General features: G+C 35.6%; 57 protein-coding genes (1 of these 57 only partly in view). 18 read left to right on the top strand and 39 right to left on the bottom strand.

Annotation, left to right across the window (positions count from 1 at the left end):
* The first annotated feature begins 34 nt into the window (after positions 1–34).
* From ACFQ0R_RS00535 to ACFQ0R_RS00545, 3 genes are read left to right on the top strand one after another with little or no spacing between them, the layout of a single operon-like run.
* Positions 35–1147, top strand: coding sequence for a PQQ-dependent sugar dehydrogenase (locus tag ACFQ0R_RS00535; RefSeq protein ID WP_379656413.1), 1113 nt, complete (start codon positions 35–37; stop codon positions 1145–1147).
* 2 nt (positions 1148–1149) lie between these two features.
* Positions 1150–1593, top strand: a complete 444-nt coding sequence (locus ACFQ0R_RS00540; RefSeq protein ID WP_379656414.1) for a c-type cytochrome — start codon at positions 1150–1152, stop codon at positions 1591–1593.
* A 33-nt stretch (positions 1594–1626) separates the two neighbouring features.
* Positions 1627–2631, top strand: a complete 1005-nt coding sequence (locus tag ACFQ0R_RS00545) for an alcohol dehydrogenase (RefSeq protein WP_379656415.1) — start codon at positions 1627–1629, stop codon at positions 2629–2631.
* A gap of 62 nt (positions 2632–2693) precedes the next feature.
* Here the strand turns inward: ACFQ0R_RS00545 and ACFQ0R_RS00550 are convergent, their stop codons facing one another.
* Positions 2694–3620 carry an SMP-30/gluconolactonase/LRE family protein gene (locus tag ACFQ0R_RS00550; protein WP_379656416.1) on the bottom strand — a complete coding sequence of 309 codons (927 nt, stop codon included), beginning with the start codon at positions 3618–3620 and terminating at the stop codon, positions 2694–2696.
* A gap of 123 nt (positions 3621–3743) precedes the next feature.
* The gene (locus ACFQ0R_RS00555) at positions 3744–4190 is read right to left on the bottom strand and encodes an Lrp/AsnC family transcriptional regulator (protein ID WP_379656417.1); all 447 of its coding nucleotides are present in this window, start codon (positions 4188–4190) and stop codon (positions 3744–3746) included.
* Positions 4191–4308: 118 nt separating this feature from the next.
* On the opposite strand from ACFQ0R_RS00555, the gene ACFQ0R_RS00560 reads away from it, so the two are divergent.
* Positions 4309–5883, top strand: coding sequence for an asparagine synthase-related protein (locus ACFQ0R_RS00560; RefSeq protein WP_379656418.1), 1575 nt, complete (start codon positions 4309–4311; stop codon positions 5881–5883).
* Between the two features lie 151 nt (positions 5884–6034).
* Here ACFQ0R_RS00560 and ACFQ0R_RS00565 read toward each other — a convergent pair whose 3' ends face one another.
* From ACFQ0R_RS00565 to ACFQ0R_RS00575, 3 genes are all read right to left on the bottom strand, one after another.
* On the bottom strand, positions 6035–7621 hold the full coding sequence (locus ACFQ0R_RS00565; RefSeq protein WP_379656419.1) for an NAD(P)/FAD-dependent oxidoreductase: 1587 nt from the start codon (positions 7619–7621) through the stop codon (positions 6035–6037).
* 118 nt (positions 7622–7739) lie between these two features.
* Positions 7740–8423, bottom strand: coding sequence for a type 1 glutamine amidotransferase domain-containing protein (locus ACFQ0R_RS00570; RefSeq protein ID WP_379656420.1), 684 nt, complete (start codon positions 8421–8423; stop codon positions 7740–7742).
* 123 nt (positions 8424–8546) lie between these two features.
* Entirely contained in the window at positions 8547–9116 is a 570-nt protein-coding gene (locus ACFQ0R_RS00575; protein ID WP_379656421.1) for a Crp/Fnr family transcriptional regulator, read from the bottom strand.
* A gap of 114 nt (positions 9117–9230) precedes the next feature.
* Here ACFQ0R_RS00575 and ACFQ0R_RS00580 point away from each other — a divergent pair, with 114 nt between their 5' ends.
* Complete coding sequence (locus ACFQ0R_RS00580; protein WP_379656422.1) at positions 9231–9692, top strand: YehS family protein; 462 nt, start codon at positions 9231–9233, stop codon at positions 9690–9692.
* Positions 9693–9725: 33 nt separating this feature from the next.
* On the opposite strand, the gene ACFQ0R_RS00585 is transcribed toward ACFQ0R_RS00580, so the two are convergent.
* The 4 genes from ACFQ0R_RS00585 to ACFQ0R_RS00600 all read right to left on the bottom strand — a co-directional run bounded on the left by ACFQ0R_RS00585 (position 9726) and on the right by ACFQ0R_RS00600 (position 12864).
* Entirely contained in the window at positions 9726–10244 is a 519-nt protein-coding gene (locus tag ACFQ0R_RS00585) for a DinB family protein (protein WP_379656423.1), read from the bottom strand.
* Complete coding sequence (locus tag ACFQ0R_RS00590) at positions 10237–10464, bottom strand: VF530 family protein (protein ID WP_379656424.1); 228 nt, start codon at positions 10462–10464, stop codon at positions 10237–10239. Before ACFQ0R_RS00590 ends, ACFQ0R_RS00585 begins: the two co-directional genes overlap by 8 nt.
* 11 nt (positions 10465–10475) lie before the next feature.
* On the bottom strand, positions 10476–11756 hold the full coding sequence (locus tag ACFQ0R_RS00595; protein WP_379656425.1) for a DEAD/DEAH box helicase: 1281 nt from the start codon (positions 11754–11756) through the stop codon (positions 10476–10478).
* 178 nt (positions 11757–11934) lie between these two features.
* Positions 11935–12864, bottom strand: a complete 930-nt coding sequence (locus ACFQ0R_RS00600) for a phospholipase A (protein WP_379656426.1) — start codon at positions 12862–12864, stop codon at positions 11935–11937.
* 167 nt (positions 12865–13031) lie between these two features.
* On the opposite strand from ACFQ0R_RS00600, the gene ACFQ0R_RS00605 reads away from it, so the two are divergent.
* The 6 genes from ACFQ0R_RS00605 (at position 13032) to ACFQ0R_RS00630 (ending at position 17659) form a co-directional block, all read left to right on the top strand.
* Positions 13032–13631, top strand: a complete 600-nt coding sequence (locus ACFQ0R_RS00605) for a transcriptional regulator (RefSeq protein WP_379656427.1) — start codon at positions 13032–13034, stop codon at positions 13629–13631.
* Positions 13628–14164 (top strand): DUF3307 domain-containing protein, encoded by a 537-nt coding sequence (locus tag ACFQ0R_RS00610; protein ID WP_379656428.1) that lies wholly within the window; start codon positions 13628–13630, stop codon positions 14162–14164. Before ACFQ0R_RS00605 ends, ACFQ0R_RS00610 begins: the two co-directional genes overlap by 4 nt.
* A gap of 235 nt (positions 14165–14399) precedes the next feature.
* Positions 14400–15185: a dienelactone hydrolase family protein gene (locus tag ACFQ0R_RS00615; RefSeq protein WP_379656429.1), complete on the top strand. Its 786-nt coding sequence runs from the start codon at positions 14400–14402 to the stop codon at positions 15183–15185.
* Positions 15186–15260: 75 nt separating this feature from the next.
* Positions 15261–16160, top strand: a complete 900-nt coding sequence (locus ACFQ0R_RS00620; RefSeq protein ID WP_379656430.1) for an AEC family transporter — start codon at positions 15261–15263, stop codon at positions 16158–16160.
* A 234-nt stretch (positions 16161–16394) separates the two neighbouring features.
* Positions 16395–17234, top strand: coding sequence for a hypothetical protein (locus ACFQ0R_RS00625; protein ID WP_379656431.1), 840 nt, complete (start codon positions 16395–16397; stop codon positions 17232–17234).
* The gene (locus ACFQ0R_RS00630) at positions 17231–17659 is read left to right on the top strand and encodes a DUF4829 domain-containing protein (protein WP_379656432.1); all 429 of its coding nucleotides are present in this window, start codon (positions 17231–17233) and stop codon (positions 17657–17659) included. The genes ACFQ0R_RS00625 and ACFQ0R_RS00630 overlap by 4 nt, the downstream gene beginning before the upstream one ends.
* Before the next feature lie 9 nt (positions 17660–17668).
* Here ACFQ0R_RS00630 and ACFQ0R_RS00635 read toward each other — a convergent pair whose 3' ends face one another.
* Positions 17669–19297 (bottom strand): family 16 glycosylhydrolase, encoded by a 1629-nt coding sequence (locus tag ACFQ0R_RS00635; protein WP_379656433.1) that lies wholly within the window; start codon positions 19295–19297, stop codon positions 17669–17671.
* A gap of 143 nt (positions 19298–19440) precedes the next feature.
* Here ACFQ0R_RS00635 and ACFQ0R_RS00640 point away from each other — a divergent pair, with 143 nt between their 5' ends.
* Positions 19441–21864 carry a S9 family peptidase gene (locus ACFQ0R_RS00640; RefSeq protein WP_379656434.1) on the top strand — a complete coding sequence of 808 codons (2424 nt, stop codon included), beginning with the start codon at positions 19441–19443 and terminating at the stop codon, positions 21862–21864.
* A gap of 198 nt (positions 21865–22062) precedes the next feature.
* On the opposite strand, the gene ACFQ0R_RS00645 is transcribed toward ACFQ0R_RS00640, so the two are convergent.
* Positions 22063–23139 carry an alkane 1-monooxygenase gene (locus ACFQ0R_RS00645; RefSeq protein ID WP_379656435.1) on the bottom strand — a complete coding sequence of 359 codons (1077 nt, stop codon included), beginning with the start codon at positions 23137–23139 and terminating at the stop codon, positions 22063–22065.
* A gap of 72 nt (positions 23140–23211) precedes the next feature.
* On the opposite strand from ACFQ0R_RS00645, the gene ACFQ0R_RS00650 reads away from it, so the two are divergent.
* Positions 23212–23871 (top strand): hypothetical protein, encoded by a 660-nt coding sequence (locus ACFQ0R_RS00650; RefSeq protein ID WP_379656436.1) that lies wholly within the window; start codon positions 23212–23214, stop codon positions 23869–23871.
* A gap of 114 nt (positions 23872–23985) precedes the next feature.
* Here the strand turns inward: ACFQ0R_RS00650 and ACFQ0R_RS00655 are convergent, their stop codons facing one another.
* From ACFQ0R_RS00655 to ACFQ0R_RS00765, 23 genes are all read right to left on the bottom strand, one after another.
* Positions 23986–24129: a hypothetical protein gene (locus tag ACFQ0R_RS00655; protein ID WP_379656437.1), complete on the bottom strand. Its 144-nt coding sequence runs from the start codon at positions 24127–24129 to the stop codon at positions 23986–23988.
* Positions 24130–24221: 92 nt separating this feature from the next.
* Positions 24222–24521: a GldL-related protein gene (locus ACFQ0R_RS00660; RefSeq protein WP_379656438.1), complete on the bottom strand. Its 300-nt coding sequence runs from the start codon at positions 24519–24521 to the stop codon at positions 24222–24224.
* 9 nt (positions 24522–24530) lie between these two features.
* Complete coding sequence (locus ACFQ0R_RS00665) at positions 24531–24704, bottom strand: hypothetical protein (RefSeq protein ID WP_379656439.1); 174 nt, start codon at positions 24702–24704, stop codon at positions 24531–24533.
* 19 nt (positions 24705–24723) lie between these two features.
* Positions 24724–25179 carry a PH domain-containing protein gene (locus ACFQ0R_RS00670; protein WP_379656440.1) on the bottom strand — a complete coding sequence of 152 codons (456 nt, stop codon included), beginning with the start codon at positions 25177–25179 and terminating at the stop codon, positions 24724–24726.
* Between the two features lie 41 nt (positions 25180–25220).
* Positions 25221–25382: a hypothetical protein gene (locus tag ACFQ0R_RS00675; protein WP_379656441.1), complete on the bottom strand. Its 162-nt coding sequence runs from the start codon at positions 25380–25382 to the stop codon at positions 25221–25223.
* A gap of 324 nt (positions 25383–25706) precedes the next feature.
* Entirely contained in the window at positions 25707–27026 is a 1320-nt protein-coding gene (gene nhaA, locus ACFQ0R_RS00680) for a Na+/H+ antiporter NhaA (protein WP_379656442.1), read from the bottom strand.
* A 172-nt stretch (positions 27027–27198) separates the two neighbouring features.
* Positions 27199–27486 (bottom strand): hypothetical protein, encoded by a 288-nt coding sequence (locus tag ACFQ0R_RS00685; RefSeq protein WP_379656443.1) that lies wholly within the window; start codon positions 27484–27486, stop codon positions 27199–27201.
* A gap of 3 nt (positions 27487–27489) precedes the next feature.
* Entirely contained in the window at positions 27490–27969 is a 480-nt protein-coding gene (locus tag ACFQ0R_RS00690) for a DUF4199 domain-containing protein (RefSeq protein ID WP_379656444.1), read from the bottom strand.
* Between the two features lie 59 nt (positions 27970–28028).
* Positions 28029–28673, bottom strand: a complete 645-nt coding sequence (locus ACFQ0R_RS00695; RefSeq protein ID WP_379656445.1) for a hypothetical protein — start codon at positions 28671–28673, stop codon at positions 28029–28031.
* Between the two features lie 19 nt (positions 28674–28692).
* Positions 28693–29058, bottom strand: a complete 366-nt coding sequence (locus tag ACFQ0R_RS00700) for a cupin domain-containing protein (protein ID WP_379656446.1) — start codon at positions 29056–29058, stop codon at positions 28693–28695.
* Between the two features lies 1 nt (position 29059).
* On the bottom strand, positions 29060–30169 hold the full coding sequence (locus tag ACFQ0R_RS00705; RefSeq protein WP_379656447.1) for an AI-2E family transporter: 1110 nt from the start codon (positions 30167–30169) through the stop codon (positions 29060–29062).
* A gap of 192 nt (positions 30170–30361) precedes the next feature.
* Positions 30362–31204: a TlpA family protein disulfide reductase gene (locus ACFQ0R_RS00710; protein WP_379656448.1), complete on the bottom strand. Its 843-nt coding sequence runs from the start codon at positions 31202–31204 to the stop codon at positions 30362–30364.
* Positions 31205–31431: 227 nt separating this feature from the next.
* Positions 31432–33390, bottom strand: a complete 1959-nt coding sequence (locus ACFQ0R_RS00715) for an OmpA family protein (protein ID WP_379656449.1) — start codon at positions 33388–33390, stop codon at positions 31432–31434.
* Between the two features lie 59 nt (positions 33391–33449).
* Entirely contained in the window at positions 33450–34994 is a 1545-nt protein-coding gene (locus ACFQ0R_RS00720; protein ID WP_379656450.1) for an ice-binding family protein, read from the bottom strand.
* Positions 34995–35317: 323 nt separating this feature from the next.
* Complete coding sequence (locus tag ACFQ0R_RS00725) at positions 35318–35875, bottom strand: helix-turn-helix domain-containing protein (protein ID WP_379656451.1); 558 nt, start codon at positions 35873–35875, stop codon at positions 35318–35320.
* A 220-nt stretch (positions 35876–36095) separates the two neighbouring features.
* The gene (locus tag ACFQ0R_RS00730) at positions 36096–36560 is read right to left on the bottom strand and encodes a hypothetical protein (RefSeq protein WP_379656452.1); all 465 of its coding nucleotides are present in this window, start codon (positions 36558–36560) and stop codon (positions 36096–36098) included.
* A gap of 161 nt (positions 36561–36721) precedes the next feature.
* The gene (locus ACFQ0R_RS00735) at positions 36722–36886 is read right to left on the bottom strand and encodes a hypothetical protein (protein ID WP_379656453.1); all 165 of its coding nucleotides are present in this window, start codon (positions 36884–36886) and stop codon (positions 36722–36724) included.
* 11 nt (positions 36887–36897) lie between these two features.
* Positions 36898–37341 (bottom strand): hypothetical protein, encoded by a 444-nt coding sequence (locus tag ACFQ0R_RS00740; RefSeq protein WP_379656454.1) that lies wholly within the window; start codon positions 37339–37341, stop codon positions 36898–36900.
* Between the two features lie 143 nt (positions 37342–37484).
* Positions 37485–37691 (bottom strand): hypothetical protein, encoded by a 207-nt coding sequence (locus ACFQ0R_RS00745; RefSeq protein WP_379656455.1) that lies wholly within the window; start codon positions 37689–37691, stop codon positions 37485–37487.
* Between the two features lie 192 nt (positions 37692–37883).
* Complete coding sequence (locus ACFQ0R_RS00750) at positions 37884–38879, bottom strand: 2-hydroxyacid dehydrogenase (protein WP_379656456.1); 996 nt, start codon at positions 38877–38879, stop codon at positions 37884–37886.
* A gap of 185 nt (positions 38880–39064) precedes the next feature.
* A complete protein-coding gene (locus ACFQ0R_RS00755; RefSeq protein ID WP_379656457.1) occupies positions 39065–39892 on the bottom strand; it encodes a hypothetical protein in 828 nt (275 codons plus the stop codon).
* Between the two features lie 48 nt (positions 39893–39940).
* A complete protein-coding gene (locus tag ACFQ0R_RS00760) occupies positions 39941–40189 on the bottom strand; it encodes a hypothetical protein (RefSeq protein ID WP_379656458.1) in 249 nt (82 codons plus the stop codon).
* Positions 40190–40271: 82 nt separating this feature from the next.
* Complete coding sequence (locus ACFQ0R_RS00765; protein WP_379656459.1) at positions 40272–41267, bottom strand: DNA topoisomerase IB; 996 nt, start codon at positions 41265–41267, stop codon at positions 40272–40274.
* A 307-nt stretch (positions 41268–41574) separates the two neighbouring features.
* Here ACFQ0R_RS00765 and ACFQ0R_RS00770 point away from each other — a divergent pair, with 307 nt between their 5' ends.
* Positions 41575–42072 carry a DUF4494 domain-containing protein gene (locus tag ACFQ0R_RS00770; protein WP_379656460.1) on the top strand — a complete coding sequence of 166 codons (498 nt, stop codon included), beginning with the start codon at positions 41575–41577 and terminating at the stop codon, positions 42070–42072.
* Between the two features lie 74 nt (positions 42073–42146).
* Here the strand turns inward: ACFQ0R_RS00770 and lpdA are convergent, their stop codons facing one another.
* From lpdA to ACFQ0R_RS00795, 5 genes are all read right to left on the bottom strand, one after another.
* Entirely contained in the window at positions 42147–43556 is a 1410-nt protein-coding gene (gene lpdA, locus ACFQ0R_RS00775; RefSeq protein WP_379656461.1) for a dihydrolipoyl dehydrogenase, read from the bottom strand.
* An 18-nt stretch (positions 43557–43574) separates the two neighbouring features.
* On the bottom strand, positions 43575–44927 hold the full coding sequence (locus ACFQ0R_RS00780; RefSeq protein WP_379656462.1) for a 2-oxo acid dehydrogenase subunit E2: 1353 nt from the start codon (positions 44925–44927) through the stop codon (positions 43575–43577).
* A 10-nt stretch (positions 44928–44937) separates the two neighbouring features.
* A complete protein-coding gene (gene aceE, locus ACFQ0R_RS00785) occupies positions 44938–47604 on the bottom strand; it encodes a pyruvate dehydrogenase (acetyl-transferring), homodimeric type (protein ID WP_379656463.1) in 2667 nt (888 codons plus the stop codon).
* Between the two features lie 740 nt (positions 47605–48344).
* The gene (locus tag ACFQ0R_RS00790; RefSeq protein ID WP_379656464.1) at positions 48345–51053 is read right to left on the bottom strand and encodes a cation-transporting P-type ATPase; all 2709 of its coding nucleotides are present in this window, start codon (positions 51051–51053) and stop codon (positions 48345–48347) included.
* 60 nt (positions 51054–51113) lie between these two features.
* Complete coding sequence (locus ACFQ0R_RS00795) at positions 51114–51875, bottom strand: SDR family oxidoreductase (RefSeq protein ID WP_379656465.1); 762 nt, start codon at positions 51873–51875, stop codon at positions 51114–51116.
* Between the two features lie 796 nt (positions 51876–52671).
* Between ACFQ0R_RS00795 and ACFQ0R_RS00800 the strand changes: the two genes are divergently transcribed.
* The 4 genes in view from ACFQ0R_RS00800 to ACFQ0R_RS00815 are tightly spaced (at most 11 nt apart) and all read left to right on the top strand, a layout consistent with a single transcriptional unit that may run on beyond the window.
* Positions 52672–55092 (top strand): ATP-binding protein, encoded by a 2421-nt coding sequence (locus ACFQ0R_RS00800; protein ID WP_379656466.1) that lies wholly within the window; start codon positions 52672–52674, stop codon positions 55090–55092.
* A gap of 11 nt (positions 55093–55103) precedes the next feature.
* Positions 55104–56171 (top strand): hypothetical protein, encoded by a 1068-nt coding sequence (locus ACFQ0R_RS00805; protein ID WP_379656467.1) that lies wholly within the window; start codon positions 55104–55106, stop codon positions 56169–56171.
* Positions 56168–57604 (top strand): glycosyltransferase family 2 protein, encoded by a 1437-nt coding sequence (locus tag ACFQ0R_RS00810; protein WP_379656468.1) that lies wholly within the window; start codon positions 56168–56170, stop codon positions 57602–57604. The genes ACFQ0R_RS00805 and ACFQ0R_RS00810 overlap by 4 nt, the downstream gene beginning before the upstream one ends.
* 4 nt (positions 57605–57608) lie before the next feature.
* On the top strand, positions 57609–57671 hold the start of the coding sequence (locus tag ACFQ0R_RS00815; protein ID WP_379656469.1) for a YaiO family outer membrane beta-barrel protein. It continues 1212 nt past the right edge of the window; the window shows 63 of its 1275 coding nt (coding positions 1–63); the start codon lies at positions 57609–57611; the stop codon falls past the right edge of the window.

Here is a 57671-nt window from a genome sequence, read left to right on the forward strand (position 1 = left end):
TTCATTTTAGAAATTAGTAAAAAATTTTTAAATCATGAATATTAAAACATTTACCCTTTTACTTTTTTGTATTGGTTTTTTAGCCTGCGCTCAAGAAGATAATTCTATAGAAACTTTAGAAAACGACTATTCTCACGAGGTGATTATCGATGACATCGATATTGCTTGGGGAATGGATTTCTTTAAAGATGGAAGCTTTTTGGTAACTTCTAAAGATGGTCAACTTTTATATCATAAAGAAGGTAAAACAACTAAAGTAGCAGATATTCCAAATGTTTATAATAGAGGACAAGGTGGATTATTAGACGTGAAAATTCATCCTGAATATCCCGAGAAACCTTGGATTTATTTAACCCTTGCTTCTACTAAAGGTGAAGAAGAAGGTGGTCATACTGAATTAATTAGAGCAGAATTTCATAAAGGAGAGTTGTCTAATATGGAATCGCTTTATAAGGCTTCTCCTAATACGACAAAAGGTGTTCATTTTGGTAGTCGATTGGAATTTGATAAAGATGGATATCTATTTATGTCAATTGGAGAAAGAGGCGCTCGAGAGGTAAACCCTCAAGACATTACAAGAGATGGTGGAAAGATTTATAGATTTCATGATGATGGTTCTATACCAGAAGACAATCCATTTTACATGCTAGAAAATTCTAAAAAAGCTATTTACTCTTATGGACACAGAAATCCACAAGGAATGGAAATGCATCCAGAATCTGGAGCTATTTGGGTTCATGAACACGGACCAAGAGGTGGAGATGAAATCAATATCATTAAAAAAGGGGCTAATTATGGTTGGCCTATTATAAGTTATGGGATCAACTATGACGGAACAGAATTTACAGACGAAACATCTATGGCAGGAATGGAACAACCTTTTTACTACTGGGTTCCATCGATTGCTCCTAGTGGGATGACTTTTGTAACCTCAGATAAGTATCCAGAGCTTAAAGGAAACATACTGGCAGGATCATTGAAATTTCAATATTTAGAACATTTAGCCATAGACGAAAAAGGTGTTCAAAAAAGACAAAAACTTTTAAACAAAATTGGAAGAGTAAGAAGTGTGAAACAGAGCCATGACGGCTTTATATATGTTGGTGTAGAAGGAGTTGGTGTTGTTAAAATGCTGCCTAAATCATAATTATGAAGTTATATTCTATTTCATTATTCATTCTCTTAGGTTTACTTTTTAATTACAATAAAAATGATTCTTCCTTTGTGTATGAGTCTATTAGTCAGGAAAAAGACCTTAAGCAAAGCATACAAGATGGAGAAGGAGTTTATTCTGAATTTTGTATGCGTTGCCATTTAGCTAAAGGTGAAGGTGTTGAAGGAATTTATCCACCATTGGCAGAATCCAATTGGCTTTCAGAAAAAAGGACTGAAAGCATCAAGTCAGTAAAATACGGCCTGAGAGGTGAAATAGAAGTCAATGGCAAAACTTATAATAATAACATGACTTCGATGGGGCTTACCGATAGAGAAGTTGCTGATGTGATGAATTACATCATGAATAGTTTTGGAAACGAAAACAATGAATTTGATCAAGTCACTTTAAAAGAAGTTTCTAATCTTTCAAAAGATTAATTTTTTAATTATTAATATTTAAAATCAAACAAAATGAAAGCAGCACAAATTAAAGAAGCAGAAGGAGAATTTCATATTGTAGATATAGATAAACCTACCCCAAAAGAGAATGAGGTTTTAATAAAAGTTCAGGCATGTGGTATATGTCATTCAGATGCATTTGTAAAAGATGGTACATTTCCAGGTCTCGAATATCCGAGAGTCCCAGGTCATGAAGTTATTGGAACTGTAGAAGAATTTGGTGAAAATGTTAGGTCTTGGAAAAAAGGTCAGCGTGTAGGAGTTGGATGGCACGGTGGCCATTGCTTTGAGTGTGAACCTTGCCGAAGGGGTGATTTTATTGCTTGTGAAAACGCAAAAGTAAGCGGAATTTCTTACGATGGTGGTTATGCAGAATTTATGTGTGCACCACAAGAAGCTTTGGTTGCAGTACCTGAAGATCTTAAATCTGAAGAAGCAGCTCCACTTCTATGTGCTGGTATAACTGTTTTTAACGCTCTAAGAAATTCAGGTATAAGAGCAGGTGATTTAGTTGCTATACAAGGTATTGGAGGTTTAGGACACTTAGCTATTCAGTATGCTCATAAAATGGGGATGAAAACTGTAGCCATTTCTACTAGCGACGATAAAAAAGAGTTAGCATCAGAATTAGGAGCTCATCATTTTATCAATGCCAAATCTGAAGATGCTGCCGAAAAACTACAGCAATTAGGAGGAGCTAAATTAATTTTAGGAACTGCACCAAGCGGAAAAGCAATGACTTCGGTTATTGGAGGTCTCGGTATTGACGGTAAATTATTAATGGTTGGAGCAACACCAGAACCAGTTGAAGTTAACCCGATGGAGATGTTAATGGGAAGAAAATCTGTAGCTGGCTGGCCAAGTGGTACGCCGACAGACTCTGAAGACACACTGAATTTCAGCGCTTTGTTTGATACAAAACCAATGATTGAGGAATATAGTCTTGATGATGTAAAAGAAGCCTACGATAGAATGATTAATAATAAATCAAGATTTCGCGTGGTTTTAAAACCTTAATTAAATTGATATAAAAAAACTAAAACTCCTCGTCTTAAATGAAGAGGAGTTTTTTATATGATTTAATTTGCTCCTGTTTTATTCACCTTAACTCTGTAGATCGAAGTTCGGGCTGTGATGTATAGTTCATTTAAATCTTCACCCCCAAAACTAACATTAGAAGGCTGCTCTGGAATTTTAACGCTTGATATGAGTTCACCGCTTGGAGCAAAGACATCGATGGCTTTCTTTCCATCTGTTGTCAAATATATATTACCTTCATTATCGATTGTCATTCCATCGCCACTAAGGTCAGTGAACAATGTTTTGTTTGAAAGTAAACCATCTTCTTGAATACTATATTTATAAGTTTTATTAGCTCCAGGATCTGTAATGTATAAAGTTTTACTATCTGGAGTACCTATTAATCCGTTTGGTTTCACAAGATCTTCGGTTACTCGAGTTACTTCAGTATGGTCTGAATTGATGTAGTAAACTTGCATACTTTCTTGCGGAAGTTCGAGGTCATTGCTATATTTTGGATCGGTAAAATAAGCTCCGCCTTTTCCATCTGCCCAAATATCGTTTGGCTGATTGAAGCGTTTTCCGTTGTATTCTGTGGCTATTGACTTATATTCACCTTCTTGGTTTATGGAGGCGATTACCCCTTTTTGTCCCTCGCAAATCAACAGGTTTTTATCTTTATCAAAGTATAATCCATTTGCTCCGCCTGTATTTTCTTTGAAAGTCTTGAGTTGATCATCAGTAGTCCATATGTATATTTTATTTTCAGGGATATCTGTGAAATAAACATTCCCTTCAGCATCAGCAGATGGGCCTTCTGTAAATACAAAATCACCAGCTAATTTTTCAACTTCTTTGAAGTCGACTTTAGATTTACTTTTTTGAACTGATTCAGTCTCATTGGAGACCTTTTCAGTCTTTTCTTCAGAGGTGTTTTTGCAGGAAACTAGTAATGCCAGAATGCTGAAGTAGTATATGATTTTCATAGGTAAATAATTTTATAGTAATAATTAAGAATACCAATTTAAATAAAAGATGTGGTAAGTTTTAATAGAATTCAAAATCTTTACACTGAATTATTCAATAGAAAATAACCAAGGCATAAAATTTTAAAATTCAATTTCTCTTGTAAAGGTTTGTTCCAAGCAGATAAAGGTTTCTGTTCTCGCTACACCATCTATGGTTTGAATTTTATTACTCAAAACCTCGGTAAGATGCTTATTGTCTCGGCATACAACTTTTACTAATAGAGAAAAATTTCCAGTGGTGTAATTGCATTCCACTACTTCACTGATTTCCATCAAAGCTTTGCTCACCGTTCTGTAGATATTCGCTTTGTTGAAGTAAATCCCAATAAAGCTTTGAGTCTGGTAGCCGAGTTGGTACGTATCGATCATACTCTTAGATCCGGTGATGATTTTTTGTTCTTCCAGTTTTTTTAACCGAAGGTGAACCGCCGTAGGGCTCATGTGGCATACGTTTCCAAGGTATTTTAAGGAGGCTTTTGCGTCGGTACTTAAAATATTTAAGATTTTTCTATCCGTTTCATCTATCATCTTTAGGATTTTTAGTAAAAAGCTAATTTAAAACTTATTTTTAATATTTTACACCTATTGCTTGATTCATATTAAGTAATATGCCTTATTTGCTTTATATAATTAAAATAAAACTATCATGTGTGGAATATTTGTAGCCATCGACAGTGCAAAATCTAGTCAATTTTTAATTGATGAATTCATGAAAATCAAACATCGTGGACCAGATGCATCAGACTTTAAAAGTATTAAGCAAAACACCTATTTTGGGTTTCATCGTTTAGCCATTAATGGCTTAACGCCAAAAGGTAATCAGCCCATGTACAAGAATGGTGTCTGGTTGGTAGCAAATGCAGAAATATTCAATTATCTGGAACTCGCCGCTAAATATGATATCACACTAGAAACAGGTTCAGACTGTGAAATCTTAATCGATTTGTATCAATTGATAGGAGAGGAGCAGATGCTGGAAGAAATCGACGGCGAATTCGCCTTTGTCCTTTATGATGAAGCCAAGGATTTATACATCGCTGCCAGAGATCATCTGGGCGTGAGAGGAATGTACATGGGGTTTGAAGATTCAGAAGTTTACTTTGCTTCAGAAAGTAAAGCTATTGCTTTCGCCAGGGATCTCAACCAGTTTCCTCCAGGCCACCACTGGAACTCTTATACCGATAAAATGCTTTCTTATTTTAATCATGACTACGACACCACAGCATTTACAGAAGAAGAATACTGCCAGAAAATTAATGAATTGCTGACGCAGTCGGTTGAAAAGCGTATGATGAGTGAACGACCTCTGGGTTGCTTACTGAGTGGGGGATTAGATAGTAGTCTGGTAGCTGGAATTTTAGCCAGAAAATTGAAGGAAAAAGGGAAACAGCTGGAAACTTTTTCTATAGGACTGGATGGCAGTCCCGACATTTCTGCAGCCCAAAAAGTGGCAGACCATATAGGTAGTAAGCACCATAGCATTACTTGCACGGAACAAGATTTTTTAGATGAGTTAGAACACACGGTTTACATGCTGGGAAGCTATGATGTCACTACGATAAGAGCTTCAGTTGGCCATCAGTTGGTTGCCAAATATGTGAGAGTTCATTCTGATGTGAAAGTCCTATTTTCTGGGGAAACAGCAGACGAATTCGGATCTTATTTGTATTTTCAAAATGCTCCGGATTCAATCAGCTTTCAACAGGAATCCATCAGATTATTGAAAGACATTCAGTTTTTTGATATGAAGAGAGGCGATAGATCTATTTCCAATGCAGGTTTGGAAGCCAGAGTTCCTTTTGCCGACAAGGCTTTCGTGAAATTCTTCATGTCGATTCCTCCAGAACTCAGAATGTTTTCCGATCAAAAAATTGAAAAATACCTGATCAGAAAAGCTTTCGAAGGAGAAGACTTAATTCCAGATGAAGTGTTGTGGAGACGCAAAAATGGTTTTTCGGACAGCGTGAGCAGCAAGCAGAAATCCTGGAGTGAAGTCATTAAAGATCATATAGAAACCTTGGTGTCTGATGAGGAATTTCAAACTGAAAAATTCAGATTTTCACCAGAACCACCATCAAAAGAAGCCTTTTTCTACTTGAAAACCTTTGAAAAGACTTACGGTTCGCATTTCCAACTGACGCCTTATCAGTGGTTGCCTAAATGGTGTGGAGATGTAAAAGATCCTTCTGCCAGAGTACTGGAGATTTATCAGGCGGATTAACACTTTTGTTTTCATGTTTTAAGAAACTGGCTAAAAGCTACTACTTTGTCATTCTGAATTTATTTCAGAATCTTTAATAATTAAAAGTCAAAAGGACCTTGAAACAAGTCCTAAGTGACAAGTTTTGTATTTTTAGCCAGCTTTCTATGTTTTATAAGTTAGTCTTGTTTGTTATTTCATTCATAACAGCTTCAGCGCAGCGTTCACCATCAATAGCAGCAGAAACAATCCCGCCGGCATAACCTGCCCCTTCACCGCAAGGAAATAAACCTTTCAGTTCTGGATGTTCTAAAGTATTTTCATCTCTGGGGATTCTCACTGGAGAAGAGGTTCGGGATTCTGGTGCAAGAATTACAGCGTCCGGATGATCGAAGCCTTTCATTTTTTGAGTGAACTTTTTAAAGCCTTCGCGAAGCCTTTTGGTCATGGCTTTTGGAAAAATCGAATCCATTTCTACGGAAGTGGTGCCCGGCTGATAAGAGTTTTTTGGAATAGATGTCGATTTCCGTTTTGAAATAAAATCCTGGAGTCTTTGCGCAGGAACTCTTTGGGTTTCTCCTGCCAGTTGCCAGCATTTTTTCTCGATATATTCCTGAAATTTTAAACCTTTCAAGGGGCCATATTTTTCAAAATCAGTTAATTCTTCCTCGTCAATAGTGACCACAATACCAGAATTAGCATATGGATTATTTCGTTTGGAAGGTGACCAGCCATTAGTTACTACTTCGCCGGGAGTTGTCGCACAAGGAGCTATAATTCCTCCAGGGCACATACAGAAGGAATACACGCCTTTATTATCGACTTGTTCCACTAAGCTATAAGCCGAAGGCGGTAAATACTCTCCACGCTCTGGTGTTTTATACTGAATTTGATCGATAAGGGACTGCGGATGCTCTACCCGCACCCCCATAGCGAAGGTTTTAAATTCTATTTTAATGTTTCGCTCATGCAAAAGATAAAAAATATCTCGAGCAGAATGTCCAGTAGCAAGGATACAAGCTTCTGCATAAATCTTCTCACTATGGTTCATTTCAATTCCGATCAGCTGATTCTCTTTTAAGATAAAATCGGTGAGTTTGGTTTCAAAATGAATTTCACCGCCAAATTTTAGGATGGTTTCTCTCATTTTTGTAATGATATCTGGCAACTTGTTGGTCCCAATATGCGGGTGTGCATCTACTAGAATATCTTCACTTGCTCCATGTTCAACAAAGGTGTGGAGTATTTTTTTGATAGTTTTTTTGTTTCCGGAACGGGTATAAAGCTTACCATCCGAATAAGTGCCAGCGCCACCTTCACCAAAGCAATAGTTGGATTCTGAATTCACCAGATGTTCTTTATTTATTTTGGCTAAATCTCTACGCCTTGCTCTCACATCTTTACCACGCTCGATGACCACAGGTTTTAAACCTTGTTCAAGGAGTTTAAGCGCTGCAAAAAGTCCGGCAGGACCACTTCCAATTACCAAAATCCTTGGATTATCATCATTAACTTGATGATAATTTTTTTCTTCAGATTTCGGCCATACGACAGACTCATCTTTCAAGAAATAAGCAATTCTCAACTGATATTTAATCTGCCTGGCTCTAGCGTCAATAGAACGTTTCAAAATTTTAAATTCTGAAAGTTCTTTTATTGAAATGCCGATGTGTTTAGCTAAAGCTTTTTTGAGATCATCAGGTTGATGAGCAATTTCAGGATTGACTCTTATATCTATGAAGTGAGGTTGAGCTAGCATAATTTAAAATAAAATGCAAAGATACACTTTACATCAGCTTAATAATTCTGAAGTAATCTTAGAAACAAAAAAAGCCTTCTATAGGAAGGCTTTTGATTTCAAGTGATTTTAAAACAAATTATCTACTTAACTGTTTTACAAGTAAGTCAGCTACTTTTTCTGAGGATGCTGGATTTTGACCTGTAATTAGATTTTCATCTTCAACAGCATAGGGTTGCCAGTCTTCAATTTTAGAATAAACTCCACCGTTTTTGATCAGCATATCTTCCAATAGAAATGGCACCACTTCAGACAATTGAACAGCGTCTTCCTCTTGATTTGTAAAGCCTGTCACCTTTTTACCATTAACTATAGGTTGACAATCGGCTGTTTTAGGATGTTTTAGCACTGCTGGTGCATGGCATACAAACGCCACTGGCTTTTTGTTAGCATTGAACTCCTCAATGAGTTTTATGGAAGTTTTATCCTCCACTAGATCCCAAAGAACGCCGTGCCCGCCTGGGTAGAAAACAGCATCATAATCAGCTTCATTAATATCGCTAAGTTTATGTGTGTTCGCTAGCAAAGTTTGAGCTTCTTTATCTAAATCGAACCGTTCTGTTGCCTTAGTTTTAGCGTCTTCAGTTTCAGAATTGGGATCGATAGGAGGTTGTCCTCCTTTTGGAGATGCTAGTGTAAGTTCAAAGCCTGCATCTTTTAATTTGTAAAATGGAGCAGCAAACTCCTCAATCCAAAATCCTGTTTTATTTCCTGTGTCTCCAAGTTGATCGTTACTTGTGATGACAAAAAGTATTTTTTTCATATCTAATGTTTTATTCAAAATTAAGGAATAAGCCTCCTATAAAAATTGATCTAAGTCAAGATATGTAGTTAATGTATGTTAATCTAAAAACTTGAAACCAGCAGTACCAAATTCAAAAGGAAACTAAATTGTTTTTCTAATTCTGCTTAAGCTTTCTGGCGTCATTCCCAGATAATTAGCAATATGATAATTGGCGATCCTGCCTTGTAAACTCGGATATTGTTTGCAAAATTCTACGTAACGGGTTTTACTGTCTTTCTGAAGTGAGGATAAAATTCGATTTCTTAAGGCTACAAAAGCTTTGGTTACCTTTAGTCTAAAAAACCTCTCGAATTTTGGTATTCTGGTGTATAACTTCTCCAAAGCTACTTTATCAAGGCTCAACAACTCACTGTTTTCCAGACATTCGACAAAAAGCTGCGCGGGTTTTTCATTGAAAAAAGCTTCAAAATCGCTTATCCACCAATCTTCTACAGCAAATTGGATAATGTGCATCTGACCATTTTTATCAAGATAATAAGCTTTAAGACAACCTTTCAGGACATAATGTTCGTGTGTAACCTTGTCTCCTGGTTGGATTAATAAGTCTTTTTTATTAAGCTTTTGGTGTTTCAAAATGCTAATAAATTCTTGGACTTCACTTGGAGTGAAATTGATGTCTTTTAGAAGGTGAGCCTGAAGTTGAGGATACATTTGGACAAATTAAATGGCAAGTTTACATTATTTATTGTAAAAATGGGCCATTGATGTACTTTGCTTATTTACTTTTGAATTTAATTAAGAATCACAACCAAATTCAGTTTACAGATGACCAACAACGATGTTTTGCGACGATTGCGCTATACCTTTGAATACACCGATTCTAAAATGATGTCATTTTTCAAATTGGGCGGCCTTGAAGTTTCCCGAGCAGAAGTAAGCGATTGGTTGAAAAGTGATGACGATGAAGATTTTATAGAACTTGAAGATCATAAGTTAGCTTCATTTCTCAATGGCTTAATCATTGCCCACCGAGGTAAAAAAGAGGGAAAAACGCCTGAAGCTGAATTATTCTTAAACAATAATGACGTTCTCAAAAAACTAAAAATTGCCTATGAACTCAAATCTGAAGACATGATTGAGTTATTTCAGCTGGCAGGGAAAAAAGTGAGTAAACATGAACTGAGTTCTTTTATGAGGCGACCGACCCAACCTCAATATAGAGAATTGATGGATCAATACCTCAGGAATTTCCTTTATGGATTGCAGTTGAAACAGAAATCTAAATAAAGTATTCTGAATTTAATTCAGATCAAAATCAAGCTATAAGTTATGTCTAGTTTTTAAAGCACTCACAGTCACCAATAATTGGCCTATATGTCGCTGGCTGTGTTCTGCTGCGTGGAACAACACGCCAATCTGCGTTGAAGGTAATTCCTTTCTGCCTACTGAACGAAATTCAGTTAAATCGGTGTTTTTTAGTTGTTTAAAATAATTCAGAGCTTCATCAATTTTTAAATTCAGATGTTCTAGTAAAATGGTTAAGCTTATTTCAGAATTAGCTTTTTCTTCAGCTTCTAAATAATCAAATTGAATTTCAGAAAGTTGTTTTTGCTGAGCATAAGTCAGCATTCTGTCGATAACTCCAGCAATGTGCTGTAAATGAAACCCGACGCTGGCTCTGTCAAACGGAGTTTCCCATAAGAGTTTCTCGTTAAAATCTTTGGTATAGCGATGAGCTTCAAGCTGTGTTTGTAACAAAGCATGAGCAGCTGGTTGAAGTAAAGCCGGTATATCTTCAAGAGGTCCTCTCAACCAGTACTCTGGAGTTGTATTATCCATTAATCTCTTTTTGAAACTTAACGTAAAGCTGTTCCACTTTAGTTCTGGCCCAGGGTGTTTTTCTTAAAAACTTTAGGCTAGATTTTATGGATGGATTTTCCTTGAAACAACGAATGCTAATTTGTTCTCCAAGTGTTTTCCACCCATAAAAAGCTTCTAAATCTACTAGAATTTGTTCTAGAGTTATGCCATGTAAAGGATTGTTCTTTTGCGTTTCCACAGCTATTGCTTTTAGCGTCTTGGTTTGCTAGAATTTGTTCTTGTGTTTCTAGATTTGTCTCCAGAAGGTTTCCTAGAACCTTGTGCAGAGCTTGATCTAGAATTACTACGAGGTTTTTTACCTCTTTGTTGTGGATTAAAAGGCTTTGTTGATGCATTTGGATCTGGTTCGAATCCTTCTAAAATATCCATAGGAATTTTAGATCCAATCAATTTTTCAATATCTTTTAGAAATACAGTTTCATCTGCGCTTACTAGTGAAATCGCGAGACCACTTGCACCAGCTCTTCCAGTTCTTCCTATTCTATGGACATAATCTTCAGAAACATTCGGTAATTCATAATTCACTACATATGGTAGTAATGGAATATCTAAACCTCTAGAAGCTATGTCTGTGGCTACAAGGACTTTTACAGTTCCACTTTTGAATCCTTCAAGTGCTTTGGTTCTGGCTCCCTGACTTTTATTCCCATGAATAGCAGCTGCGCCTATTTTTGCTGACTCTAATTTTTTAACCAGCTTGTTGGCGCCATGTTTAGTTCTCGTAAATACAAGCACCTGATCCCAGTGGCCTTCAGAAATAAGTTTGATGAGCAAATCTGGTTTCTTGTCTTTAGCAACACGGTAAACCTGTTGCTCAATAGCTTCTACAGTTGTGTTTTCTGGAGTAGATTCAACAGAAACAGGATTTTTCAAAAATTCACTAGCTAATTTTCGGATATCTTTTGAAAATGTAGCCGAAAATAATAGTGTTTGTCTTTGTTTTGGGATAAGCCCCATTATTTTCTTGATATCTCTCAAGAACCCCATATCCAACATACGGTCAGCTTCATCGAGTACTAAAATTTCAACTTTCTTAAGGGATAATAAGCCTTGATTATTCAAATCGATAAGCCTTCCCGGAGTAGCTATCAGAATATCTATACCATTTCTAATGGTAGATACTTGTGATTTTTGATTAACTCCGCCAAAAATGACAGTAGATCTTAGATCTACAAATTGACTGTAATCTTTAACATTCTGATGAACCTGAGCTGCCAATTCTCTCGTTGGAGTAAGAATTAATGCTCGTATAGGTCTATTACGCTGTGGAGGTGTCTGGGATAAAATATCGAGTAAGGGCAACGTAAAACCTGCTGTTTTACCTGTTCCTGTTTGAGCCGAAGCTAGCACATCCTTTCTTTCCAGTACAGGAGGTATTGCTTTAGACTGAATTGGTGTTGGTGTATCGTAACCTTGTTCGCTTACTGCTTTCACAAGGGATTCTGAGAGTCCTAATGACTTAAATGACATAAAAAGTGTTTATGAAATGACACTAATTATATTCAGGTCATTTCTTTATTATTTTGCAAAGGTACGCTTTATAAGCTGCACAGCATTTTTGAAATCAAAATAGCCTAATGGTGTAGAAAGATCTGTTTAGATTTAATTAAAATTTATTCTGAATCAGATAAAAGTTAGCTTCATATTTTTACCAATCTATAAAGGAAATTCCAATACCTAACGTAGTCTGCTTGTGGTTGTAATCAATTAAAGTTTCACCGTAACCAGTAAATGCTTGAAAATGTAATCTGAGATTAGATTTTACAGAATATAAATAATTAATCTCAAGGCTACCTCTGTTTTTATCAAAATCTAAAGAGTTTTTGCCTATCACATAAATACTGTGTTTATTTTTATTATAGATAGCATTGGCCTCCATTCGTCCAATATATTCACTAATCGCAGGATTGTCATCTTTATCTGAACTTTCAATTCTTATCCAAGGTTTCAGGTACAATTGGAAGTTATCTTTTTCAAAAGCTGCATGAAACATAATTCTATTCCAGCTTCTCGATCTTGGTAAATCTCTTCCATTAGATTGATGGTTAAAAGCTAAACCAGCCATTCTCAAATCAATTCCAAACAAATTCACTTTCATTGGAAAATTGACAATCAATTCGGGTTCATAATTCAATTCTCGGAATGGTCTTGAAACTGGGTCATTATAGACTTGCCAATTAGCTAGTTGTGTAAATCCTAACCAAATATCACCGTGACCAAACAAAAAGGACTGTATTAATTTTGTTTTTAAACTCAATTGAAACTTTGCTTCCACTTGATCGTAATTTTGCACTTCTGTAAAGCTATTTTCTAAACTTTCACTTTGCGGAAGTTCGTTGGGGTTACTCGACCATCTTGCTGGTAAAACAAAAATGGGTTTATAAAATGTAAGTTTAAAAGTTCCATTCTTATCCTCATCGTCCAATTCCCAACGCTGAGACATGGTTTTTTCAATAACTTGATCTTGATCAAATACAGATTGTGAGTATGATATAAAAGTGATAAGGATACATAAGATGGAGTAGTGAAATTTCATGAATGAAGTATAATTCACAAAATTAGAGAGAGTTAACCTCATATAGCTTATTTTACTCTACAATTATTTTATGTTTAAATTAGATTTAAACGCCGAATATCTAACAATTCGATTCTAGAATCAAATATCTTATAATTCGATTTTAGAGTCGAATACCTAATAATATGATATATTAGTCGAATATTTAATATATGTAAGATACAGAAGACATGATAGCAATCATCACAGGAGACATAGTAAATTCAAGAGAAAGTGACAGTTTAGACTGGTTAGATTCTTTGAAGCGTGCCCTAAACAGGTATGGAGATCATTTGAAAGATTGGGAAGTTTATAGAGGGGACAGCTTTCAGCTTAAAACAACAATTGAAAAAAGTTTAGAGGCTTGTTTTTATATAAAAGCCTGTATCAAAGAGCATAACTCTTTAGATGTTAGAATGGCTATAGGAATTGGAAAAACAAATGGTTCAACTGGTAAAATTACGGAAGAGCAGGGTGAGGCTTTTTACAGATCTGGGCAATGTTTTGAAAATTTAAAAGCAACCAACTTAGCAGTAGAAACTGGAAATAAAGGTTACAATACTAGTTTAAATTTAATGCTTCAACTCGGTGCATTAACTTTCGATAAGTGGACAAGCATAGATGCGGTAACTCTAAAAATAGCGTTGGAGCATCCCGATTATACTCAAAAAGAAATTGCTAAGAAGCTTAATAAATCGGCAAGTACCATTAGTTTTACGCTTCAAAAGACAGGATACAAGGAAATCTTAAAATTACTGGCCTACTATAAAGGCTTAATCGTGAAATCATGATAACGGTACTTCTAAAACTATTACTCGCTCATTTTTTAGGTGATTTTGTATTTCAGCCTTATAAATGGGTGGAGAGTAAAGAACAAATAGGAACTAAATCAAAATATTTTTGGTTTCATATTGGGATTCATTTTTTACTCTTGTTTTTAGTTACAAGCTTTAAAGTAAGCTTAATCCCTGTAGTTTTAAGTATTGGTATTAGTCATTTGATTATTGATCTAATAAAAATAAAACTTAAAAATAGATTTTCACAGATTCACCTCTTTTTTGTGGATCAGGCATTGCATTTGCTTGTTATTCTTACTGCTATCGGAGTTTATTTCAATATAGATTGGACTAATTTATTGCAGATTCAGGATAAATGGCTGATCATCATTTTAGCATTTGTGCTTCTGACTTATGTTTCAGGAGTCATTATGAAAGTAGTGTTATCAAAATGGGATCTTAATCATTTTGAAGGTGAAGCATTAGATAAAGCGGGATGGTATATTGGAGTTATAGAACGTCTTTTCATTTTTGGATTTGTGTTTTAAATTACTGGGCTGGAATCGGCTTTTTAATAGCAGCTAAATCTATTTTTCGCTTTAGCGATTTATCAAAATCAAAAGACAGAAAGCTTACAGAATATGTTCTTATCGGTACTTTATTGAGTTACGGCCTTGCCATACTCATAGCATTTTTTAGCCTTCAGCTGTGGCTTTATTTTCAGTAAAATTTCAATTCAAACCAAAAATGCAATATCTTTAGTGTGATTTAAACCTTATTCAAATGAAATCGTTAACCACACTTCTAAGTATATTAATTAGTATTTCAGCATTTTCACAAACCGATCTCGAAGTTTTAGAACAATCCCCAAGACATCACGAATGGGTGGAGTTGGAAAGTAATGGGAAGACTTTACATAATTTTATTGTTTATCCTGAAGTTTCAGATAAGGCTAAAGTCTTTATTGTCATTCATGAAAATAGAGGTCTCAACGACTGGGCGAGACGTTTCGCAGATGAACTTGCAGAAAAAGGATTTATCGCTGTAGCTCCAGATTTACTTTCAAATAGTTCAGAAGGCATTTCAAAAACAAGCGACTTTGAAAATTCTGACGCTGCCAGAAATGCGATTTATAATCTAGATTCACAACAAGTGATGTCCGATTTAGACACAGCTTTTGAGTATGCAAAATCTATTGATGCTGGAACTGGCGAAGTTTCAGTGATTGGTTTTTGTTGGGGTGGTTCGCAAAGTTTTAAATATGCCACTCATAATTCTGACCTTGAAGAAGCGCTTGTTTTTTATGGTACAGCTCCAAAAGACATGGAAGAACTTGCTAAAATTGAAATTCCAGTATACGGGTTTTATGGTGGTAATGATGCGAGAGTCAATTCCACCATTCCAGAAACTGAAGATAAAATGAATAAACTGGGTAAATTTTATTCATATAATATCTATGAAGGTGGTGGTCATGGATTTATGCGAAGTGGTGCTCAGCCAGATGCAAGTGAAGACAATAAAGAAGCCAGGGAAAAGGCCTGGAAAGATTTGCTTAAAGTTTTGAAGTAATAATTTTTTTCAAAAAATGAATCTAATAAAGCATCAAAGAACTTATTATTGTAAGCTATAGAGTAAATAATATCTATGAGTAACTTTATTCTCATCGTTCTTTGTCTTATTGTCGGAGTATTATTGAGTAAACTAAAAACCTTTCCACCAAGAGCACACGAAGGAATCAATGCTTTTATATTTTATGTTTCCCTGCCAGCATTATCCTTGAGGTATATTCCAAATATCGATTATCGCTACGAAATCCTTTTTCCAGCCTTGATGCCATGGATTGTCTTTGGCTTAGCCGCAGTATTATTTCTCGTGTTAGGTAAGATTTTCGACTGGCATAAGCACCTGATTGGTTGTCTAATCCTTTGTTGTGGGCTAGGCAATACTTCATTTGTAGGTTTTCCGCTTCTAAAATTGTTTTATGGAGATGAAGCCATCAAGTATGGAATATTAGCAGACCAGCCAGGATCATTCATGGTCATGGCTACCTTAGGAATTTTTGCAGCAGTTTATTTTCAAGAGGGTAGAGGAAACTTTAAGCCCATCGCTAAGAAAATAATCCATTTTCCGCCCTTCATAGCATTTATTGTGTCTTTATTACTCACTTTTGTTGAAGTCCCAAACACTCTAAACCAAGTTTTCGAAACGCTCGGTTCGACTCTTAGCCCGTTAGCATTATTTTCAATAGGAACCCAGCTCACCTGGAAGACCAAGAACTTTGAGTTTTGGCCATTCGGTGCAGGATTGCTTTATAAGTTATTTTTAGCACCGCTTATTATTTTTTTGGTTTACAATCAGCTTTCCAATTCCAGTGATCTTATCATTAAAGTGTCTATTGTGGAAGCTGCTATGGCACCAATGATCACCGGAGTTTTGCTTGCGATTGAGTATAAACTCAGACCAAATCTCGCTTCCATGTTTGCTGCTATCGGCATTCCATTATCACTTTTGACTACGTATCTATGGTTTTCTTTTTTAGGTTGAATTTATTACTGCTAACTTAAATTTTAACGATATCCAGCTTAAAAGCATTAGTTTGTTTTATTTAATGTCCTGATTTTAGGAATACTAAAGATCTCAATTTCAATTTACTATTTAATTCATCTGAAGCATTCCATTTTTGACTTTAGTTTTATTAAGTATACTTTTTTAATAATCTTAACCTGAAAGTGCTTCTGTATTATCACTTTAATTAAGTTTGAGGCTATAAACTAAACTATGGGTTTTTTTCAAAGTGCTATCAATCAAGTTGGTCGAGATTTAGGAAGAGTGGCAAGTAATACTATCTTCAAAAACAAACACTCTATACCTATTCGTCATGTAAAGAATAATACATCTAATAGGACATCGCCGTCAACCACTAGAAAAATTCAGCATCAAGGAAAATTAACGGATGTAAAATCAGAATTTGAAAAGAGTCTTAACTTTACATTAGGTTACAGGCCGCCAACCTTGATTTCTAAAATTGCCGGAGCCTATGCAATTCTCAAAAATGAAGCTTTAGCTTTTGTAGAAGATGGATATCTGGATGAAGAGGAAAGTGAACTGTTATTTAATATGCTCAGACAATTCAATGCTAAAATTGCAGATATAGACGACGTATTAGGTTTCACTGTTGATGAGGATGATAAAGTTTTTGATCAGTTAAAAAAAATTGTGGAAGCCATGCAATCTACATTTGTAGATGTTCTGAAAATTTCTGAGAAAGCATGTGTTCAGCGTGCTAAAATATATAAAGAAAAGGCTCAGGAAGTTGAGCCTTTAACCTTTGGTAGATATTTTGGCTTGCACCTTATCTGGATGGGCAAATATGCCAGAGGAGGTGAGAAAAATACTGGCCAAGCTGTTCTTGCAAATATCTTAGACATCATAACCTGTACTTTTTTGATTACTCGCTTTGTATTAGCGGTTAAAGCTTTGGTCTCCTTTAAAGATGATGCAAAAAAACGAGAAGACCTAAAAATAGCTTACGAAGAAGCATCAAGTTCAGAATTGGAACGTGCAGAAACTTACGAGATCATTATCAACAAAAACAAATCATCAAATCCAGATTCATGAAAATTACATTTGTAAATATTTTTCTATTTTTTGCTTTTTCTCAAGCCAATGCACAAACAGCAGGAGAAGTGGTCGATTCTTTTTTTGAAGCTCTAAATTCTAAAAATCATGAGTTGCTCAATGAGTTATGTCTTGATGATATGAAAATTCATACTCTTGCAATTGGTGAAGAAATAGAGGTGAGCTCCCAAAGCAAACAAGAGTTTGTAGATGGAATAAAATCAATACCTAATGAAACAAAAATTTTTGAAAAGATCAGATCAGAAGAGTCTATCGTAAATGAACATCTAGCACAATATATGCTGCCGTATTCATTTTATGTCGATGATAAACTTTCACATAGTGGTACCAACGTAATGACTTTACTCAAAACTAAAGAGGGCTGGAAAATCAGCTATATCGCAGATACTCGTAAAAAGTCATAATCGTAAAAATTAAAGTTTTATCACCTTATAGGTGTCATTGTAACCTGATCCTTTTACTTTAAAGAGATAGACCCCAGACGACCATCCTGACATATCGATTTCAGTTTGTCTGCTGTTAATACGATACGACTCCTTCAATTGTCCCTGGATAGTATAGATGTCAAGAGTTTGATTCGTATTTAATCTTCCATTGACCACTGTTGTAAATTGATCTACAGGGTTTGGCGTGATATTTAATTTAGATCTATCTGAAACAGCTTCAGTACTGAGTGAGCTTTCCTGGTACACTCTCACATAATCTATTTCAAATGTACTTTCAGTAAACGTTGGATCTATACTTGGTTGTATAGCTGTATTTAATAAGATATACTGATCTTCAGTAAAAGGCCACGTATCTGCATTTTGTGTGTCTGGCTCATATATATAGTGCACATTTCCATCTACAGCAAATACCATTCTGTCCTCATACCAGTCTAAGGTATACGTATGAAACTCAGAGGAGACTGTTGAAATGTATTGCCCCCCATGATTAATAGTTCCACCATAACTTGACGGAGTGTGCATTGCACTTTGTACAAAATTTTGATTGTACCCCCAATGTTCCATAATGTCTATTTCACCACACTCTGGCCAAGGAGTTGTTCCAAAACCTTGGTTATCCCAGTACCCGCCAGTCTCATCTATGTTTTTACCCAGCATCCATATAGCTGGCCAGGTTCCAGCACCTGTAGGCAATTTTGCCCTTACTTCTACACGTCCATAAGTAAATGTAAACTTGGAGTTTAATCTAGCAGATGTATAATCTTTGGTAACACCTTGGTCTGTAAATGTTTCCTTTTTGGCTACGAGATGCATTATTCCATTTTCAACAAATGTATTTTCAATTCTATCTGTATAATGTTGAATTTCACCATTAAACCAAGATTCACCATTTGGTAATTCAGTCTGGTGAAACCATTTTTCAGAATCTAATGTACCATCAGTATCAAATTCATCAGACCAAACAAGCTCATCATATACTGGGTCGCTTGGATTTTCGGGATCTGTTGGGTTTGAAGGTTCACCACCCGCAAAATAAAAATCGTCTATAAATGCAGTTACGAAATCAGTATTATTCTCACCATTTATTTGTAAAAGAACTCTATTAAAGTCAGTTCTATCTAACGGATCTTGAGATGATGGATCTAAATTTATGTAGTTATCTGTTGCAAAATCAAAAGTTATAGTTTGCCATTGATCCAAAGTAACTGGTTTGATAATTTCAGTTTGGTCCGACCATGGTGACTGTTGATTCTTATTTTGAAGTTTCAAAGAAATCTGATTTTGCTGATTTCCTGTTATACTTGAAGACGGTATATAGATCTTCAAACTAAATGGAGTATTTTGTTCTAAAATAATAGGCTCTGAACTGTCAAAACCAATATTAGCATAAAGCCCGCCATTGTCATTATATCTCAGAACTGTTGATGTGGGGTTTTCTGAATTTGGAAAAGGATTACTGAAATCAGTATGTATTTCCGCATTATCTGGAAACCAAGTTGAGATGGTTGAGTTTCCCTCAAAATCATCTTCCAAAACTTGAGAAAATGAACTTAAACTTGTCATCAAAATTAATAGGGCAAGTAAAAATTTAGTCATAAAATTAAAATTTCTTCAATATACTTACATTTAAAGACTAAAAATTCAAGATGCCTGTTAAAAAAACATAGTGAAAAGCGTTTATGAAAAATTTTACTATTAAATTTAATATATAAACACATTGAAAATTTAAACTTTATCACATGAAAAAATTACTAATTGTATTCTTTACTTTTTTACCATGGCTGGGTTTTAGTCAGATTGATTTAAACTACCAAAAACCACATGAAGACATTCTAGAACTCGCAGATGCTCCTATGCCACCATCAATGAGCATAAACCCAGACGGGAGCAAGGCTTTACTTATTTATAGGAATCAGTATCAAACAATAGAAGATTTAGCAGAAGATGAGCTGAGACTTGCTGGTTTGAGAATTAACCCTAAAACCAATATTTCAAGTAGGACTCGTTTCTATGTTGACTTAAAATTATTTGATCCCGAAGCGAAACAAGAGTTTGAAATCAAAAACCTACCTGGCAATCCTAAAATTTCAAATTTAAATTGGTCTCCAAAGTATAATTATATCGCCTTCACACATACCACAGAAATGGGTAATGAATTATGGATGATTGATTATGATAAAAAAACTGCTAGTAAACTAACCGAAGCTATTGTAAGCGGTAACATGGGCACCACTATGACATGGCTTCCAGATGAGACGGGTGTTTTAGTAAAAACATTACCAGAAAATCGTCCTAGTCTTATTGATGCAGATAACAAAGTCCCGACAGGCCCTACAGTCTCTGTTAATGAGGCTGGAGTTGAAGCACAAAATAGGACTTACCAGGATCTTTTAAAGAATAGTGACGACGAATTCAATTTTGAAGTATTGGCAACTTCAGCGATTCACAAAGTGGATCTACAAGGGAATAAAAGCCTCTGGAAGCCAGCGGCAATGTACGGTAGTATGTCTGTTTCTCCTGATGGAAATTACATTATGATTTCAGAAATCAAAAAGCCATTTTCTTACATTGTAACTTACGGCAGATTTCCGACCAATTATAGTATTTTTTCTAAAGATGGTGAGTTGGTGCATGTAGTTGCTGATGTACCTCTTATGGAAGAAATGCCTAAAGGTTTTATGTCAACGCGAACCGGACCAAGAAATATGTCCTGGAGAAACGATCATCCAGCAACGATGGTATGGGTTGAAGCTTTGGATGAAGGGGATGCCAACAAAGAAGTAGAGTTTAGAGATGAAGTTTACCAGTTGGAAGCTCCGTTCAAAGGAAAAAAGAAGTTTTTAGCTAAAACTCAATTAAGATTTTCTAATATCACCTGGGGAGATAAAAATACTGCAGTTCTTTATGAATACTGGTGGAATACAAGAACTCTTAAGACTAGTATTTTTAATCCTTCAAAACCAAAAGCGGATCCTGTAGTCTTTAATGAACGTAATTATCAAAATCAATATGATAATCCAGGAAGTTTTGTCACTTCAAAAAATAAATTCAACGAATCTGTTCTTGAGATTTTAGATGATGAGTTAACTCTTATGGGAGAAGGTTATTCTCCGGAAGGTAAATTTCCGTTCGTTGATAAATACAATCTGATATCCAAAACTACCAATCGAGTATTTGAGGTTGGAGACTCAGATATGCTGGAATCATTCGTTAATATGATTGATGCTGAAGAGGGAAGAATATTAACAAGACTTGAAAGCAGCAATGAATTTCCTAATTATTACTTCAGAAATTATAAAACCGGCGATCTTGAGCAAATCACAGATTTTAAAAATCCATTCGAGGTTTTAAAAGACGTTCATAAGGAAGTGATTACCTATAAAAGAGAAGATGGCTTGGAATTATCAGCAACACTTTATCTGCCGGTAGGTTATGATATGGATAATAAAGAAAAGAAGCCAATGATTATGTGGGCATACCCACGTGAATACAAAGATAAAAATAGTGCTTCACAGGTAACATCAAGCTCTAAAGAGTTCACTTATCCTTACTATGGATCACCAATTTATTGGGTGAATAGGGGGTATGTTGTTTTGGATGATGCAGCTTTCCCAATCATAGGAGTTGGAGAAGAAGAACCAAACGATAGTTTTAAATCCCAACTGGTAGCCAATGCAAAAGCAGCAATCGATGCCGTAGATGAGATGGGTTATATAGACAGAGATAGAGTAGCAGTTGGAGGCCATAGCTATGGCGCATTTATGACAGCAAACTTACTTTCGCATTCAGATTTGTTTGCAGCTGGTATCGCAAGAAGTGGTGCATACAATAGAACATTGACGCCTTTTGGTTTTCAGTCCGAAGAACGAAACTACTGGGAGGCCCCTGAGGTTTACAATACGATGTCGCCTTTCATGAATGCTCATAAGATGAAGACACCGCTGTTGCTTATCCACGGTCAGGCCGATAACAATTCAGGGACTTATCCTATGCAAAGTGAGCGCTATTTCAATGCTCTCAAAGGACTTGGAGCTCCAGCCAGATTGGTGATGCTGCCAAAAGAAAGTCACGGTTATGCCGCTAGAGAAAGCATTATGCATATGTTGTGGGAGCAGGACCAGTGGCTGGAGAAATATGTTAAAAACAAAGACACTCAGGAGTAAAATTTCTTCTGAATTTGATTTAAGAAAAGACTGGAAGTTTACTTCTGGTCTTTTTTGTTTGAGTTTATCTCTCAACTTCAGTTGGGTGCAGGTCACTTCTGAAGCAAGCGTTCAAGTTTCACCTAAGCATTAAAACTGAATATCGGGATGATATTTTGAACACTTGGCAAATTCAATAGAAAACTAAAAAAATAAGGATTAAGTGACTTGCTTAAGTTGATTTAAAGCCAATTCTCGCATGTCTTTAGGGACTTTTGGATTCATAATAGCAAACCAAAGTGGTGGGATAAATGCAATGAGAATACTTGTGGGGTAGCCATAAGGTAATTCTGGACTAGTGGAGTAATAATCTAATAATTGATAATTTTTATTGGCTCTGTAATGGTGATCACTATGTCTGGTAAGCTCATACAAAAGGATTCTTCCTAGTAAATGGTTGGAATTCCAGGAATGGATTTCCTTGACAGGAAAATACCTGCCACTTTTACGCTGTTTTCTTAGTAAGCCGTAATGTTCAATATAATTTATACTTTCTAAAAGCAAAAAACCTACAACTCCCATACTGATTGCCAGTAATGCAGTTTGCCAGGAAAATAGGATAAACAAAAGGCTTAAATAAACAAGTTGTAAAGCTGTATTGATCAGCATCGAGTTATGTATGGACCAGAACTTTTTATTTTTTGCACGGAGTAATTGCTTTTGGAGTTGCCAGGCATTTAAGTATTGACGTATAGATGAGTTGAACCAAAAGGAATACACGCTTTGGTTCAGTTTGGCTGTTGCAGGATCTTCTGGGGTGGACACTTTTGCATGATGCCCAAAGTTATGCTCTATGGTAAAATGAGTGTAATGGGAGGGAAGCAGAAGGAACTTAGAGGCTAGCTGACTCCATTGGTTTTCTCTATGACCCAATTCATGAGCTACGTTGATGCCATTACTCCCCAGCACGATTCCTACACTAAGCACTACACCTAGTATTTGAGTTGTAGTGAGAACTTGAAACTCTATAGTATAAAGTGAAAGTCCTAATATAAAATAGACAAGAGGTAAATTGAAGTATAATAACCAATTAAAAAACGGATGTGTTGCTTTAGAAGCTTTATCGGTGTCCGATAAGTTTTGAGTGAATTCTGGTGTGAACAATTCCAAGATTGGAACTATCCCAAAAGTCACAATAGGAGTGAGGTAGCTTAATTCTGCTGGATATAAAACTCCGAAAACTGCACAAACGGGAATAATATAAGCTGTTAGGTATTTCAGGTCTGTAATACTCATCTGTATATCAAAAGTATAAGAATTCTAAATTTAATAAATAATTTAAGATATTACAGCCCCAAAAATCTATTTATGAAACATTCATTTTTTCTTGTTATTGTAGTCTTACTTTTTTCCTGTGCTTCCAATACCGTCATAGATTCCAAAACCAACAAACGGGTAAAGGTTTATGAAAACAAAGACTTTCAGTTTTACTATCCACCTAATTGGGAATTTTATGAGTTTAATAAGCAAGACAAATTAGACGGTATTCTTCGTCTTGCCCACAAGAAAACAATTTATGATGCCTTCACTTTCCGAGATAGTCTTTCAGGAGTAACTAATAAGGTGATCGGGAATAAGTCCAATGAAAAATTTTACAAAGCCTATCAAGATCAAATTATTGATTCGACAGAGTCTAAATATTCGTCGTCTTCTGTAAGGATAATTAAGTTTCCAAAAGATTCTGTGAATACTAAAAATAAATCATCCTATTATTATCTCGAAAAAGACTTTGAAGATGGAAATAAAGAAGGAGTTTCTAGAGTAAGTGATCAATTGTACATCATTAAGACAAGAATAAACAGAAGGACACGAGAGAATGATTATAGATATTCAACCCGGGTTAGCAAAAAGTATGTTCATGTTTTAGAGGATTTTTACTATGTAGTTGATTATTCTGCAAGTGAATTTCTTTACACCAAATATCTAAAAGATGCTGAAGTGGTTTTAAAGTCCTTTGAATTGAAATAGAAATCAAGTTGCTTAATGCTTTTCGCCAGGCTTTCTTGTTAGCACAAAATATATCACATATAGCCAGCTAAAAATACCGTGCAGCAAAGCAAGAAGCACAGACTTGTTTCTTTCTCAGGATGTCACTACAGCAAGTACAGATCCAAGTCCGATACCGCTGCTTATGACCGAATTTCTTACCTGAGTTGAGCCTTCATGGCTAAAACATTCCAATGAGAAAAGAAAAATAAAGATGATGCTTAGTTTAAATTTATTCATAAGAATGGTTTTGGAACTAAAGGTATTGAAAGATTTTTGAATTTTATGAGTGCAAAAAGTAGGTATTATTTTTAATAGAAATTAATAATAACTCAAATCCCTTTTTCTTTTTTCAATCTATTGCTTTGCAACAGGTAAAAAATAGGTGAGATCACAGGCATTATAAACATGCTGAGGATCCAAAAGGGTTTATTGGATATTTTGTTCTTTATCATGTCGTTAAAAATGATAATCCATCCAGAAAGTAAAAGCACAAGGCCTGTTGATAAAAGAAAATCTGAAAATCTCCAATGTTGAATTTTCGCTAAAGCACCTAGGATGATGAATAAGAAATCACCAAGAACTAAAAGCCACACGATTTTTGAGCTAATTTTAAAATCTTGATTTTTCATCTTTTTTATTTAAAATGTAATTAAAAAATATACCATTATTAATCCAAAGTATATAAATTGAATGATAAGCTTCCTGAATTGAAATGCTTCGCCTGTAATAAGGTCAAAACCAGCTATTGATAAAGCATAAGCAAAACCTGAAATTAAACCTGTTTTAAATGTTGGCTTTGTACCTTCTGTCATTTTTTACTTCTGAAATAGTTTAAGTAAGTAGCTTGTGATTTTCTTTAACTTGAATGTCACTATTAAATTCTAAAAGTTTCTCAATAAAAAGGTTTTCATCTTTGGGAGTGACAAAAATTTCTTCGTTTGTTTTGTATGTGAGGAGTAAACCAGATTTTGCTGTCGCTGGATGCAAACCGAATATATATTTATTCTCATAAGTAACGCTATGAATTCTACTTATTGGAATAATCTCATTGACGAAATTGCTATGGCATATTAAAAGTGAATTTTTAATATCATAGGAGAGTTTAAAATAATTTTGAAGTATCAGTAAACTTATCGCAATGAAATTAATGACAGGGAGATAAATGGACATCCCGGAATCGGATTCTTTACTTTGATGGATAATTATAGCTATAAACACAGCAAGAATGACAACCATACCGAAGGCTATGGTAGTATAGTACATATCTGTTTTATTCTTGAATTTCATTTCTATGAAATTGATTGGTAATGATCATATTGTTAATTAATCTAAAAGTAACAAGTTTTTTTTAAAAATATAAATTTGACCTGAATATGTTCACCACTTTGAGAATCTACTTTTTTGATCCCTGGGGATAAAACATAAGCTAGAATTCCGGAAACAGCCCCTCTCATTCCAATACCTACGTTCTCGAAAAAAATGTAAATCATAAAAGTGCTTATTATAAAAATGAGAACAAATGAAATTTTAGTAAGAATCTGAATTTTAGTGATTAACACGAACTTAATGATTGATTTTAGATTCAAATATAAAGTTTTTTGAATATATAATGTTCTAATATATCAGGTATACTTCGATGAAACTTAAAGACTCAAAAATTGCAATCAATTTTTGAGTCTTGCTGGAAACTTGTTTTTAGTAAAAAGGCTTAAATGAGCATGAAGTAAAGCTTTCGCTTCAAATAAGATAAACTTTAAGCAGTACTCTCCTGCTTTACATTAACTCAATCAAATTCAGTAGAAAAAAATCCCTAATTAAGTTTGATTTTCTTTTCCAATATATTTTAAATATAAATAACCGCCTATACCAGCTATAATAGAAGCTGTAAGTATTCCTATTTTGGCTTGAGTCTTATAAAGTTCATTTTCGAAAGCTAGTTCTGTTATGAAAATAGACATTGTAAATCCTATAGATGCTAGGATACCGAGGCCAAAAACATGTTTGAAAGTCACTCCTTCTGGAAGCAAACTTATTTTGAAATACACCATGAGTTTTGTCAAAGTCATTATCCCGATTACTTTTCCTAAGATTAATCCTAAAATAACTCCAAGTGTTACTGGATTAAAAAAGTTACTGAAAGCTTCCTGATTTATTGTCACACCAGCATTTGCGAACGCAAAGAGAGGTAAAACTATAAAATTTACAAAAGGATATAAAGCATTTTCAAGTCTATGAAGTGGGGCGGTGGCATCTTCAGAAAGCATGGAAAACTTTCCAATATTTTCTGTGATTTCATTTTCTTCATGACCTTTTTCTTTGAATCCCTTCCTTATTCTATATGATAATTGGCGTGCTTTTCTTAAAAAAAGTTTGGAGCTTATCTTTTCACTTGTAGGAATAGTGAAAGCGGCTAATACGGCCGCAATTGTAGCATGTACCCCCGAAAGTAAAACAGCAAGCCAAAGGCCGCCAATGCCAAATATGGCATAGAAGATAGTAGTTCTGATACCAAACTTATTTGCTAAAAACAGGATTAATAAAAACACGCCTCCCAGTGCCAAGTTGAGCATGGATATGTCTGATGTATAAAAAAAGGCAATAACTAAAACGGCTCCAAGATCATCTACTATGGCAATGGCTGTAAGAAAAATTTTGAGGGATATGGGAACCTTATCCCCTAAAAGGTAGATGACACCAAGCGCAAAAGCTATATCCGTTGCCATGGGGATTCCCCATCCTGTGACAGCGTCTGTATTTTGTGTAAAACTGAAAAATATTAATGCCGGAACAAGCATTCCGCCAATAGCTGCAGAAACAGGTAAAATTGCTTTTTTGAAGCTTGTAAGCTGACCATGCAAAAATTCTTGTTTTAGTTCTAAACCTATTAGAAAAAAGAAAATAGACATCAAACCATCGTTTATCCAATGAAGCAAGTTTTTTTTGATAACGAAATCTTCAAATCCTATATACAAATATTGCTTCCAGAAACTGTGATAAAGGTCTGACAATGGTGAGTTTGCTATGATTAATGCTAAAACTGCTGCAGCGATAAGCAGAAAGCCAACCGAAGTTTTTTTCTCTATAAAGTGCTTGATCGGTAAAACAAGGTGAGTGTCTAAATCAGACTTTTTCATTAAAATTGCTTTTAGAAAAATGAAAACTTAAAAAACTTCAAGTTAATCAGTAAAATTCTAATATTATATGACAAAAATTAGTTTCTGAATCATTAATATTTACAGATTATGTTTATTAATAATCATTTCTATTTGTAGAGAATTTTGTTGATTTTCTGTAAGTATTTGTTTTCTAATTGCCAGCAAATGGAGTTCCAAAAACGCCTACCGCCAGTTCTGCCCAAATCAAAAAGAACAGAAATAGAATCAACCCAATAAAAATAAGACGAGCCTTATTAGACTTGAAAATTTTTAAGGTGAGCTCTATTGAAAGCGCTAACATAATGAGTAAGACTCCCATAACAAGGAAATCAAAAGTACTCCAGTTGACCTCATCGCTTATTTGCATGCCAATGAAAGGAATAAGCAGAAGAAAAGGAACTGATAAGAGTAAAATATGGGAGCGTTTGATAGATGCCATTTTTTATTTTTTTCTTGTAAAAACAGCTACAATTGAGGTTGTTATAATGCCCATAACAAAAGCATAGATAGTGCTTTGTATGACATATGTTTTCAAATTGAAGTTGGACTCTGCTTCCTCTGTGGTCTTATAATATCCAGTTTCAACTGAATGTGTTATAACATTTTCAAAGTAATCTGGGGTGATGACTTCTGATATAATCCACTGAGTCATTGGACTGAAAATAGTTATAATTATGGTTATAATCAAACCAGTTTTAAAACCTTGCTTGTAGGTCATTTTACCTTTATAGTAGTTTTTTCTTTTGTCTCTAAGTGCCAGAACATAAATAGCGATGGCCACAATTGCGTAAAGCATGGTTATGTATTGATGAAGATGGATATATTCATCATGAAGTCCGAACCACTTTTCTAAAAGCATCCAAATCAACATGGAGGCAATAAATATAAAAGCCCATTTTAATTCGGTTTTAAAATTTTTCATTTTATTCTAATTTAGCTAAGCTAAATTAAGGGTTTATTAACTAATAATGAACAATAAATTTAAAACTGAATTCCAAGACTAAAACCGTATGAGCGGTAGACAATACTTGAAGGGTCATCATTAATGCCTTCTAAAATACTTTCATTGAAGATGAAATCATTAAAATCCCCAAATACATTTAGATTCATCACAAAACCGTCTATACTTGTAATGGGAAATTGAAGCCCCAGACGAAGGTTGGCAAAATTGCTGTCAATTTTATCACTTAATGCGATATTTCCAGCGAGCATAAAATTGAGGTTAACGCTTTCGTAATCTACAAAATGATACCTCATGATTGCTCCAGCTTTTAGAGCTGAAATGCTTTGCTGAACCTGGTACTGAAAGCCACCAACAGCACCCATAGTGAATTTTTTAAATATAGGATAGCTGTAACTATATAGAATGCCATAACCAACCTTATTGTCTAATTCTTCCTGACTTCCATAGACAATATCACCATTTTCATCGCGTCTTTTATAATTATATTCAATGGAGTTAGCGATGGCAAAACTAACATCTACATGCGAAAACCAGCGTTTTTCTAGGGGGACTGGATTTGTGTCCTTTGCAATGGCATTTCCTGCATTTATCAGGTCTAGTGGGTTTTGAGATTGTGCTGAAAAGGCTAGGAAAAAGCTAAATAATAAGATCGTTTTTTTCATAAGTTGACTAAATCAATTTTTAAATTTCATCCAGTTTTTTGACAGTAAATTCATTTTCAGTATTACCGGTATTCAGAGTAGATTTTGGCTCAAACATGAGTACTTTTGCTTCACCAACAGCTGAGGGTTTATGTTGAGCTCCCTTGGGAACTATAATAAATTCTCCCGCATTAATTTCATGAATTTCATTCCCCAGTTCCATCTTGATTTTTCCTTCTATGACCAGAAATAGTTCATCTTCATAATCATGCTGATGACTAATGAATTCATCTTTAAATTTTGCAATCTTAACGTGTTGCCCATTGAGTTCTCCAACGATTTTAGGACTCCAGAATTCTGAAAAGGAATCGAATTTTTCTTTTAGATTGACAGGTTTTATTTTCATTTTACTTTTTACTCGTTATTTTTTCTTTCAGTCTTTTAAAAAGCCCTTTTTTATTCTTTTTTCGTTCTACGAAATTGTCATTTCCAATCAATAGTCCAAAGGGTTTTAGTTGTTCATACTCTTTGCAAATAACCTTCAGCATTGCTGCAAAAGGTAGAAATAACACCATACCAGCTACTCCCCAGACGGATGCTCCAATGATTAAACTTAGAATAGCAGCAAAGGCATTCACATTCACACTGCTTCCAACGATTTTTGGGTTTAAAAAATTACCTTCCAGTAGCTGAACAAACCAAAATAACATGGCCACAGCCAAAGGGACCCATAATTGGTCATGAGACATAAAGGCATATAAAACGGGTATTGTCGCACCAAGAGTAGTGCCTATGTAAGGTATAATTGATAGTGAAGCAGCCAAAAAACCAAATAGAAATGGGCTGTCTATTCCAATGATCCAAAGGCCTATGCTATTAAGAGTGCCTAAAATCAATATTAAAATTAACATACCTGATAGGTATTTTTGTCCAACTTGCTGAACTCCTTTAAGCATATTAAAAAATTGATCTTTTTTACCAGCTGGTGAAAACTTCATAAAAGCTCTTACCAGTCCTTTGTTGTAGATGAGGAATAAAAACAAGTAAATAAACATGGTAATCAATCCAGTTAAGAAGTTGGCAGTGCTATTGAAAGTTCCTCCCAAAACAGCTCCTGCAGAATTTTTCAACCATGATGTCAAATCATCTAATAACTCGTCTTCATTGAGTTGGTCTACTATGCTTACGTTTTTATTGGTAAAAATAATTATATCAGTGTAAAGATTAGATAGCTTTGAACCGAAATTACTTATCTCATCTGACAGTGCTATAATTTCTGCAGAGAAAAATGTGACACCACTGCCTATAACGAGTATCAATACTAAAATTGATAGAAATCCAGCAAAAATTTTACCCAATCCCCAACTAGTGAATTTTTTATGAAGAGGATATAAAATAAATGCCAGAATCAATGCTATGCCAAGAGGAACTAATAGTGACTTTGCCACCACAAGAAAGGCTACAAGTATTGCGATGAAAGCCATGGTAAAAAATGCCTTTTGAAATGATAATTTCATGTGTATTTAATTATTTGATAACTTGGTTTAAAAAAAAGAAATTATAAATGTTCTTCAGTTATAATTAACTCAAGGGGGTAAAATTAGTAATTATAAATTTATACTTTATCCATCTTTTGGGCTTTATACTATATCATTGTTAAATATTCTAATGTTAATGAAAAACATGCTCATCTAAATATTTATTGAAATCTATTTCAAAGGTGGTTGATGGGAAGCCTGAGACTTTTTGCTCATATGTATAGTATTTTTGTAGTAATCAATAATCCTTGAGCCTTGGTTTTCTACTTTTTGAATCACACCTTTCTTATCCAGTAAGTAATGCGTCGGGTAGATTTGAGCTTGGAGTGTATTAGTAATCAACTTTTTTTGATTTGGAATTACTTTGTAATTAAACTCTGTCTTTTCAAGAAATCTTTCAAGCTGAGCCTTTGGATCCAAAGCCAAACTGATAAAAAGAATATCTTTATTTTTGTTCTGTTCAACAAATTCATTCAATTCTGGAAATTCTTCAATACATGCTTTACAGTTGATGAACCAGGTTTTGATAAAAACGTCTTTGCCTTTGATGCTGGCATTGGTATATCGATTACCGTCGAGATCCACAAAGTCAAATTCCGGGAAATCCTGACCTTCTTGTGAGAAGTGTTTTAGAATTGTGTAAGCTTGAGATTTTATAGTGTTTTTTATACTCTTATTGGCAGTATCACTTAGTTTGTAGAGTCTGTATAGATTTCCTCCATCTTCCGATTTTAATTTCAAAGGAATATAATGACCTGAAGTCAACTTTTTTAAAGCTTGTTCTTTATTAATAGGATCAGTGTTTTCGTCTATACTTTTGAACTCTGAGGCTAGATCGACCTGATTTAAATGATAAGTCCACCAGGTTCTAAAATTAGCTTCCAGATTTTCTGCTTTAACTTTTGGTTCTAAATTTTCTAAAGAATTCTCATCAACAGGCTTTTCGGAGTTCTCTTTACATGAAAAGATAGCAAAAGCTAGAATTGAGTAAAGGACAAAGAATGTTTTATTCATAATAGATTATATTTCAGTTCATCTAAAGTATCATTAATTATCAATTTTGCAAGTGAGTTCTGGCTAAGACTGGATAGTTTAAATCATGATTTTGTGCTAAGCAATGTAGCGATAAGCAATAATCATAACTGAAACAAATTCAGAATAAATATTTTTGAAATTATAAAATAAAAAAGGACCTGAGTTTTAAGTCAGATCCTTTATTAATTTATTGTTTTTTAAGCATTTTAGCTTTTGGCAAGATCAATAATAACCGTACGGTTATAAGAGCGTTGCTCCGGAAGTTTATTGCCGTAATGGGCTTTGCTGGTATTCTCACCAAAACCCTGTACATCAAATTTCACATCCTTTCTATTCGAATTAAGAAGTGCTTTTTCCAGTATATCTTTTACATTGTTAGCACGGGCGAGAGAAAGTCTTTGATTGTTTTGGGCTTCACCAATACCATCGGTATGACCATGTATGGTAACTTTACTGTTTCTTGGAATTTTTGGAGCAACAATATCTGTTAAATACTTTTCATACATGCTGATAGCAGTTGCGTCATCAAATTCGTAGAGAATACTAAATCTCATACCTTCTTCAAGATCTGAAGTTGACCAAAGGACAACGTTGGTATTGGACTCTTCAATAACTTCTTCTCCATTTTTGGTTGTACCAATCATTTTTACTTTAAAATCTCCTTCAGCCTGATTTCCTAAAATAGTCTTTCCGGGAATGCTAGCTACTTCTTCTGTAAATGGACCATAACTCTTTACCATTCCATTTTCATCTGTAAGCTCTATCCTCCAGCTAGAAAATGCTTCTTCTGCACCGTCTGCTTTAAAAACAACATAACTTTCCTTAGGCGCTTCCTGAACTTTAAACTGTACAGGTTTTAATTGTGCTTCAGGACCACTTTGAAATTCCATAAGCATGGCTGGAGAATTACTTTCAATAGAAACTCTTCTGTCTTCTGCTCTTAAAAGATCTAAGTCTATTGTTTTTCCGGCCTTTTCGGATGGTAATTTTGGCTTATTTCTGCCTTCAACAGCTATTCTAGAGCCACTTATTGCAAAAACGTCTACCAAATAGGTTTTAACTGACTGTGCCATTGCTCTTGCATCGTCATTTCCTTTTTCTGAAGATCCTACAAGCGTGATAGTTGCGTTTGGATTTTTACCCATACGATCACCTATAATATTAAGAACATTGTAATACACAAGCATACCACGTTTTGAACGTCCAGACATGTCTAATGGGGTATTCACTTCAACCTGGTCTTCTTTAAAGTTTTTAACTTCTTCTTTATTCAGTAAGACATAACGCTTAGGAATCTCTGTAGATCCCTTATCGATATACACATAATTACTTAAAGGAAAAGTCTCAGAAACCATACGTTCTGCTTGAACGTTTCTAGGAGACTCTATTGTGAATCCTACAGAAGGAACAATAACTTCAACTATTTCTTCTTCAACTATAGATTTACGTCCTAGACCAAACTTAAGCGCTGCTCCAGCTCTTATGGTTGTGTTATTCCAGTTTTCTGATGAACGTGGATTTTGACCAAAATAAGGTTGAAAAGCTACAAAGGGAGAAAGTATAAACTGAGTTCTTTGCGTGTCTGGTGAAAGTGGGATATCAAATCCTGCGCCTACCTGCATAGAAATAATCGTGTTTTCTATATCGCTGAAATCACCATTTATTGCTGGGCCAGCAACTTGATTTGAAAGAGCAGGATTGGTTCCTATTTCATAAGTAAATGACTTATCGATATTGAAAGCTAATCTTGGGCCACCATAAAGATAAAATCCATTTTTGAAAGGAGCTAATCTTAAACTTGGTTCTATAGTAATATAACTTAGATCTGTAGATAAATCCATCGGACAATTACAAGGTGAAATCACCTGATCCCAGTCACCTTGTCGGTTGTCATATCCAGATTGTAACATGATACCCCAAACTGAATTTGTAAAATGATATTCAACAAGTGGAGCTGCGTAAAGACCAACACCATTGCCGTCTTTAAAAGCTGTAGGAACGGTTAAATTCTCATTTAGGCGTTGTGTTGTTCCTCGGTAAAAATTGAAGTTAGCACCAGCGGCTACCCCAAAATACCAGTTTGGTTTCTCGTATTCAACCTCTTGGGCTGAAGTCTGCATTTGAAAACCTAATGCGACTATGATAAGTAAAAGTGTTTTTTTCATAATTATAATGAATTGAATTTTATAAATCCCCCGCCATTTGGCAGGGGATAATGATTTATTTAATTAGAAGGTTTAACAATTGCGTTACCGTCTAGAGTAACTGCAGACTGTGCTAATAATCTTCCTACAACTGAAGAGCGTGTATCTACGGAGATCAAGGTTTGAGATAAAATATTTCCACTGAAATTAACGTCTGTTCCAAGCACAGCACCTGCACCCGCAACTACCCAGTAGATATTATCGGCTTTTGCACCATTTATCAGAATAATTTCAGTGTTATTTGCTATGGTAAGGTCTCCTGCAATTTGGAAAACAAATTCAGCGCAATCTACACCGCCACCATCTAATGTTATACTATTGGTGACTAAAAGTCCTGTGGACCATTTATAGACACCTGAGGCTAAAGTCTGACCATTGATATTTCCAGCTAAAAGTTCTGTTTGATCTGGAGCTAGTCCATTTGCAGTAGTAAACGCTGTTTCCATATTACTCACAGCTGTGGTTAAATTAGCTGGTGTTGGTACTGCATAATCTGAAGCGTAAACTCTTCCTGTCACTAAACTTGACGTGGAATACGTACCACTGGAATGGAGAGACAAACCAAATCCTGTTATGCTTGTTGAGCTATTAGGACTAATTCCAAGATCATCTGTTATTGAGGTGTTACCTGTAGTTGAAATCCCAGATTTTGCCAATATGGCATAATCACCAGCCAGACCTAAATCTACAGCCGGGTTAGCACAAATTTGACCTGTATTATACTGTGTAAAATTAGCTGTGATTGCTTTATCGGCATCCATAGTAACTGTAAGTGGATTGTTATTTCCGCTAGCATCATCACTCCAGGAAGAGAACTCATAACCATTATCGGGAGTAGCTGATAAAATAACAGATGTTCCATCATTGTATGAAGTTTGGTTTGGATTCACATCCACATCGCCATTAACAGCATTTACAGTAAGTGTAAAAGTATTTAAAGACATGACCTCAAAATTGGCCACCAAAGCCATATTTCCATTGACTTCAAATTCATAAGTTTCATTTGTAGAAACCTCAGTGCCGTCTATAGTCCAGTTTAAAAACTCAAAACCTGCATTAGCTACTGCTTCAACAGTAACAAAAGATTCATTGTTAAATAAACCAGCTCCTGTTACGGTTCCGCTAGCATCAGGAGAAACAGAAAGACTTACCTCCGGGATTGTTGTGAAACTCCATACGAAGTCTTCTTGCAGCGCATTACCAAACGGATCTTTTATTTCTGTTGTAAGTGTTCCTGTATAAACTGTAAAGGGTAAAAGATTTGATTCTGGTGTAAAAAAAGCGGTCTTATCAGCATAGTCAATTCCACCAATAAGAGCAGATTCTCCATTGACCATAAAAGTATCTGTGTTTATTGTTTCGGGGTCTAGTTCTTCATTGAAAGTTGCAGATATCACCTGGTCAAGTGTTACATTTACAGCGCTGTCAATTGGAATAGTGGAAACGACTATAGGACAAATTCCTACAATCTCTTCCGCATCATCCTCGGCACAACCTGAGGTCATGATTGCCAAAGTCGAGGCAATAGCGAGTGATGAGATTAATTTTAATTTTCTGAAAAACATAATATATAATTTTGCTTGTTATTGGCTTTATGCCAAAGTGAAATAATTTTCACTATGCAAATCTCAATCAGGATGAAGTCTATAATGTTATATAAATCACACATTCATAAATAACTCCACTATGCTGCATGAAGTCCTGTTGATATTGAGCTCAGGGCTTAAAAGAAGTGTTGTTTCGATTCCTAAAAAGCAAACAAATCAAAATAATTTTAGGAATTTATGCAGTGATTCGAATTTGAAATAGGGGGGATGGTGGTAAAAGTAAATCTGAAACTCAGGAATATTGATGATTCTCTGACACTCAGACCCAAAATATAATAAACTTAGATGTTTAATATGTTTTCATTTTGATGCATCATTGCTTTGTAACAAGAAGGGGAAAGTCCTGTAATTTTTTTAAACTGACTCGATAAATGAGCCACACTACTATAATGTAAAAGGAAAGATATTTCTGATAAACTGATATCGCTGGTTAAAAAGAATTCTTTAACCCGTTCTATCTTGCTAAGAATAATAAATTGCTGGATGGAAGTAGAGCAGACTTCAGAAAAAACATTTGATAAGTAAGTGTAATCGTAGTGCAAGTTCATGCTAATGTAAGCTGAATAACACATCACAGGAAGACCATCAGTATACCTTATCATTTCTTTTATAGTGGTCTTTATTTTCTCAATCAGGAGGGTTTTTTTTTCATCATGCAACTTCAGGCCGTATGATAACAAACTCTTACTAAGCTTACCACGCAGTAAGTCTCCTAAGTCATGGGGAAGATCTACCATGCCATCATCCACAATGACATAGGATATTTTTAATTTTTTCAATTCTTCTTTTACTTGTGCTTCACCAAGCAAACAAACCATGTCTTTTATATATAACTTCATGGTAATGGATTTTTCTAATTTTACTGTTATTCACAGTATCCCAATCGTTTTTTGCTTTGGTGGTCTGATGCTTAGAGCAACAATGCCCGACAAGAATGGCATTGAATATGTATAAGGTACATCACAAGATTACATTTGATAGCATAATTTTAAGAATTGTCTATGTTTTAACTTTTATTGCCTAATGCAAATAGATTAGAAGAGTTGAAATGAACTTAAATTAATCTATAGTTATATCTACTGTCACTTCTCTTCCCTGAGGTAATTTTGGGATTAACCTGTGGTAGGTAAGGTTAGGAGCAATCAGTGTATTGTTTTGGTTGAAAGTGACTTCCAGTTGATAAGTATTGGTTTCGCAGCCCTCCGTCAAAACATAATCGATAGAATCATTTCCTGTTGTGAGTTGTTCTTTACCGATGAGCAAGTCATAGGTTATAAAATCTATATCTGGTTGACACTCTCCAGTGACGCGACTATTAAAATCAGTCTGATTTGTGATAATGATGAAGTCATCGGTGAGGTCGATATCCATTTCAAACTTGGTGTTCACACAATTGTATTCACTTTCCAAACCAGTGGTTTCTATCACTTGATCAGTACAAATGTTATCATCATCGTCACTGCATGAAAATAGTACAAAAATGGAGATGGCTAGAAGTAAGGCTTTGGTTTTAAAAATGCTCATAAGAATTAAATTCAATTAAAATTGACTTTCATTAAATTTAATGAAATGAACTATTAATTAGTTTAATGACTTGTTAAAAGTAAGCTGTATAGGTAAATCGTCCTGGCTAGACATGAAAACTGAAATAAATTACTGAAGGAGTGAGATTTTTTTTAAAAATTTTATTTTTTAAATTTTCTTTCTGAATATTGTCCAAGCTTGTAGGCTGCTAAAAGTGGTATTAAGGAAAATACTAAATAGTTTTCCGCATCTCCATACTGTAACCATAAAATAAGTAATGTAGCAGTGAGTATAATAAAAAAAATATCAAAAACTTTCTTTTTCATGATGTAGCAAATTAAGACGTTGAAATTGAATTTACAGTAGATCGCTGATCTATAAATTTCGCCTGTGAATGTTCTACAAGTATTCGGATAAGGCGATTGATGTCGTCTTCGTGAATGTCTCTGAGTTTAATTTTTTTATCGGATCTGCTGTGTAACTCTAATTTTATGACGTCTTTTTGAGGAATTATAGTTCTTATATCTTCAAAAGTGATGGTTTTGCTTTTGAAGGAATTCGTTTTTATAACGATTCCTTTTTTGTTCCATTGTACGAAATTTTTGTACCAAAGTATTTTACTAAGTATGATGATTTGGAGTAGAAACCCCGCCGCTGATAACAGACCGTTTTCATAGTCAAAAATCATCCCGTATCCAATAAGAATGAGCAAAGCTGAAACAATCAATAAAACTATTCTGACCCAACTTCCAGATATACTATCAAAGTGTATTCTTTTCATTTTTTCTGATTGATTTTATGAAACTGACCATATATCCTGCAACTATAAGCACCATAATTGCTGTAAGCCAGTAGTTTTCTCTATTATAAAAAATTAAAAAGCCTAGTAAGCCAAACATCATCCACAGAAAGTTCGAGAGTGTTTTACTTTTTAGAAGAGTTTTCATATGTGTTTTTAAGATTATACTTTGTAAGTATGCCTAAAAACCCTCCTATACAAAAGAAATTGAAAAAGAATCTTTGCGGCCTAAAATCTAAACCTTCCATATAATCAAATCCCGACATGACTCCTGCAGAAACAATGCCTCCAGCTAGACTTGCCATAATTGTTTTCTTGGTGATTTGAGTCATTTATTTCTTTTCTGATTTAAAATTACTGATTTATTTTAATAGTTTACCTAAAAACCTTTAGAAAATCATCTCAGCAGACTCGATCCTTCAAACTAACGCCACACTTTAAGCAATGTATCTTCAAGCATAAAATTTACCTGAGGCAAAATCAAAAGAACATAAAAAGAGATGTATTTCATACAGATAGGTGTTTTATTGTGCCTTGACCTCATTCATGAGTGATGTCTGGTTTTCAAAATCATGAATATTCTGGAAAACGGTTTTAGAAATTTCGGTAAGTGCTTCACTGGTCAAAAAGGCCTGATGCGAGGTAATCAAAACATTAGGAAAGCTGATCAATCGAAGGAGAGTATCGTCTTCAATGATTTGCTCTGACTTGTCTTCAAAAAACAGATTCTCTTCCTGCTCATAGACATCTATGCCCAGATAGCCTACTTTTTTGTCTTTCAGATTTTTGATGACGTCTTCAGTTTTAATCAGTCCACCACGGCTTGTATTGATAATCATGACCTGAGTTTTCATCTGATTAATGCTTTCGTTGTTTATCAAATGCTGAGTTGCTTCCAATAAGGGACAATGCAGAGAGATAATGTCTGAATTTTTATAAAGCTCTTCCAGTGTGACATAACTGACTCCCCGATCCTTTAAAGAGCTTTGAGGCGCAATATCATAGGCCAGAACTTTACAGCCCAACCCCAGCATGATTTCACAAAAAGCCTGTCCTATTTTACCGGTGCCAATTACGCCAACAGTTTTGTTATAGACATTGAAGCCAATGAGTTTGTCCAAAGAAAAATTTCCTTCTTTGACGCGGTTATAGGCTTTATGAGTTTTGCGATTCAATGTCAGAATCAGAGCCAAGGCATGTTCTGCTACTGCCTGTGGTGAATAGGCAGGAACGCGTGTGACTTTTATCTGGTACTTTTCTGCCGCTTTTAAATCTACATTATTGAAACCGGCACAGCGCAGAGCAATTAATTTTACACCATTATCCGCAAGTGCTTCAATAACTTCTTCATTAAGATGGTCATTTACAAATACGCATACGACATCGAAGCCTTGCGTCAGATTGGATGTTTGAGTGTTTAAATTGGTGTCAAAAAACGATAAATCGTAATTATACACTTGGTTGTACTCTTCGAAGTAACGTCGATCGTAAGGCTTTGAACTAAAAACAGCAACTCTCATAAATCTGAATTTTAAAGCAAAATACGAAACCTTTGCTTTTGGTTTAATACTGAAGGAAAGTATTATGAGTATCAGTTCAGAAAGTTATCATCTATAAGGTTATAGTCATTTTATTTTGAGGACTATTAACTTGATGTCATCTTCTCACTAGATTTTTATCCATTGAATCCAACAAATGTGAGTTACTATTTTTTCAGAGTTAATTTAAATTCTGTGGTTTTATGAGTATTGAAGTCAAACAAGGAAAAATCAGTATCGGTTTCCATTGTTCCATCATAGGAAATCCAGTATCCACTTTCTATGTCAAATTCGCCTGTGCCTGTATAGGATATTTTCATGTTGACTTTCTTATCTTTTAATTTTGGAAACATAGACTTCATAGTCATCTCAATAGTGCCGGAAACATATTCCTGTACATCATACTCAATCACCGCAATTCTATTTTCATTTTTAATGATGATATCTTTTAGTCTGACAATATTTTTCCTTTGTAGGGTATCGGCATAAAAATTCTGATCTAATGAAATGAGATTAATATTCAGATTCCATTCGTCTCCAACTTCCAGTGGCTTGGTAGGGAGTTCAAAAAGCAGTGAAGTCATGTTCTTATGTTCTCTTTTATAATAAAAACTTAGAAGCTCACCTTCAGGACTTACTTTTCCGCGTAAGAAAGGAACACCAGTCATCTTGATTATTTTAGAAAAAAAGGAGTCAGTTGAATCTGTTTGTACAGCATTGATCAAAATATCTATATTTCCTTCCTCATCAGGAAATAATTTAGATTCATACGTTGAATGAGCCATTTTATTACGCATCTCTCTTAGAGTACTGCCTAAATCTCCCGAAAGTGAATCGCTTTTATTTTCATCAACGCCGTCTTCGCGATAAGTGTCCTTTATGATGGTTTTGTAAGTCAGCGTATCAGAAATATTCCATTTTAAATTAACAGCATTTTGCTGAGCACTAGACGAAAATGAAATGATTAGTATAAGTAATAAAAGGAGCTTTTTCATAGATTAAAATTAGATTGAGAGTTGAGTTTATGGGACGTAGCTAAAGTTTTATGTGAAGTAAAGTTCTTTAAAATAGTTGAGATGATTTCCAGGGTAAAGCATTTTCCAAATGTCTTTGTTCTGTAGTATATTTTTTTCTGCAAGGCGTTTACCGTCTACAAAAGGCCTGTAAATAAATGCATAGACTATTAGAACAATGAAAAATAAAGTGGAGTCAATAGTATCAGACGAACTTAACCAGAGGATAAAGAGAAGGGGAGCTAAAATGGAAATGTAATAGAGGTAAATATTTTTCATGAGTAAATCGAAGATAGATTGCCTATAAACATACAGAATTATTTGAAACGAATCCAGATGTCATTAGTAAGTTGATACAATGTCAGGTCGGGTTATCATCAAGTTTATTTTTAAGCAGATACAGGACTCCAGCTTCTTCTCTGGAAAGGCTTTCAACCGAATTTAGTAATTTGTCAATTTCACTTTTAAAATAACTCAGGGTTTTGCCTTCGATGTATTCATCAATGACTCTGGGGTCGATATAAGAATCTCTCGCGACAGCAGGGGTGTTCCCAAGTTTTTCAGCCACGCGTATCACTGCTTTTCGAATGTTCTCATCAAGCAGTTTTTGATCATCTTTTTGGACGGCTCCAAGTTCGTTTAATGCAATAGCAGCAATCATAGTGCCTGACCAGGTTCTGAAATCCTTTGCAGAGAAGTCTTCTCCCATATGTTCCCTTATGTAAGCATTAAGGTCGTCACTTTTCACATCCACTTTGTTGCCGTCTTCATCGTAATATTTGAAAATTTCATAGCCTGGGATGTCGTCCAGATCCTGAACAATTTTGATAAGTTTTTCATCGACAATTTCTTTTTCCTGCTCTTCTCCAGATTTGCCTTTGTATGAAAAAAACATTTTGTCGTCCTCTACGCTTAAGTGCTTACTGCGCAGTGTGGTGAGACCATAACTATTGTTTTCATTAGTATAGGCTTCGCTTCCAGGACGGAAAAAAGCAGTTTCAAGCAATCTCACCATAGTTGCCATAACTCGATTTCTTGTGGTTTTCCTTTTGCGAAGATGTTGTCCGGTGACTCGCCTCATGTGTTCGAGTTGGTCTGCAAAAGCTACTATTCTATCAAATTTTCTGGCTTCTTTTTGTGCTCTGAAATCCGGGTGATAGATATATTGTTTTCTTCTCTTGGCATCACGACCAGTGGCCAGTAAGTCTGCGTTTTTATTTTCAGCGATTTCTACCTCAGACCATGCTGGAGGAATAACCAGGGACTCAAACCATTCTCGCAATTCCTTGTTTTTAACTGTTTTTCCCTGCTCATCCTGGTAAGTAAACCCTCTGCCTTTCTTATATCTGTAATACATTTTGAAATAATGATAGAATTCTAATGATTTATGGAAACAAATTCAGTTATAAAAATAAGGGTTTTAATTTCTTCTGAAGTTGATTTTTCTATAAAATGGAATGATATAATTATCCAAAAATCTGCTGATTCGACTGGATCGATTTTTAAGCTGGCTCAAAAAGTTAAAGTTTGATGATTCTAAAATCGCTAATTATTGAGAATTAAATGGTTAGAAAATGGAGAAAGTAATTACGAATATCTAGCTTTGATTTGACCTCTGAGACCTGCTAAAAAGCATATTTTTGGCGCACTAAAAAAACAACGATATGAGCGTAAATTGGTTTGAATGTAAGGTGAAATACAGAAAAACACACGACACAGGAGAGCAGAAAATAACTACAGATACGTATCTGCTGGATGCTGTTTCCTATACTGAAGCTGAAGCCAGGATCAATGAAGAGATGAAAGCCTACACCAGTGAAGAATTCAGAATCATGAATATTAAAGTAGCCAATTTTACGGAAGTACATCCATTTGAAAATTGTGATCGCTGGTTCAAATCAAAGGTTTCATTGATTTCTCTTGACGAAGAAAGTGGAAAAGAAAAGAAGAGTAACATTTATTTACTGGTTCAGGCCAATGATGTAAAAGAAGCTTTTGAACATACGAATAAAGCCTTGGAAGATACTACGGGGGATTATACAATTCCATCAATCACAGAGTCACCAATTCTGGATGTATTCCCATATTTTACAGGTGAAGAAGAGCAGCTGGAAAAATTTAATGTTATTGAAAAAGCAGAGACAGAAGTTCAAGAGGATTAATCACTCATAACAGCTCTACTGCCATAAAAAAAGCAACAGAACTCTGTTGCTTTTTTTATAAGGTGAATCTCTTCTTAGGATTTTTTGTAGTGAGTAGCTCCTCCAAAAATTAATTCGGCACTTTCCATAATGGTTTCCGAGAGCGTCGGGTGTGGGTGAATGGTAAGAGATAAGTCACTAGCTGTGCTTCCCATTTCAATAGCTAAAGCTAGTTCAGGAATTAAGCTTCCGGCATTTTTTCCAACTGCAGCTCCTCCTAGAATGACTTCGGTTTCTGGATCAATTAAAAGCTTTGTGAATCCTTCATGTTCTCCAATGGCTGCTGCTCTTCCTGAAGCTGCCCATGGAAACTTTACCACTTTTACCTTCCTGCCTTTTTCTTTTGCTTCAGTTTCGGTTAGTCCACACCAGGCGAGTTCAGGATTAGTGAAAACGATGGCAGGAATTGCTTTTGGATCGTATCCAGATCCTTTTTTGCCAGCAATTACTTCTGCCGCAATTCTTCCTTCATGACTGGCTTTATGGGCCAGCATCGGCTCTCCTGTAAGGTCGCCTATGGCGAAAATATGTTTTAGTTTAGTCTGTCGTTTCTGGTCAACTTGTATAAAACCATTTTCATTAGGGCTAATTCCTATTTTATCCAAGTTGAGGTTTCCTGTATTTGGTTTTCTTCCAACAGCAACCAGAACACAGTCAAATTTTTTTTGATGTTCCTCCTCTTTTACTTCAAGCGTAACCTCAACCTCTTTTTTTGTTAAGTTAGCTTTCACAACCTTAGTTTTAAAAAAAACCTCTTCAAAAGACTTCTTTTTTTCAAAGACTTTAACCAAATCACGATCCGTTCCAGGGAGAAAACCCTCGGACATCTCTGCTACAGAGACTTTGCTTCCTAATGAAGCATACACACTCCCCAGTTCGAGACCAATATAACCGCCGCCAATGACGAGCAGCTTTTTTGGTACGTCCTTAAGTTCCAGAGCATCTGCAGAATCCCATATGTTATCATGGTCAATTTTTACATTTGGTAAAGAGATAGGAGATGATCCTGTGGCAAGGATAGCGTTTTCAAATTTTATCTTGTACTTACCTTCTTCATCAGGGTTTATTTGCAATTCATTTTCACCTGTAAACCTGGCTTTCCCCTGAATGTATTCTATATTTCTGGATTTACTTAACTGACCAAGACCCTCGGTAAGTTGTTCGACGACATTTTCCTTCCATTTAGCGATTTTTTTAAGGTCTATTTTAGGTTCCTCAAACTCCAGTCCCCAATCCACAGCCTTCATAGCTTCTTCTTTTGTTTTTGCTAAATGCAAAAGTGCTTTGGAAGGAATGCAGCCGCGGTAAAGACAAACCCCGCCGGGATTTACTTCAGGATCGATAAGTGTTACTTTGATTCCCAGATCTGCAGCATGGAAAGCTGCGGCATAACCTCCTGGTCCTGCACCAATAATGACCAATTCTTTTTTATCATGTTTTGACATTCTTGTTCAGTTTAGCGATTAACCCAATAAGGCTTCATAGGGGTCTTCAAGGGCTTGTACCATCCAGTTCATAAATGAAGCTCCATCTGCACCGTCTATCAAGCGATGATCATAAGAGAGACTAAGAGGGAGCATAGAGCGTGGCTCAAAATTATCGTTGATATAAACAGGTTTGGTAGTTGCCTGAGAAACGCCAAGAATCGCCACCTGAGGATGATACACTATAGGTGTGAAATTAGTACCGCCAATACCACCCAAATTCGAAATAGAAAAATTACCCCCTTCCATATCTTCCTTAGAAAGCTCCTGATCTCGAGCTTTTTGCGCTATTTCTGAAATTTCAATCGATAAATCTTTGATACTTTTTTGATCTGCATTTTTTATCACAGGTACTAGTAAACCTTCCTCGGTATCCACGGCAATGTTGATGTTTACATATTTTTTCAGAATCATTTCTTCGTTTTCCATATCCACACTGGCATTGAACACAGGAAATTTATGTAAAGCAGTAGCTACTACCTTGGTTAAAATGGCGGTTAGTGTTAATTTACCTCCGGCCTTATCAACTTCCTCTTTATGATCTTCTATATATTTTTCAATCCCTGATATATCCGCTTCTCCAAACTGAAATACATGAGGAATGGATTGCCACGACTGCAGCACATTTTTGGCAGTTGTTGTTTTAATGCTGTTGAGAGGTTTGGTTTCTATCGCTCCCCACTGACTGAAATCCGGTAATTCAAGCTGTTGTATGCTAGATTTTCCTTTGCGGCCTTCTTTATGCTCCCGCACATCCTTCTCTGTAATTCTCCCACTTTCGCCACTGCCTTCTATCTCTTGAATATTTACATCAAGTTCACGGGCTATACGACGTACTCCAGGCGAGGCATGTACTTCTGTTGAAGATTTTTTCTTGCTGGTTGATTCTTCTTCAGATGATTTTTCGGTAGCTTCTCCTTTTGTCTTGGTTTCATCTTTTTCTTGCTCATCAGGCTTTTCTTCGTGATCATCTCCTTTATCCTGAGGTTTTTTCTCTTTTTCTTCTGAAGATTCTTCAGCTTCTTCGCTTTTATTTTTTTTAGAAGACTGCTCCTTATCATCTTTCTTTTCTTCACTTTCTTCTGAATTTTCGTCAGTTTCTTCTAGAATGAGGATTACATCTCCAACACTAACTTCATCACCTTCACTTACCTTAATTTCTTTCACTGTTCCAGCTGAAGTAGCCGGGATTTCAGTGGAAGCCTTGTCTGTTTCTACTGCAATCACTCCCTGATCTTCTTCAATTTGATCTCCTTCGGAAACAAGAATTTCAGAAACACTTGCTGTATCTACACCTTCGGATATTTCTGGTACTTTTAGTTCTATTGCCATGATTAAAGATTTATGTCGTTCTTGGATTGGTTTTTTGAGGGTCTATTTCTAAATTTTCGGCTGCCTTTTTTAAGTCTTCCAGACTAAACTGTTCCTGTTTAGTGAGACCATAAAGTGCAGCGTAAGCGATATGTTTCGCATCAACTTCAAAAAAACCGCGTAGAGCTTTTCTGTTGTCACTTCTGCCAAAACCATCGGTTCCCAAACTTATAAGCGCGTTGGGGAAATAAGCGGCAAGACTCTCTGGAAGAGCTTTTACATAATCTGAGGCCGCTACAAAAACTCCATTTTCATCTTCCAGTTGCTGCTCGATATGGTTTTTTTCCTTGTTAAGCTGAGCTTTTAGGCGATTATTGTGTTCTGTATCTATAGCGTTATCGTATAGTGTTTTATAACTCGTTATGCTCCAGATATCAGCTCCGACATCAAATTCTTCTTCAAGTAATTGAGCTGCTTTTATCACTTCACTCATGATAGCACCACTACCAAAAAGATTGGCTTTTCTCTTTCTTTTGCCTAAAGTGGATTTTTTGAACTGATACAGACCACTTAGAATAGCTTCTTTATCTACATCTGTCGGTAGTTCTGGCATGGGGTAGGTATCATTGCCTACAGTGATATAGTAGAATACGTTTTCCTTTTCTATATACATTTTTTTAATCCCTTCTTCTACAATGACGGCTAGTTCATAAGCAAAAGCCGGATCATAAGCTCTTAAGTTGGGATTCGCCAGAGCGTATAAATGACTTTGACCGTCCTGATGTTGTAATCCCTCGCCAGGGATACTGGTTCTTCCCGCAATACCACCAATTAAAAATCCTTTTGCACCTGCATCTGCAGCCGCCCACATCAGATCTCCTGTGCGCTGGAAGCCAAACATGGAATAGAAAAAATAAAACGGAATAGTATTGATACCATGCGTAAGATAAGTAGTTCCGGCAGCAATAAATTCGGCCATACAGCCAGATTCGGTAATTCCCTCTTCCATGATTGCACCGTTTCTAGCTTCTTTATAGTAAAGCAGGCTGTCTTCATCTACTGGATCGTATTTCTGCCCCTGTGGTGCATAAATCCCCACCTGACGGAAAAGTGATTCCATTCCAAATGTTCTGGATTCATCAGGAATAATAGGGACAATATATTTCCCAATATTTTTATCCTCCAGCAGTTTGCCAAGAATTTGCACCATGACCATGGTTGTAGATACTTCATCTTCGTCAGATCCTTCAAAGAAATTTTTAAATATATCTGAGTCTGGAGCATTTAAATTGGAACTTTTATCCTTACGCTGCGGAATATAACCTCCCAGGTTTTCTCTTTTTTCTTTGAGATACTTCAACTCTTCACTGTCCTCCTCAGGCTTAATAAACGGAACATCTTCCAACTCATCATCTGAAACGGGGACGTTGAAAAAATCTCTGAATTCCTTTAGCTGGTCTTCGTCAAGTTTCTTGGTTTTATGAGAAACGTTACTGGCTTCTCCGGCACTGCCTTGCCCGTAACCTTTGATGGTCTGAGCCAAAATGATAGTGGGTTTATCTTTTGTTTCTAATGCTGCTTTATAGGCATTATATATCTTTTCTGAATCATGCCCCCCGCGTCTCAGGTGTTCCAGATCTTCATCTGAATAATCTTCTACAAGCTTAGCTAAATCGTCATCGCTTTCGAATAGATCTTTGCGGAGAAATTCACCATCGCTAAAGGCGTATTTTTGCAGTTGACCATCGGTGAGCTCATTTAGTTTTTGGCGTAATTTTCCGCTTTTATCCTTTTCTATAAGCTCAACCCATTCTTTGCCCCAGACTAATTTGATGACATTCCAGCCAGCACCTTTAAAGAGTTTTTCTAACTCCTGAATGATATTAAAGTTACCTCTTACAGGTCCGTCAAGACGCTGAAGGTTACAATCGATTACAAAAATCAGATTATTCAGTTTGTCTCTGGTAGCAATATTTATCGCACCTCGGGCTTCAACTTCGTCCATTTCGCCGTCACCCAGAAAAGCCCAGACTTTACTCTTATTTTCATCGATGAGTTCACGATTGTGAAGATATTTATTGAAGCGGGCTCTGTAAATAGCCTGAATGGGTCCCAGACCCATGGAAACTGTTGGGTTATTCCAGAAATCCGGCATTAAGTAAGGATGAGGGTAGGAGCTGAGCCCCTTATCTGATTGAACCTCATGACGAAATTGTTCTAAATGTTCTTCTGTAAGACGTCCTTCCAAATAGGCTCTGGAGTAAATTCCGGGAGAGGCATGACCCTGAAAGTAAATTTGATCTGCTATACCATTATCGTCAATTTTGAAAAAATGATGAAAACCCACTTCCCAAAGCTGAGCTATGGAAGCATAAGTAGAAATATGCCCGCCAATGCCTTCATCGGCTTTATTGGCTTTGACAACCATGGCCATGGCATTCCATCTTATGTAAGCCTGGATTTTTTCTTCCAGTTCCAGATCACCGGGATAATCTTCTTCCTCTTTTTTAGAAATTGTATTGAGATAAGGGGAGGAAAGAGAATCTGGAAGCTGAATCTCGTGCTTTCTGGCCTCCTCTTGTAAAATCTGCAGTAATTCCTTTGCTCTTTTTTTGGACTTATTTTCAATGATCCAGGTCAATGAGTCAATCCATTCCTGATTTTCTTCCTGGTTACTGTTTTTTTTACTGTCAGTCATAAGTCAAAAATGTTTAACGTTCTGCTAGCGATAGCTCTAGCCTGTTGATTGATAAGAGAAATATTCAATTTAAAAAAAAATTAAACTTTATTTTAGAATTGTCTATAATTTAAAATAAATATAACAGTTCAGCCGATGCACGTCAAGTAGTTCTGATCCAGCTCTAGTAAATAAAAAAATATTTGTTTCAGAAATTGAAATGTAAGCTGAGTATGACCTCAGCCTGAAGAATATAGTCAGATGTAGTTGAATACTTTTGCAGAGGTACTTAATTCTAGTGTTTTTAAGCACCCTAAAAACTTAAGTTGCATAAAGAAATTTGATTTCGATTGATTTTTATTTTAGTCTAAGTTATTTTGGTTGAGGTGCTTTAGACATTTATTTTTCATGCCGGTCAGATAGTGAACGGCTATATCATTTTAGGTGTTGTCCTCTTTAACGCCATTATGGGTTTTTTTAGGAATACAAAGCTGAAAAGCTGTAGAATCCATCAAAAACATGGTAAAGCAGAAAACTAAAAGTAGTTCCCCGTGTTAAACTCACTACTTAGATAGGAAGCATTCTCTTCTTTATTCTGAACAGTTATTAATTGAGCACTCATACTAATTAGGACAATGATCAGAGTTTTGTTCTTCATTTTCAGATTAATCTTTGGTCTAAAGTCCATTGTTAAGTTTAAATTTAATTTGAGATTTGATTCGATTTACTGTCTTATTATATTGATTTTACCAGCGATCATATTAATATTCTCCTGTACCAGTTAATTTTCTTTTGATTGTTTTTTCAATATATACAATAATAAAAAGACAAAACCCAGCTGCTAGAATTCTTAGCCAGGAATCAAAAGCTATTGGCGATGAATCAAATAAAGCATTCATAAAAGGCAAGTGAATGAACAAAAGTTGAAGTGTTAACATGGCGGCAACTCCAAAATACACCCATTTGTTCGAAAACCATCCAATCTCTCTGATTGACTTTCTTAAAGACCGGCAATTAAACAGATAAAAACTTTCCAGAACAATAAAAACTGTTGTGGCTACAGTTTGAGCCTCCGCCAGTTGTGCTCCCTGAGATAATTCGTACTGGAATAAAAGAAAAGATGTCACCATAATCAAAGTACCTACCAGAAGCGTCCTCATTATCAAAGGAAAGGTGAGTATAGGTTTGCCGGAAGGGATTGGTGGTCTATCCATGATGCCTGGTTCTTTTGGTTCAAATGTTAGCGTCAGACCTAGGAGAATGGCAGTAGTCATGTTAATCCATAAAATCTGTACTGGAGCGAGGGGAAGCTGTGTGGAAAAAGCTACACTGGCCAATATTATCAGAGCCTCACCAAGGTTGGTGGGAAGTGTCCATATGATAAATTTTGTGAGGTTATCCAGAACCCCTCTTCCTTCTTCTACGGCTGCTTCTATCGATGCAAAATTGTCATCAGTAAGCACCATGTCCGAAGCATCTTTTGCTACTTCAGTCCCTGTAATTCCCATAGCTATGCCAATATTTGCTTGCTTCAGTGCGGGCCCGTCATTTACCCCGTCACCAGTCATGGACACTACCTTGCCGGTAGATTGAAGGGCTTTTACTAATCTCAGCTTCTGATCGGGACTTACCCTTGCAAATACTGAAATTTCTACAGCAGCAATCTGAAGTTCATCTTCTGTTAGCTTTTGGAGTTCCTGCCCTATAAGTGCTTTTAATTTTTCATTTTCAATCTTCCCCTTTATGCCTAATTGAGTGGCTATTGTGGCGGCTGTAATTGCATGATCTCCAGTGATCATTTTTACATGAATCCCAGCCTGTTGGCACAAAGCCACCGCTTTTATAGCTTCCTCCCTCGGGGGATCGATCATACCTTGAAGACCCGTAAAGGTCATACCTTCAGCTACATCTGCGTGATCCAGATTAATTTTGTCTGCATCAAATTCTTTAATGGCAAAAGCCAGCACACGGAGGCCTTCGGCTGCTAGCTTATCGGCATGTTCCTCGATGTAAGCTTTATCAATGGATATCTGTTCACCTGTTTCGTTCATCATGTAATCTGCAGATGCAAGCACCGATTCCAGCGAGCCTTTTAAGAATACAATAGTTGTATCGGTCTTGTGGAGAGTGGCCATATATTGATATTCCGCCTGGAACGGAATCTGATCCAGGAGTGGATAGTAACGGTCGATGTAATGGTCTTGGATACCGGCTTTTTCAGCAGCACTGACCAGTGCTGCTTCTGTAGGATCGCCCACTGCTGTCCATTGTCCTTCACTTTCCACAATTTTACTGGTATTGCATAACACTCCTCCCCGGAGCAGATATTGAAGTGCCTGCTTCTCGTTTAAGACAACCTTTTCCCCTTTATACAATACATTACCTTCCGGTTTATAGCCTATCCCGGTCACTTCAAAAAGCTCACCTCCAGCAAGGATTTTTTGCACGGTCATCTGATTTTTAGTCAGCGTACCGGTTTTGTCAGAGCAGATCACATTTGTGCTTCCAAGGGTTTCAACTGCCTCCAGTTTGCGTATGATTGCGCGCCTTTTAGCCATTTTTGACACCCCTATGGCCAGCATGATTGTTACCGCTGCGGGTAAGCCCTCGGGGATAGCTCCAACCATGAGTGCCACAGCCACCATAAAGGCATCTGACAGGCTTTCCCCTTGGAGATATGCAATACCTAGGATAAGCATGGCAAGGCTGATGATCACCCATAGGAGGGTGTGACTGAATTTTTTAATTTTCAGTGTTAAAGGTGTATCCAGTTCCTCGGCTGTGGAAATAGACGTGTTGATCTTGCCGACTTCGGTCCGGTCACCAGTGGTTACCACAATACCTTTTGCAGTGCCATAAGTAACCATGGTAGTAGCAAAACCCATGTTCAGTTGGTCACCAATCATGGTATCCTTATCTGTAAGGGCGGGATTTTTTTTGGTAGCTACCGACTCGCCAGTAAGGGCAGATTCATCTATCTGCAGCTCCCTGCTATATACCAAGCGAAGATCGGCTGGAACTTTATCTCCTGGATGCAGTACAACTAGGTCCCCTGGAACTAGACTGAGACTATTTATTGTGCTTTGTTTTCCGCTACGGATTACCGTGGCTGTGGTACTCATGCTCTTTGAAAGCGCATCAATAGCTTTTAGCGCTTTAGTCTCCTGGATAAAACCTATGATGGAATTGATAAGCACTACGGCAAAGGTCACTGCGGAATCTGTGTATTCCTTAAGTAACAGGGTAACCAGCGTAGCACCCAGCAAGATGTAAATTAGGGGTTGGTTGAACTGGAGTACAAACCGTACTAGACTACTTTGCTGCTTTTTAGTTGTAATTCGATTTTCTCCGAAGTGCTGCAAACGTTCCTTAACTTCTTCATTGGACAATCCTTTTTGAATATCTGTTCGCAGGTCTGATGCCAACTGCTCAGAGGTACGGGTATGCCATTTAATTTGTCCGTTTTCCATGCCAAATTAGAAATTTCCTATAGAATCTTTCAAAAAAAGGGTTTACTTATATGAACACCATTATTGTATAGTATAACCGCCATCTACCAGCAATTCATGTCCTGTGATAAAGGATGAACGGTCAGAACAGAGGTAAAGAACGGCATCGGCTATTTCTTTGGGTTTAGCAGCCCTGCCAATGGGATGTATAGTGTCCATCTGCTCTTCCATTCCAGGACTGTTCAGCACAATCCGATCGAGCATAGGGGTATCTACTCCTGCGGGACATACTGAATTGACACGGATGCCTTGCTTTGCGTATTCAAGCGCAGCATTTTTAGTGAGGCCGTTTACTCCGTGTTTTGAGGCCACGTAAACTGGTAACCCCGGACTAGCAATCACTCCAGCTATAGACGAGCAGTTTACAATAACACCTTTTTTGTTTTTTAGCATTTCGGGAATCTCATACTTCATGCAGGCCCAGACCCCTTTGAGGTTAATCCCGATGATTCGATCAAAATTTTCTTCGCTGCCATCTGCTGTAAATCCCATTTTACCCTCAATTCCCGCATTGTTATAAGCAATGTCTAGACGGCCAAACTTTTTTACAGATTCCTTAACCATTTTTTGAACATCGGCAGGCTTGCTGATGTCGCAATGCATGTAAATACATTCGTTGCCTTTCTTGCGAATTTCTTCTGCAAGTGTCTCGCCTTCATCATCTTGAACGTCCGAAAGAACCAGCTTGGCTCCTTCATTGCTAAAAGCAAGGGCCGTAGCCTTACCTATACCGGAAGATGCTCCGGTGATGATCACTACTTTGTTTTTAAATTCTGTGTACATGACTCTTAGTTTTATGGATTTAGATTTTAGTTCTGTTTATTTCTGATTGATAACATATTTATAAAAATAGCTATTTATCATTAATATTTCAATTAATTAACCATAACTAATGGTTTAATCATATAAAAAATAGAAATAAGATGGATTAATTATAATGTGGGTTTTCACCACCTTGCTATATCCACAGTAATTTTATTGCCCGATCAATTTTAAAATTATGTTTACTAAGTGTAATGACTTTTGGACTTGACCTTACGGTTAAGAGTCGGTACCAGAGGAAATCTCCTGAGAAGTTAGGCTATATCAACCTAAAGAAGATGCGGTAGAATGATTTGAATATATAGTCTTCTGTATTTTTTAAACCTTAAACGATGTAGAGTTTTTTGATTCCTAACTTACTAGTCCATTTAAGCCTTCACGATGATCCTAAGGTTATGATTGAGAGATAAATCACGCCTATTAAAGAAACCGGCATTTAAAGGATATGAATTTTTAAAAGCAGGATTTAAACTGATATAAGTGAAACTTATGGAGGTTACTAAACGCTTATGCTTAAAGCTTAATTCTTATAATTTGATATTATCTTAAATATATATTAGATACTCATTAGTTGTTAATGACACATCTAAAGTTAATATAAGTTGGGGTTTTAATTTTTTATTATGAAAAATAATACATTTTTAGCAAGATCTGTTAAAAATTCACAATAAATAAAATAGCCTTATATTTTAAATTTTTAAATTCGGTTAAACAATTCATTTGTAGAAGGTTACAGTTAATTTGAAATAATCGAATAATGTTAGGAAAAATTAGAACTATTCAATTAAGAGAAATTTGGAATAACGAGTATAGTGATTTCACATCTTGGCTTTCTGATAATTTAGAAGATATTGGAAGTGCTGTTGGACTTGAACTTGAGTTTGAAGCAAAAGAAATTCCTCTGGGACCATTTTCTGTTAACATTTTAGCTCATGATGAAGAAACAGGTAAACCTGTAGTCATTGTAAATCAATTCGAAAAAACCGACTACGATCATTTAGGTAAATTTATTACTTACGCTTCCGTAATTGATGCTTCTGCAGTAATATGGATTGCATCAACGTTTACAGACGAACATAAAAAAGCATTAGACTGGTTAAATGATCATACGTCAAATGAAATTGGTTTCTACGGTATCAGGATAGAATTATTGCAAATTGATAATTCTCAACCTGCTGTAAGGTTCAATGCAATTTGTCAACCAAACTCAGCGGTTAGACAAGCAAAGCGAGGACAAATTATAGAGTCAAGTAAAAAACTTTTCGCTAAAGATCCAGAAGATAACAAACTTCAGAGGTCTTTGGATAAAGCAAGCGCTACTGTCAAATTTGGCCTTGCTGGCGAAATATTATCGGTAAGTAAACTCTTTTGCGATATGCTGGAGTATGAGCCAGATGAATTGATCAATAAAGACTGTGAAATCCTAGTCCATGACTCTGAAATGCAGCAAACTTTTAAGAAATGCTTGGAAAATTCAAAGCAAGGAGTTTATCAGCAGGGAAAATTCAAAACCAAGACTAAAAGCGGTAAGGATAAATGGATTGAAGCTAGCTTCTTCCCGGTTTTTGATAAACAAGATAACTTGACGTTTATTTTAAAAATTGCGGAGGATATTACAGACGAAGTAAAATATCAAGAAGACTTAGTGACGGCAAAACTGGAAGCAGAAAAAGCTTTGGTGGCCAAGGATAACTTCTTGTGCAATATGAGTCACGAAATCCGTACGCCTTTAAATGCAATTATCGGTTTTTCAGACATCCTGAAAAAAGAAAAGCTAAATGATATTCAGATCGACTACGTAAATACGATCTCAAACGCGGGAGAAAACCTGTTGAGTATTATTAATGATATTCTGGATTTGTCAAAAATTGAATCTGGTAAGTTCTCATTAGAAAATAGCCCGTTTAGCCCAGCCAAAGTACTAAAAGCAGTGCATAAAATGCAGAGCGAAAAAGCTTCAGAAAAAAACATCAAACTTGAAAATGAAATTGATGATTCGGTACCCGAATTGGTTACGGGAGATAAATTTAGGTTGAGTCAAATCATCATCAACTTAGTAAATAACGCTATAAAATTTACATACGATGGTTTTGTAAAAGTTTCTATCTCTGCTGATTTACTGGACGATGACAATTGCACTCTGATAATAAAAGTACAGGACACTGGTATTGGTATTCCAGAGGATAAACAAAAAATGATATTTGAACGCTTTACCCAGGCCGATACGAATACTACTAGGAAATTTGGAGGTACAGGCCTTGGTCTTAACATTGTCAAATTATTAGTTGATAATTTCAATGGCTCTTTGTCTTTGGAGAGTAAAGTAGGCGAGGGCTCAGTCTTTACGGTTTCTATTCCTTTTAAAATTGAGCACGATGTGCAAAAAGAAGAGAAGGATGCAATTATAAAACATGAGTGCATCCGTGGTAAGATTCTGATGTTTGAAGATAACCCGTTAAATCAGAAGTTAGGTCAAAAAATTATTTCTGAGTTAGGTCATGAATTGGTTATTGTTTCAAATGGCGTAGAAGGGGTCGAATGGCTAATAAACAACAACGGAATAGACTTGATTTTAATGGATCTTCAGATGCCAAGGATGGACGGCTTTGAGGCCACTTCCATTATCAGAAAAGAATTAAAATTAGACATCCCTGTAATTGCTATGACCGCCCATTCTTTGAGTCATGAGAAGGCCAAATGTATCGAATATGGTATGAATGATTTCCTGGCGAAGCCATTCAAACTCGATGATCTTAGCAATAAAATTCAGACAGCACTGAAAGGGAAAAAAGGCTTAACGAGTCCATCATGTGGTTGGGTTGAACAAACCACTGATAAGCTATATGATTTGAAAGAATTAGAATTTCTGGCTTCTGGAAGTAAAGAATTTGTAAAAGAAATGTCAGATGTCTTTATAAATGAAACACCTAATGAATTAGATAAAATACAAAACGGCATTCACAATGAAGATTATGAAGCGATCTATCAAGCAAGCCATAAGCTAAGATCTAGTTATGATATCATCGGTTATAAAAATATACTTCTTTTGAGAAAAATGGAAGAAATGTGCAAAAGTGAAAATGCAATGGAAGAAATACAAAGTGTCTTTAAGAAACTGAAATCGGAAACAGCTGAGATTATTGAGAATTTGAATGTAGAAATGAACCTAAATAAATAACTCCTAATTCTATGGACAAAAATACTTTAATTGAAACGGTATTGATTCCTTATCTCATACCAATATTATTAGTCACATTCATAAGTGTAATCGCCCTTTTATTTTTAAACAGATTTACCATTTCAGGTATTAATATTTTAAATAAAAAGTTAGAAAGAAAAATTAATGCCTTTTTGCCTGAAATCCTTTTAGGTGAATTTTCAGAAACTGGATTGAGTGTTGAAATAGAAAAATTTAAAAGTGAAGTTTACTTGAATACCTACCGGTTTAGAGAGTTTTTGATTAAATCACTGATAGAATCAGAAAACAGCCTAAAAGGCGTAGATGAAAAGAAATTTCATAAAGTGTTTGTTGCTTTTAAGCTGCATAAACACAGCTACAGATTTTTAAAAAGCTTCTTTATATATTATAAGAAAAAAGGAATTTATCAAATGCAAATGATGAATTATCGGCCTGCGGCAAAAGAAATCAAGCGCTACATATCTCACAAAAATCTGCAATTAAGTGCAAATGCACTAATAGCTTATATCTTATTAGCGGAAAAAGATATTTCTTTCTTAACTCGAATAAAACACGAACTCTCGTTTGCAAAAGAAATTGAAATACTTGAAATCTGTAAAATAAAAAAACTTAAACGTCCAGAATTACTCAAAGATTTCTTGTTTTCAAAAAACGATTTTATAGTAAAAGTTGGTCTCCGTTTGGCAGTGTATTACAATGCTTCAGACCTGGAGCATATAATTTCAAAATGTATCTATCACAAAAATCCTGCTGTAAGAGAACTGGCTTATAAGGCTCTGGGCGATCTCTTTCTTGTAGATAATGCAGATGAAATGATTTCGCGTTATGATGAAGAAACCAAAACAAATAAAACTCAAATCGTCTTAAGTCTAGGTAAAATAGGGAATAAAAGTCACCTGGATTTTCTTAAACCCCTTCTATTGAGAAGTCATCATAATGAACTCGGAATTGCAAAGGCTATCAAATCCATAGATCCTAAATCCTTATCTCTTATGGAACTCAACGACCGCAGGGTAAATAACTTAACAAAGCATATTAACCAAAATCCAATGATATGATAGAATATTTCTCTGACTTTATGACTTGGTTTGAAAACTTCATAGCAGTATTCATGCTTACTTATGTCTTGTTTTTTTTAATATTAGGCGTTTCTTCTTATTTAGCTATCGTTAAAAATTTTAGGTCAAAATACGATTTGCCTAAAGATTTAATGCTGAAATCCAATCAGGTGCCTGGTGTTTCCGTAGTTGTACCTGCTTACAATGAAGGTGAAGTTATCGTAGATAATCTTAAATCTTTTCTTTCCTTACAATATCCAAAATTTGAAGTTGTGGTTGTTAACGATGGCAGTAATGACGATACTCTGGAAAAACTTATCCTAAATTTTGATTTGAAAAAAGTAGACTTTTACTACGATGAGAAAATCAAAACCAAAAGTGTCCGAGGACACTATAAATCTACAAACCCTGTTTTTGATAAACTTTTAGTTGTAGACAAATTTAACGGGGGTTCCAAAGCAGACGCCTCAAATGCAGGTGTGAATTCATCCCGTTATCCTCTTTTTATTTGTACCGACATGGATTGTATATTGAAGAATGATACCATTTCAAAACTCGTTCTTCCTTTTATGACCGAAAAAAAACGTGTCATTGCTACTGGTGCAGGAATTAGAATTTCCAACAGTTGTAAAGTCAAAGAAGGGACTATAGAAGAAGTGAGATTTCCAAAAGAGATGTTTCCAAGATTTCAGGAATTGGAGTATGTGCGTTCCTTTTTATTTGGCAGAATGGCTTGGAGCCGAATGAATGCTCTTCTTTTGGTTTCTGGAGGTTTAGGCATGTTTGAAAAGGAAGCTTTTTTTGAAGCTGGCGGTTATTACCATCATTCATTTGCAGAAGATTTTGATCTGATCATAAGAATGAGAAAGCTAATGCATGAAAAAAAAGAAGCCTTTTCAATAAGGTATATCGACGAACCACTATGTTGGACACAGGTACCTGACACTCTAGGTTTGTTTATGACTCAACGATCACGATGGGGCAGAGGCTTAATACAAACTATAAAAATTCACAGGAAAATCTTTTTCAATCCAGAATACGGAATCACAGGAATGCTGGCGTTTCCATATTTTGTTTTTTTTGAATTACTAGTGCCAATTATTGAACTTTTGGGGGTGATCGTATTTATTTTGACTTTAGTTTTTTTAGATGTGAACCTCGATTTTATACTGTACCTATTATTAATCGTTTATCTCTTTTATCAAGTAATTACTCTGATTTCTATTCTAATAGATGAATTCATATTCAAGAACTATAACAATTTAAAAGAAATTCTAATTTTAATAACCATGTCTATGATAGAACCTGTCCTGTATCATCCAATAAATACGTTTGCTTTTCTGAGAGGGTATTGGTTGTTTTTAACAAAAAAACAGCCAAAGTGGGGTGATATGAAACGAAAAGGGTTTGAAATGAGATATTTAAATTCATAATAGCGTGAAAAATATATTTAAATTTAAAATTTTATGGTTTGTTTTAATTAGTGGGATAATAGGTCAA

It is taken from the genome of Psychroflexus salinarum (assembly GCF_042677225.1).
Taxonomy (GTDB): domain Bacteria; phylum Bacteroidota; class Bacteroidia; order Flavobacteriales; family Flavobacteriaceae; genus Psychroflexus; species Psychroflexus salinarum.

Bases quoted from the DNA above. Each gene is read 5' to 3' on its own strand.
- ACFQ0R_RS00620 (WP_379656430.1), top strand. From the start codon at position 15,261: ATGAGTAACTTTATTCTCATCGTTCTTTGTCTTATTGTCGGAGTATTA.
- ACFQ0R_RS00720 (WP_379656450.1), bottom strand. From the start codon at position 34,994: ATGTTTTTCAGAAAATTAAAATTAATCTCATCACTCGCTATTGCCTCG.
- ACFQ0R_RS00760 (WP_379656458.1), bottom strand. From the start codon at position 40,189: ATGAAAAATATTTACCTCTATTACATTTCCATTTTAGCTCCCCTTCTC.
- ACFQ0R_RS00690 (WP_379656444.1), bottom strand. From the start codon at position 27,969: ATGAAAAATTTTAAAACCGAATTAAAATGGGCTTTTATATTTATTGCC.
- lpdA (WP_379656461.1), bottom strand. From the start codon at position 43,556: ATGTCAAAACATGATAAAAAAGAATTGGTCATTATTGGTGCAGGACCA.
- ACFQ0R_RS00750 (WP_379656456.1), bottom strand. From the start codon at position 38,879: ATGAGAGTTGCTGTTTTTAGTTCAAAGCCTTACGATCGACGTTACTTC.
- ACFQ0R_RS00725 (WP_379656451.1), bottom strand. From the start codon at position 35,875: ATGAAGTTATATATAAAAGACATGGTTTGTTTGCTTGGTGAAGCACAA.
- ACFQ0R_RS00715 (WP_379656449.1), bottom strand. From the start codon at position 33,390: ATGAAAAAAACACTTTTACTTATCATAGTCGCATTAGGTTTTCAAATG.
- ACFQ0R_RS00615 (WP_379656429.1), top strand. From the start codon at position 14,400: ATGAAATCGTTAACCACACTTCTAAGTATATTAATTAGTATTTCAGCA.
- ACFQ0R_RS00735 (WP_379656453.1), bottom strand. From the start codon at position 36,886: ATGAAAAAGAAAGTTTTTGATATTTTTTTTATTATACTCACTGCTACA.
- ACFQ0R_RS00600 (WP_379656426.1), bottom strand. From the start codon at position 12,864: ATGAGGTTAACTCTCTCTAATTTTGTGAATTATACTTCATTCATGAAA.
- ACFQ0R_RS00560 (WP_379656418.1), top strand. From the start codon at position 4,309: ATGTGTGGAATATTTGTAGCCATCGACAGTGCAAAATCTAGTCAATTT.
- ACFQ0R_RS00575 (WP_379656421.1), bottom strand. From the start codon at position 9,116: ATGTATCCTCAACTTCAGGCTCACCTTCTAAAAGACATCAATTTCACT.
- ACFQ0R_RS00565 (WP_379656419.1), bottom strand. From the start codon at position 7,621: ATGCTAGCTCAACCTCACTTCATAGATATAAGAGTCAATCCTGAAATT.
- ACFQ0R_RS00650 (WP_379656436.1), top strand. From the start codon at position 23,212: ATGAAACATTCATTTTTTCTTGTTATTGTAGTCTTACTTTTTTCCTGT.
- ACFQ0R_RS00610 (WP_379656428.1), top strand. From the start codon at position 13,628: ATGATAACGGTACTTCTAAAACTATTACTCGCTCATTTTTTAGGTGAT.
- ACFQ0R_RS00745 (WP_379656455.1), bottom strand. From the start codon at position 37,691: ATGACTCAAATCACCAAGAAAACAATTATGGCAAGTCTAGCTGGAGGC.
- ACFQ0R_RS00695 (WP_379656445.1), bottom strand. From the start codon at position 28,673: ATGAAAAAAACGATCTTATTATTTAGCTTTTTCCTAGCCTTTTCAGCA.
- ACFQ0R_RS00580 (WP_379656422.1), top strand. From the start codon at position 9,231: ATGACCAACAACGATGTTTTGCGACGATTGCGCTATACCTTTGAATAC.
- ACFQ0R_RS00730 (WP_379656452.1), bottom strand. From the start codon at position 36,560: ATGAGCATTTTTAAAACCAAAGCCTTACTTCTAGCCATCTCCATTTTT.
- aceE (WP_379656463.1), bottom strand. From the start codon at position 47,604: ATGACTGACAGTAAAAAAAACAGTAACCAGGAAGAAAATCAGGAATGG.
- ACFQ0R_RS00595 (WP_379656425.1), bottom strand. From the start codon at position 11,756: ATGTCATTTAAGTCATTAGGACTCTCAGAATCCCTTGTGAAAGCAGTA.
- ACFQ0R_RS00665 (WP_379656439.1), bottom strand. From the start codon at position 24,704: ATGACAGAAGGTACAAAGCCAACATTTAAAACAGGTTTAATTTCAGGT.
- ACFQ0R_RS00705 (WP_379656447.1), bottom strand. From the start codon at position 30,169: ATGAAATTATCATTTCAAAAGGCATTTTTTACCATGGCTTTCATCGCA.
- ACFQ0R_RS00540 (WP_379656414.1), top strand. From the start codon at position 1,150: ATGAAGTTATATTCTATTTCATTATTCATTCTCTTAGGTTTACTTTTT.
- ACFQ0R_RS00790 (WP_379656464.1), bottom strand. From the start codon at position 51,053: ATGGAAAACGGACAAATTAAATGGCATACCCGTACCTCTGAGCAGTTG.
- nhaA (WP_379656442.1), bottom strand. From the start codon at position 27,026: ATGAAAAAGTCTGATTTAGACACTCACCTTGTTTTACCGATCAAGCAC.
- ACFQ0R_RS00635 (WP_379656433.1), bottom strand. From the start codon at position 19,297: ATGACTAAATTTTTACTTGCCCTATTAATTTTGATGACAAGTTTAAGT.
- ACFQ0R_RS00660 (WP_379656438.1), bottom strand. From the start codon at position 24,521: ATGAAAAATCAAGATTTTAAAATTAGCTCAAAAATCGTGTGGCTTTTA.
- ACFQ0R_RS00700 (WP_379656446.1), bottom strand. From the start codon at position 29,058: ATGAAAATAAAACCTGTCAATCTAAAAGAAAAATTCGATTCCTTTTCA.
- ACFQ0R_RS00770 (WP_379656460.1), top strand. From the start codon at position 41,575: ATGAGCGTAAATTGGTTTGAATGTAAGGTGAAATACAGAAAAACACAC.
- ACFQ0R_RS00555 (WP_379656417.1), bottom strand. From the start codon at position 4,190: ATGATAGATGAAACGGATAGAAAAATCTTAAATATTTTAAGTACCGAC.
- ACFQ0R_RS00535 (WP_379656413.1), top strand. From the start codon at position 35: ATGAATATTAAAACATTTACCCTTTTACTTTTTTGTATTGGTTTTTTA.
- ACFQ0R_RS00800 (WP_379656466.1), top strand. From the start codon at position 52,672: ATGTTAGGAAAAATTAGAACTATTCAATTAAGAGAAATTTGGAATAAC.
- ACFQ0R_RS00605 (WP_379656427.1), top strand. From the start codon at position 13,032: ATGATAGCAATCATCACAGGAGACATAGTAAATTCAAGAGAAAGTGAC.
- ACFQ0R_RS00570 (WP_379656420.1), bottom strand. From the start codon at position 8,423: ATGAAAAAAATACTTTTTGTCATCACAAGTAACGATCAACTTGGAGAC.
- ACFQ0R_RS00685 (WP_379656443.1), bottom strand. From the start codon at position 27,486: ATGGCATCTATCAAACGCTCCCATATTTTACTCTTATCAGTTCCTTTT.
- ACFQ0R_RS00805 (WP_379656467.1), top strand. From the start codon at position 55,104: ATGGACAAAAATACTTTAATTGAAACGGTATTGATTCCTTATCTCATA.
- ACFQ0R_RS00765 (WP_379656459.1), bottom strand. From the start codon at position 41,267: ATGTATTACAGATATAAGAAAGGCAGAGGGTTTACTTACCAGGATGAG.
- ACFQ0R_RS00670 (WP_379656440.1), bottom strand. From the start codon at position 25,179: ATGAAATTCAAGAATAAAACAGATATGTACTATACTACCATAGCCTTC.
- ACFQ0R_RS00810 (WP_379656468.1), top strand. From the start codon at position 56,168: ATGATAGAATATTTCTCTGACTTTATGACTTGGTTTGAAAACTTCATA.
- ACFQ0R_RS00585 (WP_379656423.1), bottom strand. From the start codon at position 10,244: ATGGATAATACAACTCCAGAGTACTGGTTGAGAGGACCTCTTGAAGAT.
- ACFQ0R_RS00710 (WP_379656448.1), bottom strand. From the start codon at position 31,204: ATGAATAAAACATTCTTTGTCCTTTACTCAATTCTAGCTTTTGCTATC.
- ACFQ0R_RS00755 (WP_379656457.1), bottom strand. From the start codon at position 39,892: ATGAAAAAGCTCCTTTTATTACTTATACTAATCATTTCATTTTCGTCT.
- ACFQ0R_RS00550 (WP_379656416.1), bottom strand. From the start codon at position 3,620: ATGAAAATCATATACTACTTCAGCATTCTGGCATTACTAGTTTCCTGC.
- ACFQ0R_RS00630 (WP_379656432.1), top strand. From the start codon at position 17,231: ATGAAAATTACATTTGTAAATATTTTTCTATTTTTTGCTTTTTCTCAA.
- ACFQ0R_RS00740 (WP_379656454.1), bottom strand. From the start codon at position 37,341: ATGAAAAGAATACACTTTGATAGTATATCTGGAAGTTGGGTCAGAATA.
- ACFQ0R_RS00640 (WP_379656434.1), top strand. From the start codon at position 19,441: ATGAAAAAATTACTAATTGTATTCTTTACTTTTTTACCATGGCTGGGT.
- ACFQ0R_RS00675 (WP_379656441.1), bottom strand. From the start codon at position 25,382: ATGATTTACATTTTTTTCGAGAACGTAGGTATTGGAATGAGAGGGGCT.
- ACFQ0R_RS00625 (WP_379656431.1), top strand. From the start codon at position 16,395: ATGGGTTTTTTTCAAAGTGCTATCAATCAAGTTGGTCGAGATTTAGGA.
- ACFQ0R_RS00655 (WP_379656437.1), bottom strand. From the start codon at position 24,129: ATGAATAAATTTAAACTAAGCATCATCTTTATTTTTCTTTTCTCATTG.
- ACFQ0R_RS00645 (WP_379656435.1), bottom strand. From the start codon at position 23,139: ATGAGTATTACAGACCTGAAATACCTAACAGCTTATATTATTCCCGTT.
- ACFQ0R_RS00545 (WP_379656415.1), top strand. From the start codon at position 1,627: ATGAAAGCAGCACAAATTAAAGAAGCAGAAGGAGAATTTCATATTGTA.
- ACFQ0R_RS00795 (WP_379656465.1), bottom strand. From the start codon at position 51,875: ATGTACACAGAATTTAAAAACAAAGTAGTGATCATCACCGGAGCATCT.
- ACFQ0R_RS00780 (WP_379656462.1), bottom strand. From the start codon at position 44,927: ATGGCAATAGAACTAAAAGTACCAGAAATATCCGAAGGTGTAGATACA.